At 67.7% G+C, this 56846-nt stretch carries 62 protein-coding genes and 2 pseudogenes (1 of these 64 running past the window's edge); 37 read left to right on the plus strand and 27 right to left on the minus strand.

The genetic code is table 11. The features are described from left to right. From DI276_RS17815 to DI276_RS50010, 4 genes are all read left to right on the plus strand, one after another. On the plus strand, positions 1 to 1021 hold a 1021-nt coding region (locus DI276_RS17815; protein ID WP_198680732.1), incomplete at its 5' end, for a WD40 repeat domain-containing protein. A 105-nt stretch (positions 1022 to 1126) separates the two neighbouring features. After that, on the plus strand, positions 1127 to 1492 hold the full coding sequence (locus DI276_RS17820; RefSeq protein ID WP_112264718.1) for a hypothetical protein: 366 nt from the start codon (positions 1127 to 1129) through the stop codon (positions 1490 to 1492). A 65-nt stretch (positions 1493 to 1557) separates the two neighbouring features. Further along, positions 1558 to 2322: a GntR family transcriptional regulator gene (locus tag DI276_RS17825; protein WP_112264720.1), complete on the plus strand. Its 765-nt coding sequence runs from the start codon at positions 1558 to 1560 to the stop codon at positions 2320 to 2322. A gap of 66 nt (positions 2323 to 2388) precedes the next feature. Continuing rightward, complete coding sequence (locus tag DI276_RS50010) at positions 2389 to 3174, plus strand: hypothetical protein (protein ID WP_157984777.1); 786 nt, start codon at positions 2389 to 2391, stop codon at positions 3172 to 3174. Here the strand turns inward: DI276_RS50010 and DI276_RS50015 are convergent. Then, positions 3108 to 3632, minus strand: coding sequence for a hypothetical protein (locus DI276_RS50015; protein ID WP_157984778.1), 525 nt, complete (start codon positions 3630 to 3632; stop codon positions 3108 to 3110). The genes DI276_RS50010 and DI276_RS50015 overlap by 67 nt on opposite strands. A 486-nt stretch (positions 3633 to 4118) precedes the next feature. Then, positions 4119 to 4283, minus strand: a complete 165-nt coding sequence (locus DI276_RS50020; RefSeq protein WP_157984779.1) for a hypothetical protein — start codon at positions 4281 to 4283, stop codon at positions 4119 to 4121. 180 nt (positions 4284 to 4463) lie between these two features. Here DI276_RS50020 and DI276_RS17845 point away from each other — a divergent pair, with 180 nt between their 5' ends. Continuing rightward, the gene (locus DI276_RS17845) at positions 4464 to 5432 is read left to right on the plus strand and encodes a hypothetical protein (protein WP_157984780.1); all 969 of its coding nucleotides are present in this window, start codon (positions 4464 to 4466) and stop codon (positions 5430 to 5432) included. Then, positions 5429 to 6508, plus strand: coding sequence for a hypothetical protein (locus DI276_RS17850; protein WP_112264729.1), 1080 nt, complete (start codon positions 5429 to 5431; stop codon positions 6506 to 6508). The genes DI276_RS17845 and DI276_RS17850 overlap by 4 nt, the downstream gene beginning before the upstream one ends. A 26-nt stretch (positions 6509 to 6534) precedes the next feature. On the opposite strand, the gene DI276_RS17855 is transcribed toward DI276_RS17850, so the two are convergent. Continuing rightward, complete coding sequence (locus DI276_RS17855) at positions 6535 to 6963, minus strand: NUDIX hydrolase (RefSeq protein WP_112264982.1); 429 nt, start codon at positions 6961 to 6963, stop codon at positions 6535 to 6537. A 72-nt stretch (positions 6964 to 7035) separates the two neighbouring features. On the opposite strand from DI276_RS17855, the gene DI276_RS17860 reads away from it, so the two are divergent. The 7 genes and pseudogenes from DI276_RS17860 (at position 7036) to DI276_RS17890 (ending at position 13558) form a co-directional block, all read left to right on the plus strand. Then, positions 7036 to 7815: a GntR family transcriptional regulator gene (locus DI276_RS17860; protein ID WP_112264984.1), complete on the plus strand. Its 780-nt coding sequence runs from the start codon at positions 7036 to 7038 to the stop codon at positions 7813 to 7815. A gap of 134 nt (positions 7816 to 7949) precedes the next feature. Further along, positions 7950 to 8366 carry a hypothetical protein gene (locus DI276_RS17865; protein WP_112264986.1) on the plus strand — a complete coding sequence of 139 codons (417 nt, stop codon included), beginning with the start codon at positions 7950 to 7952 and terminating at the stop codon, positions 8364 to 8366. 14 nt (positions 8367 to 8380) lie between these two features. Continuing rightward, complete coding sequence (locus DI276_RS17870) at positions 8381 to 8629, plus strand: AMED_5909 family protein (RefSeq protein WP_112264731.1); 249 nt, start codon at positions 8381 to 8383, stop codon at positions 8627 to 8629. 346 nt (positions 8630 to 8975) lie between these two features. Next, entirely contained in the window at positions 8976 to 10448 is a 1473-nt protein-coding gene (locus DI276_RS17875; protein WP_112264733.1) for an FtsK/SpoIIIE domain-containing protein, read from the plus strand. Next, a pseudogene (locus DI276_RS17880) lies at positions 10445 to 12095 on the plus strand (replication initiator). The gene DI276_RS17875 and the pseudogene DI276_RS17880 overlap by 4 nt, the downstream one beginning before the upstream one ends. A 14-nt stretch (positions 12096 to 12109) precedes the next feature. Further along, entirely contained in the window at positions 12110 to 12298 is a 189-nt protein-coding gene (locus tag DI276_RS17885) for a helix-turn-helix domain-containing protein (RefSeq protein ID WP_112264735.1), read from the plus strand. An 81-nt stretch (positions 12299 to 12379) separates the two neighbouring features. Next, a complete protein-coding gene (locus DI276_RS17890; RefSeq protein ID WP_232836732.1) occupies positions 12380 to 13558 on the plus strand; it encodes a tyrosine-type recombinase/integrase in 1179 nt (392 codons plus the stop codon). Positions 13559 to 13611: 53 nt separating this feature from the next. On the opposite strand, the gene DI276_RS17895 is transcribed toward DI276_RS17890, so the two are convergent. The 7 genes from DI276_RS17895 to DI276_RS17925 all read right to left on the minus strand — a co-directional run bounded on the left by DI276_RS17895 (position 13612) and on the right by DI276_RS17925 (position 19614). Then, a complete protein-coding gene (locus DI276_RS17895) occupies positions 13612 to 14775 on the minus strand; it encodes an acyl-CoA dehydrogenase (protein WP_112264739.1) in 1164 nt (387 codons plus the stop codon). Positions 14776 to 14853: 78 nt separating this feature from the next. Further along, a complete protein-coding gene (purE, locus tag DI276_RS17900) occupies positions 14854 to 15345 on the minus strand; it encodes a 5-(carboxyamino)imidazole ribonucleotide mutase (protein WP_198680733.1) in 492 nt (163 codons plus the stop codon). Then, positions 15342 to 16529 (minus strand): 5-(carboxyamino)imidazole ribonucleotide synthase, encoded by a 1188-nt coding sequence (locus DI276_RS17905; RefSeq protein WP_112264741.1) that lies wholly within the window; start codon positions 16527 to 16529, stop codon positions 15342 to 15344. The genes purE and DI276_RS17905 overlap by 4 nt, the downstream gene beginning before the upstream one ends. Positions 16530 to 16623: 94 nt before the next feature. Then, on the minus strand, positions 16624 to 17568 hold the full coding sequence (locus DI276_RS17910) for a hypothetical protein (protein WP_112264743.1): 945 nt from the start codon (positions 17566 to 17568) through the stop codon (positions 16624 to 16626). Next, on the minus strand, positions 17565 to 18359 hold the full coding sequence (locus DI276_RS17915) for an ATP-binding cassette domain-containing protein (RefSeq protein ID WP_112264745.1): 795 nt from the start codon (positions 18357 to 18359) through the stop codon (positions 17565 to 17567). The genes DI276_RS17910 and DI276_RS17915 overlap by 4 nt, the downstream gene beginning before the upstream one ends. Then, on the minus strand, positions 18356 to 18736 hold the full coding sequence (locus tag DI276_RS17920; RefSeq protein WP_112264747.1) for a GntR family transcriptional regulator: 381 nt from the start codon (positions 18734 to 18736) through the stop codon (positions 18356 to 18358). Before DI276_RS17920 ends, DI276_RS17915 begins: the two co-directional genes overlap by 4 nt. A gap of 110 nt (positions 18737 to 18846) precedes the next feature. After that, positions 18847 to 19614: a GGDEF domain-containing protein gene (locus DI276_RS17925; RefSeq protein ID WP_232836733.1), complete on the minus strand. Its 768-nt coding sequence runs from the start codon at positions 19612 to 19614 to the stop codon at positions 18847 to 18849. A 165-nt stretch (positions 19615 to 19779) separates the two neighbouring features. Here DI276_RS17925 and DI276_RS53005 point away from each other — a divergent pair. The 4 genes and pseudogenes from DI276_RS53005 to DI276_RS17945 all read left to right on the plus strand — a co-directional run. Continuing rightward, positions 19780 to 19887, plus strand: a pseudogene (locus DI276_RS53005) (helix-turn-helix domain-containing protein); the annotation flags it as partial. A gap of 119 nt (positions 19888 to 20006) precedes the next feature. After that, positions 20007 to 22226, plus strand: a complete 2220-nt coding sequence (locus DI276_RS17935; RefSeq protein WP_112264749.1) for a sigma-70 family RNA polymerase sigma factor — start codon at positions 20007 to 20009, stop codon at positions 22224 to 22226. Between the two features lie 123 nt (positions 22227 to 22349). Continuing rightward, positions 22350 to 22949 carry a GtrA family protein gene (locus DI276_RS17940; protein ID WP_408610560.1) on the plus strand — a complete coding sequence of 200 codons (600 nt, stop codon included), beginning with the start codon at positions 22350 to 22352 and terminating at the stop codon, positions 22947 to 22949. Then, positions 22879 to 23412, plus strand: coding sequence for a GtrA family protein (locus DI276_RS17945; protein WP_112264752.1), 534 nt, complete (start codon positions 22879 to 22881; stop codon positions 23410 to 23412). Before DI276_RS17940 ends, DI276_RS17945 begins: the two co-directional genes overlap by 71 nt. Positions 23413 to 23415: 3 nt before the next feature. Here the strand turns inward: DI276_RS17945 and DI276_RS17950 are convergent, their stop codons facing one another. Further along, entirely contained in the window at positions 23416 to 24690 is a 1275-nt protein-coding gene (locus tag DI276_RS17950) for an ATP-binding protein (RefSeq protein ID WP_112264753.1), read from the minus strand. Next, a complete protein-coding gene (locus DI276_RS17955) occupies positions 24690 to 25364 on the minus strand; it encodes a response regulator transcription factor (RefSeq protein ID WP_112264755.1) in 675 nt (224 codons plus the stop codon). The genes DI276_RS17950 and DI276_RS17955 overlap by 1 nt, the downstream gene beginning before the upstream one ends. 32 nt (positions 25365 to 25396) lie before the next feature. Here DI276_RS17955 and hisN point away from each other — a divergent pair, with 32 nt between their 5' ends. Continuing rightward, the gene (gene hisN / locus DI276_RS17960; RefSeq protein ID WP_112264757.1) at positions 25397 to 26176 is read left to right on the plus strand and encodes a histidinol-phosphatase; all 780 of its coding nucleotides are present in this window, start codon (positions 25397 to 25399) and stop codon (positions 26174 to 26176) included. Here hisN and DI276_RS17965 read toward each other — a convergent pair. Genes DI276_RS17965 through DI276_RS17990 form a run of 4 tightly spaced genes read right to left on the minus strand, consistent with a single transcriptional unit; the run spans position 26157 to position 29734 of the window. Then, the gene (locus DI276_RS17965) at positions 26157 to 26411 is read right to left on the minus strand and encodes a hypothetical protein (protein WP_112264759.1); all 255 of its coding nucleotides are present in this window, start codon (positions 26409 to 26411) and stop codon (positions 26157 to 26159) included. The two genes, hisN and DI276_RS17965, sit on opposite strands and share 20 nt — an antisense overlap. After that, positions 26408 to 28936, minus strand: coding sequence for a TNT domain-containing protein (locus DI276_RS17970; RefSeq protein ID WP_157984781.1), 2529 nt, complete (start codon positions 28934 to 28936; stop codon positions 26408 to 26410). The genes DI276_RS17965 and DI276_RS17970 overlap by 4 nt, the downstream gene beginning before the upstream one ends. A 1-nt stretch (position 28937) precedes the next feature. Further along, the gene (locus tag DI276_RS17985) at positions 28938 to 29252 is read right to left on the minus strand and encodes a WXG100 family type VII secretion target (protein WP_112264765.1); all 315 of its coding nucleotides are present in this window, start codon (positions 29250 to 29252) and stop codon (positions 28938 to 28940) included. Next, on the minus strand, positions 29249 to 29734 hold the full coding sequence (locus DI276_RS17990) for a YbaB/EbfC family nucleoid-associated protein (RefSeq protein ID WP_112264767.1): 486 nt from the start codon (positions 29732 to 29734) through the stop codon (positions 29249 to 29251). Before DI276_RS17990 ends, DI276_RS17985 begins: the two co-directional genes overlap by 4 nt. A 96-nt stretch (positions 29735 to 29830) precedes the next feature. Between DI276_RS17990 and DI276_RS17995 the strand changes: the two genes are divergently transcribed. Next, positions 29831 to 30268: a MaoC family dehydratase gene (locus DI276_RS17995; RefSeq protein WP_232836734.1), complete on the plus strand. Its 438-nt coding sequence runs from the start codon at positions 29831 to 29833 to the stop codon at positions 30266 to 30268. On the opposite strand, the gene DI276_RS18000 is transcribed toward DI276_RS17995, so the two are convergent. The 4 genes from DI276_RS18000 to DI276_RS18015 are packed head-to-tail and all read right to left on the minus strand — an operon-like array spanning position 30252 to position 33069. Continuing rightward, positions 30252 to 30800, minus strand: coding sequence for a GNAT family N-acetyltransferase (locus DI276_RS18000; protein WP_112264769.1), 549 nt, complete (start codon positions 30798 to 30800; stop codon positions 30252 to 30254). The two genes, DI276_RS17995 and DI276_RS18000, sit on opposite strands and share 17 nt — an antisense overlap. Beyond that, entirely contained in the window at positions 30797 to 31726 is a 930-nt protein-coding gene (locus DI276_RS18005; RefSeq protein ID WP_112264771.1) for a hydroxymethylglutaryl-CoA lyase, read from the minus strand. Before DI276_RS18005 ends, DI276_RS18000 begins: the two co-directional genes overlap by 4 nt. After that, positions 31713 to 32237, minus strand: a complete 525-nt coding sequence (locus DI276_RS18010) for a PH domain-containing protein (RefSeq protein ID WP_112264773.1) — start codon at positions 32235 to 32237, stop codon at positions 31713 to 31715. The genes DI276_RS18005 and DI276_RS18010 overlap by 14 nt, the downstream gene beginning before the upstream one ends. Positions 32238 to 32250: 13 nt before the next feature. Then, positions 32251 to 33069, minus strand: coding sequence for a biotin--[acetyl-CoA-carboxylase] ligase (locus DI276_RS18015; protein WP_112264775.1), 819 nt, complete (start codon positions 33067 to 33069; stop codon positions 32251 to 32253). A gap of 117 nt (positions 33070 to 33186) precedes the next feature. Between DI276_RS18015 and DI276_RS18020 the strand changes: the two genes are divergently transcribed. Both DI276_RS18020 and DI276_RS18025 read left to right on the plus strand, forming a co-directional pair. After that, entirely contained in the window at positions 33187 to 34833 is a 1647-nt protein-coding gene (locus DI276_RS18020; protein WP_112264777.1) for an acyl-CoA carboxylase subunit beta, read from the plus strand. Continuing rightward, positions 34830 to 35045: an acyl-CoA carboxylase subunit epsilon gene (locus DI276_RS18025; protein ID WP_112264779.1), complete on the plus strand. Its 216-nt coding sequence runs from the start codon at positions 34830 to 34832 to the stop codon at positions 35043 to 35045. The genes DI276_RS18020 and DI276_RS18025 overlap by 4 nt, the downstream gene beginning before the upstream one ends. A 61-nt stretch (positions 35046 to 35106) precedes the next feature. Here DI276_RS18025 and DI276_RS18030 read toward each other — a convergent pair whose 3' ends face one another. After that, positions 35107 to 36765 (minus strand): HNH endonuclease family protein, encoded by a 1659-nt coding sequence (locus DI276_RS18030; protein ID WP_112264995.1) that lies wholly within the window; start codon positions 36763 to 36765, stop codon positions 35107 to 35109. 217 nt (positions 36766 to 36982) lie between these two features. After that, positions 36983 to 37378, minus strand: a complete 396-nt coding sequence (locus DI276_RS18035; protein WP_112264781.1) for a hypothetical protein — start codon at positions 37376 to 37378, stop codon at positions 36983 to 36985. Between the two features lie 74 nt (positions 37379 to 37452). Here DI276_RS18035 and DI276_RS18040 point away from each other — a divergent pair, with 74 nt between their 5' ends. From DI276_RS18040 to DI276_RS18050, 3 genes are all read left to right on the plus strand, one after another. Next, a complete protein-coding gene (locus tag DI276_RS18040) occupies positions 37453 to 38844 on the plus strand; it encodes a DHA2 family efflux MFS transporter permease subunit (protein ID WP_269814273.1) in 1392 nt (463 codons plus the stop codon). Further along, entirely contained in the window at positions 38804 to 39403 is a 600-nt protein-coding gene (locus DI276_RS18045) for a Maf family protein (RefSeq protein ID WP_112264997.1), read from the plus strand. The genes DI276_RS18040 and DI276_RS18045 overlap by 41 nt, the downstream gene beginning before the upstream one ends. 212 nt (positions 39404 to 39615) lie before the next feature. Then, positions 39616 to 40899, plus strand: coding sequence for a dicarboxylate/amino acid:cation symporter (locus tag DI276_RS18050; protein WP_112264794.1), 1284 nt, complete (start codon positions 39616 to 39618; stop codon positions 40897 to 40899). On the opposite strand, the gene DI276_RS18055 is transcribed toward DI276_RS18050, so the two are convergent. Next, positions 40896 to 41549 carry a hypothetical protein gene (locus DI276_RS18055; protein WP_157984782.1) on the minus strand — a complete coding sequence of 218 codons (654 nt, stop codon included), beginning with the start codon at positions 41547 to 41549 and terminating at the stop codon, positions 40896 to 40898. The two genes, DI276_RS18050 and DI276_RS18055, sit on opposite strands and share 4 nt — an antisense overlap. Before the next feature lie 133 nt (positions 41550 to 41682). Between DI276_RS18055 and DI276_RS18060 the strand changes: the two genes are divergently transcribed. The 8 genes from DI276_RS18060 (at position 41683) to DI276_RS18095 (ending at position 48245) form a co-directional block, all read left to right on the plus strand. Continuing rightward, positions 41683 to 43449 (plus strand): acetyl/propionyl/methylcrotonyl-CoA carboxylase subunit alpha, encoded by a 1767-nt coding sequence (locus DI276_RS18060; RefSeq protein WP_112264798.1) that lies wholly within the window; start codon positions 41683 to 41685, stop codon positions 43447 to 43449. A 31-nt stretch (positions 43450 to 43480) separates the two neighbouring features. Next, a complete protein-coding gene (locus DI276_RS18065; RefSeq protein ID WP_112264800.1) occupies positions 43481 to 43867 on the plus strand; it encodes a DUF1707 SHOCT-like domain-containing protein in 387 nt (128 codons plus the stop codon). Beyond that, entirely contained in the window at positions 43846 to 44622 is a 777-nt protein-coding gene (locus DI276_RS52160) for an HAD-IA family hydrolase (protein WP_232836735.1), read from the plus strand. Before DI276_RS18065 ends, DI276_RS52160 begins: the two co-directional genes overlap by 22 nt. A gap of 10 nt (positions 44623 to 44632) precedes the next feature. After that, a complete protein-coding gene (locus DI276_RS18075; RefSeq protein ID WP_157984783.1) occupies positions 44633 to 45199 on the plus strand; it encodes a GNAT family N-acetyltransferase in 567 nt (188 codons plus the stop codon). Positions 45200 to 45205: 6 nt separating this feature from the next. Then, entirely contained in the window at positions 45206 to 45784 is a 579-nt protein-coding gene (locus DI276_RS18080; RefSeq protein ID WP_112264808.1) for a DUF3558 domain-containing protein, read from the plus strand. 97 nt (positions 45785 to 45881) lie between these two features. Further along, entirely contained in the window at positions 45882 to 46247 is a 366-nt protein-coding gene (locus tag DI276_RS18085) for a transcriptional regulator (protein WP_112264810.1), read from the plus strand. A gap of 1 nt (position 46248) precedes the next feature. Beyond that, positions 46249 to 47439: a PPE domain-containing protein gene (locus DI276_RS18090; protein WP_112264812.1), complete on the plus strand. Its 1191-nt coding sequence runs from the start codon at positions 46249 to 46251 to the stop codon at positions 47437 to 47439. Next, complete coding sequence (locus DI276_RS18095; RefSeq protein ID WP_112264814.1) at positions 47439 to 48245, plus strand: ESX secretion-associated protein EspG; 807 nt, start codon at positions 47439 to 47441, stop codon at positions 48243 to 48245. Before DI276_RS18090 ends, DI276_RS18095 begins: the two co-directional genes overlap by 1 nt. 121 nt (positions 48246 to 48366) lie before the next feature. Here the strand turns inward: DI276_RS18095 and DI276_RS18100 are convergent, their stop codons facing one another. Next, on the minus strand, positions 48367 to 48816 hold the full coding sequence (locus DI276_RS18100) for a gamma-glutamylcyclotransferase family protein (protein ID WP_045317832.1): 450 nt from the start codon (positions 48814 to 48816) through the stop codon (positions 48367 to 48369). Between the two features lie 110 nt (positions 48817 to 48926). Between DI276_RS18100 and DI276_RS18105 the strand changes: the two genes are divergently transcribed. From DI276_RS18105 to DI276_RS18120, 4 genes are all read left to right on the plus strand, one after another. Further along, positions 48927 to 50330: an NAD(P)H-quinone dehydrogenase gene (locus DI276_RS18105; protein ID WP_112264999.1), complete on the plus strand. Its 1404-nt coding sequence runs from the start codon at positions 48927 to 48929 to the stop codon at positions 50328 to 50330. A gap of 52 nt (positions 50331 to 50382) precedes the next feature. Next, the gene (locus DI276_RS18110; protein ID WP_112264816.1) at positions 50383 to 50973 is read left to right on the plus strand and encodes a class F sortase; all 591 of its coding nucleotides are present in this window, start codon (positions 50383 to 50385) and stop codon (positions 50971 to 50973) included. 11 nt (positions 50974 to 50984) lie between these two features. Continuing rightward, positions 50985 to 51665: a hypothetical protein gene (locus tag DI276_RS18115; RefSeq protein ID WP_112264818.1), complete on the plus strand. Its 681-nt coding sequence runs from the start codon at positions 50985 to 50987 to the stop codon at positions 51663 to 51665. 70 nt (positions 51666 to 51735) lie between these two features. Next, the gene (locus DI276_RS18120) at positions 51736 to 52275 is read left to right on the plus strand and encodes a sortase domain-containing protein (protein ID WP_157984784.1); all 540 of its coding nucleotides are present in this window, start codon (positions 51736 to 51738) and stop codon (positions 52273 to 52275) included. A 56-nt stretch (positions 52276 to 52331) separates the two neighbouring features. Here the strand turns inward: DI276_RS18120 and glpK are convergent, their stop codons facing one another. Then, complete coding sequence (glpK, locus tag DI276_RS18125) at positions 52332 to 53840, minus strand: glycerol kinase GlpK (RefSeq protein WP_112264823.1); 1509 nt, start codon at positions 53838 to 53840, stop codon at positions 52332 to 52334. A 14-nt stretch (positions 53841 to 53854) separates the two neighbouring features. After that, positions 53855 to 54598 carry an MIP/aquaporin family protein gene (locus tag DI276_RS18130; protein ID WP_112264826.1) on the minus strand — a complete coding sequence of 248 codons (744 nt, stop codon included), beginning with the start codon at positions 54596 to 54598 and terminating at the stop codon, positions 53855 to 53857. A gap of 284 nt (positions 54599 to 54882) precedes the next feature. Between DI276_RS18130 and DI276_RS18135 the strand changes: the two genes are divergently transcribed. After that, a complete protein-coding gene (locus tag DI276_RS18135; RefSeq protein ID WP_112265001.1) occupies positions 54883 to 56592 on the plus strand; it encodes a glycerol-3-phosphate dehydrogenase/oxidase in 1710 nt (569 codons plus the stop codon). Here DI276_RS18135 and DI276_RS18140 read toward each other — a convergent pair whose 3' ends face one another. Continuing rightward, on the minus strand, positions 56593 to 56846 hold the 3' portion of the coding sequence (locus DI276_RS18140; RefSeq protein WP_112264828.1) for a hypothetical protein. 229 nt of this gene lie beyond the right edge of the window; the window shows 254 of its 483 coding nt (coding positions 230-483); its start codon lies beyond the right edge, outside the window; the stop codon is at positions 56593 to 56595.

The following is a 56846-nucleotide window of genomic DNA, read 5'->3' on the forward strand; positions in this document are numbered from 1 at the left end:
ATGGTCACCCGACAACACCCGCATCCTCACCGGCAGCAACGACAACACCGCCCGCATCTGGGACGCCACCACCGGCCAACAACTCCACCAACTCACCGGACACGACAGCACCATCAACACAGTCACCTACTCACCCGACAACACCCGCATGCTGACCGCTGACGAAAACGGCACCGCCCGCGTCTGGGATGTCACCACTGGCCAACAACTCCACCAACTCACCGGACACAACAGAGCCATCAACGCAATCACCTACTCACCCGACAACACCCGCATGCTGACCGCTGACGAAAACGGCACCGCCCGCGTCTGGGATGTCACCACCGGCCAACAACTCCACCAACTCACCGGACACAACAGAGCCATCAACGCAATCACTTACTCACCCGACAACACCCGCATCGTCACCGGCAGCGACGACAACACCGCCCGCATCTGGGACGCCACCACCGGCCAACAACTCCACCAACTCACCGGACACAACAGAGCCATCAACGCAATCACTTACTCACCCGACAACACCCGCATCGTCACCGGCAGCGACGACAACACCGCCCGCATCTGGGACGCCACCACCGGCCAACAACTCCACCAACTCACCGGACACAAACGCGGGGTGAGATCCGTCGCATGGTCACCCGACGGCACCCGCGTTCTCACCGGCAGCAATGACGGCACCGCCCGCATCTGGGACGCCACCACCGGCCAACAACTCCACCAACTCACCGGACACAACGACTGGGTGAAGTCCGTCGCATGGTCACCCGACGGCACCCGCGTTCTCACCGGCAGCGACGACGGCACCGCCCGCACCTGGGACGCCACCACCGGCCAACCGTTGAGCCCCGTCGTCGTTCTGTTGCCTGACGGGAACTTCGCTGTATTCGATGGACAGAGGAGCAAGGTGATCGAGTGCAGCGAGGGCGCCTGGCGGTGGATCGGGTGGAACGTCGTCGGCGATCGAGGAGTGGATCGCCTGCCAGCCGAGGCTTTCGGCCCGCTTCCAGTTCGGCCTGATTAGGCCTGGCGGGGAAGATGGTCTACTAGGATCGTTCTCACTGAGTAATCACCTTTGGCGCCAGAGGTTCCCCCGGTCGTGGCTCCCGCGCGGGTTACGTTCGAACTCATGGGACGTCTTCTCGGTTTGCTCGCCGCTCTGGCGCTCGCCATGGGCTTCGCCGTGTTCTCGGCCCCGCTTGCCGGTGCGTCGGAGGGCACGCGCTGGCTCGTTGCGCCGTGCCCGTCCGGTTCGAAGGCGCTGTGGTTGCCGCGCGTCGACAAGTTCGGCACCGATTTGAGCTGCACAACAGAGGAAGCTCGGGGCAAGGCGGTCAAGGAGGCCGTGGACAGCGGTAGTCCGACGCGGATGATGAACGTCGCGATCGCGTTCGCCCAGCAGATCGCGGACAAGTCCTTGACGCCGGAGTCGCCGTGCATGCTGGGGGCCAAGGGGGCGATCGGCGACGCGATGGGCACCTGCGTAGCGGCTTAGCGTTCTCCCGCGGGGTAGCTTGGTTGCTGTACAGAACCGGCGGCCCCGCTGAGGAGAGATGGCTCATGGCCGACAACGCCCAACGAGGGCGCGTTGGCTATCGGGACATCGCGAACGACCTCCGGCAGCAGATCGACTCCGGCGAACTACCGCCTGGCAGCAAGGTTCCTGGCGAGAACGACCTCATGGGCCAGTACGGCGTGGAGCAGCCAACCGCGCGGCGCGCTCTGGACGTGCTGAAGAACGAGGGCTTGATCGTCGCCAAACGCGGCTCCGGAACGTTCGTCCGTGAGTTCAAGCCGATCAGGCGCGTGTCCCCAGACCGATTGCAGGCCAACACTTCGTGGGGAGCCGGCCGACCGATCTGGAACACCGACGTCGGCACGCGACCACGAACGGAGGGCGTGACGGTCGGCGTGGAACTTCCCCCGGCTGCGATCGCCGAGGTTCTCCAACTCACCGACGGCGCCCGCGTTTTGACGAGGCCGCGCAGGTATGTCGTCGACGACAAGCCCGTTCAACTCGCAACGTCGTACTACTCGGAGACACTCATCGCAGGCTCTGCGGTCACTGAGGTCGACACCGGCGAGGGCGACGCATACGCCCGGCTCAAGGAGCTGGGCTATGAGCCTGCGAGGTTCCGGGAAGAGCTTCGCGTCCGCATGCCGCGAGAGGACGAGCGGCAGGCTCTCGATCTCGCCCAAGGCACTCCGGTGATCCTGATCGTGCGGACGGCGTTCACCGCTGAAGACCAGCCGGTCGAGATCAACGAGATGGTCCTCGACTCGGCGGCGTACGTGCTCGAGTACAAGTTCACCTCCTTCGACTGACTTGCCTTTCTGTACAGAACTGTGCTCGCTAGCCGCGGCGAGTTCTGTACAGAACAGCTGGTTGCCATGCCGAGCGTGCTCATCGCGCCCTACATCACCGCGTGGAGTGCCGAGCAAGATCTGCCGTGTGTGCTGGTGGAGTGGCCTGACCGCGGCATCGGATACGCCAACGAACTGCTGAGCGACCGGGATCGGCACGGAGTGCTGTGGCAGCAAACCGCCCTACGTCATCGGGTCGGATGGCCTGAGTTCACTCGGGTTCGTCCGTTGCGACAGCGGCGCGCGATGGAACTGTTGCTGTGTCAAGTCTGCGGTGGGCCTGCCGATAGGAACGACGATGGTGTGCTTTGGCTGCAACGAGATCATCGTGACGACTGGCCACAGTGGCCTGAGGGCATGGCTTCAATGGAGCCGCCGGTGTGCTTGACATGTGTTCCGGTCGCGATGCAGATGTGTCCAGTGTTGCGGCGCGGAGCTGTCTTGGTTCACGTCAGGGAGTACCAGATCGCCGGTGTGCGAGGCGCGCTCTATCGGCGGAGTGTCCTGGCGCCATCGGCGATCGTCGCGGGGAACTTCACTTACGACGATCCGGCGGTGCGCCGGGTTCTTGCCTCGGCTTTGATCCGCGAACTGCGCGGCTGCACCACCGTTTCGTTCGAGGAACTTCATGCTGTCGGTAAGGAACGATTTTCCCCCGTTACGACGCGAGGGATGAGCAGGTCCGACTCGTCGAACTCAGGGGCGTCCGGGCGGTTGATCTCATGGATGATCCGGTACTCATGCACTCATCGCTCCAACCCGCGTTCGTCGCTGAACCGGATGACCAACGTGACGTCGTTCTTGTCGCCGTGACGCAACAAGTCCGGCACTTCGAGCGCCATCTGCAGTGACTGCTGGGGAACGCCTTCCGGGAGCCGTCCTGCGATCCGGTCGTGAGGTTCGGTCCACACCACGGGCCCACCGCCGCTATGGCGCACCTCGATCTTCACTTCGAGCGCCGCGAATGGCGTCGTATTAGCAAGTCGCAGCAGTTTGGAAAGTGGACCCATACGGTAATGGGAGTACGTCGCTTGAAACGACGGACGCCGTGCCATTGCGAGCGCGTGGTTGGCGGCTTCAGCTGCGGAACTGGTCTTGCTGGCCGAGCGGGAGGCGAAGAACGCGGAGAAAGCACCGGCGATCACCGACACCGACCCCGCAACCGCGGCAAGGGCGGAAGCGTTGTCCTTCAGAGCGGACCAGAACGACATGGCTGGGAGCGTGCCAGGCCCGATCCCCAGCCGCACCATCAACTGACGACCGATCGACACCCGCGACCAGCCCAAAACGACAAACGGCCTGGAGGCGGGTGCCTCCAGGCCGTTCGAATGTCGTGGAACTCAGCCGTTGAGCACGGCGCGCGACATCACGACGCGCTGGATCTGGTTCGTGCCCTCGTAGATCTGCGTGATCTCTCACCGGGATGTCAGCGAGCTGGCGCTTTGAGCTGGAATCTGACCTCTACCAGCGCGGATACGTCTCGACAGTTCTCGGTGGTTCTCGACGCTTTCTGACGTTCGACGGCCTGTGGACGGCCTGAGATCTGATCAACCTCACCTCGGGCATCATCCCGACACGAAGCCGATCTCGCGGTCAGTGGTGGCGGGTCAAGACACGCTTTCCCGTCTTGACGCGGTGCCGCTGGCCGTGACTGATCATGGCGTGTCGGGGTGGTGCCCTTCGCGCTGTCTTGGGGTCGTTGCTCGGTGGCAAGGCGGCGTAGCCGTCGCGGCAGTCGATCGCCGTGCCCGGCTCTGTCAGCTGGCTGTCTGCGCGATCGTCCCGGCTGGTATCTGCTGGTAGCTCGTGGTTGAGGTTCCGCCGTCGGCGGTGCGCTGCCGCGCCACCTCGTGGGCCGTGCCGCCGTGGCCGGCGGGCGGAGCGAAGCGGGAGCCCGACGTGCCCGGATGGATGCGGGCCACGCTGGTAGGCGACTGGCCCACTGCGCGCCGCCGACGGCGGCGCGCCTTGATCCCATAAAGCTGAGTTCAGCAGTTAACGCCATCGTGTACCGGCGCAACAGCATGGGTTTTGAGTCAGATCTGCAGGCTGCCCCACTGGTAATGTCTCGGCGATCCGCAGGGCTACGGGGAGGAGTTGCAGTGGAAGAGCGGCTTCTTCCTCTCAACGGCCTACTAGCACTCCTCACGCCTCACGACCACACTCCGCCGTTGCTTCACCGCGCTGGCTTCCGCCTGCAAGGACTTGAAGTTCCCCTTACAGGAGACCTAGGGAAGGTCGTTGTCGACGCGGTCTTGTTTCACCCAGACCACTCACTCATCGTGCTCTGTGAGTGCAAGTCGGGTGCCAACGTCGAGGCGCCCCAAGCACGGAAGTACGCAGTCATCGAACCAGCCACGGTCGTGAACACGGTGAGGATCACTCTTACTCAGCGCGTGGAACCAACTGTGGTCGTGTTGTACATCTGCCAGGGACAGCATCTCGCCCGGATCAAGCAGGGCCTCGACGCCGAGAAGCTGGAGTTCCCAGTTGTCGGGGTCTCTTCCACCGGCATGATCTTTGACTGTCCACAGTCGACGCCCAAAGTCCTACGCGAAGCACTACAACCCCCAACATTGGGACTGGCCAACGTCCTTCCTCGCCTGATTGAGTTTGATCAAGACTCTCCCACCGAGGCGTTCGAGTCTGCGGTGATGGCGCAGCTCGTCGCGGCTATGGCTCACAGGAAACAACATGTGGGTGTGAAACACATCGCAGAGCGGGCAGCGCCTCACCTAGCGCTGTACGGTCACGGTGCGCGCAACCAGCTGGTCAAGAAGGTTGGCGAGGCCGCACGGAAGATCGCGAACGCGGACAGCACTTCCTTCACGTTCCAATCGCCTATGGCTGGCGACCAAGATGGTGGCGTCGTCCACCTCTTGAAGAGCCCAGAAGAGAACGACCTGCGCGGCCGAACTCAGGGCTACCAAGCACTGATGCGCGGCAACCGAGCTAGGCGCAAGAAGGCCGCTCCGGCCGACCCTAACCAGCTCGACCTGTTGCAGGTGCTCGAGCAGGCGGATGATGACGGCGGGGATGACGTGGTTGACATCGGGGAGGACATGCCGTGATCACTCGCGCGGACATGAACGAGCAGCTGCACCTCGGCTCAAACACGCCCACCAAGACGTTCGTAGTCGAGGCGCACGCAGACGACCCCCGGCTCCTGCTTGAGGATGTGGTCGGCCGCTCCAACTTGGAGGCGACAGCCGATGCCTTCCTCTTCAAGGCGCACCTCGACAGCGGCGAACTCTGGATTGATCAGCTCGATAGGCGATTCTGGTCGATCCACACCGACATGGGAATGAAGGATGCGCACGACTTCCTACGAAAGGAAGTCGAAGGCCGGCGAGAGCTGGACTGGATTTGGCTCCCCTCTGACCACCTCCGCAATATTTGGCCAAACACTCAGCCACAAAGAGTGGTTACAACCTTTGATGGAAGCCGATTCAGCGAGGAGGACGCCCCGACAAAGGGACTTAAGGTTCAAATGTCGGGACACGGCGCAACCAAGCTTCTCGACTTCATTGCAGGAAACGACGATTTTCGGTACTCTGTATCTTTCCACAGCTCACAAACACCGTTGATCGACCCCGATCTTGGCTCGATTGTCGAAGGAGTCAACCGAAAGGGCCGGTTCGCCGTCTCTGGGGACTCTTTTGAATTTCACCTCCAGGTCGTCCACTCTGTCGTTAGACGATACAAGCGCCTGGTCGAACTCTGCGAGTCCAAGGCGATCAGCTACACCACGCATGACGAGATAGACGGAGGAGGAATGCTGGACGGCGGGTCAATCCTGATCAAATTCAGTCGCAAGATCACCGACATTCCAGCCTTCCTCGGGGAGCTCTTCTCCGCGCGAATCCCCTACCGCCTATGGGGAATGCCCCGCTTCCTTGACACTCACGCTGAAGTCGACGCCGTGGATCTCCATGTTGGCCAGGCCCTTCGCATGGACTTCGGCGAGGACTGGCTACGCGTGTACCTCAACAAAGGATCTTGCGGCAATACAGTCGCCCGACTGGTCTGCAATTTGCAGCACACGTTTGATGGCGCCCTCAGCTTCGCCGATCCAGAGCTTCAGCGAGCCCTCCGTGGGGAGGGCGCAAAATTGCCTGCTCCGCCGCTCCCTCGCTTTGCTCAATAGCACCTTTTACTCACCATCGAAATGCCCTAGCCGACTAGGTCTACTCCATCGTGCGCGCGAGTGATCACATGCGACGAGCTGAAAGCATCGGTGACACGTACGACATAAGCTGGGGCCATTACCTCGCGTACCTCATCGAGCGACATCCATCGCACCTCCGTGGCCTCCTCGGTCACACGGCTAGGTTCACCAAGAGGCGAGCATCGAAAGACAAGAGCGACAATCCCGCGCTTCATGTTCTTATAAACGCCGGTGAGCCGTTCGACGCGAACTGAAATTCCAGTCTCTTCCAAAACCTCCCGACGCGCACCTTCCTCGAAGGTCTCCGAAGTTTCAAGCACACCGCCTGGCGGTTCCCAGTGGCCGTTGTCCCGACGGCGAATGACAAGAACCTTGCCTTCGTCGTTGACGACGATTCCGGCGACGCTCACCGAATGGCGCGGGGTCTCAGTCATTGCCTGCACTTTCCCTCAGCAGACGAGTGTGAGAAACTGAACTCGTCTAGTCGTCTGTAGGAGTAGGTGACCATGCTCGATCTAGGAACTATAGACAGGTCCAACGATCGGCCGCCGTACCGCCAGATCGCGGACATCCTGCGCGCGCACATCGATCACGGACGCCTGGCTCCTGGCGAGCAACTGCCCTCCGAAGCCACGCTGATCGACCACTTCGGGGTAGCCCGGATGACGGTCCGCGAAGCCATCAAGGAGCTGAGAACCGAAGGCCTCGTCGTCGCCCAGCACGGCAAGGGCGTCTTCGTGCGCTCCGCTCCCCCGGTCCGCCGACTCGCCTCTGACCGGTTCGCACGTCGGCACCGGAAGGAAGGCAAGTCCGCGTTCATCGCTGAGGCCGAAGCATCCGGCCACGTGCCGAGCGTCGACCAGATCCGCGTGACGAACGAGGTCGCCTCGCCAGAGGTCGCCGAACGCCTCAACCTCAAGCCGCGGGAACGTGTCATCGTCCGGTCGCGGCGCTACCTCACTGACGGTCGACCCGTGGAGACGGCGACGTCGTACATCCCCGAGTCGATCGCCAAGGGGACGCCGATCGCAGAGGTGAACACGGGTCCCGGCGGCATCTATGGCCGGATTGAGGATGCGGGTCACGAGCTGGCGCGCTTCACCGAAGAGGTCTCGGCACGGATGCCAACGCCGGCCGAACGCAAGGCCTTGGAGATCGGCGCAGGTATCCCCGTGATGACCCTCGTGCGCACGGCGTACGACACGAACGGCGTCCCGGTGGAGGTGTGCGACACGGTCAAGATCGCGCACTCCTTCGTCCTGGAGTACGACGTCCCGGCGCAGTAGTCCGCGCTTGCAAAAGCGAACAATCGGGAGGACTGATTGAACTCCTCTAGACGACTAGCTAACCTGAACTCGTCTAGAGGACTAGGCAAGCTGATGGCCTGATAGTTCGGGCAACGACAGAAGAGGTGCACAACATGGCTATCCCCGCTGGTCACAGGTTTCCGATCACGTTCGACGAGCTGTTTCCGCAGGGCTTCTACGTCATCTCGGTAGAGCGGGCGAACGACTGGGCGGACGGCAAGACCAAGCCCGCCGTCTGCAAGCTGACGGGTCGTCCGGTGTGGACGGTGCAGGGCACGGACCCGTCCGCGAAGGGCAAGAACACAGGTCAGGTCGTGAAGATCGCGGCCGACTACCAGCCGGTTCCGCCGGAGACGTTGGCGGGCACGCCGTTCCGCCCGGCGATGTTCCACGGGCTCAAGGTCACGCCCTACGTGCGGGACGGCTGGGTCAGCTACACGGTGTGGGCCGACGAGATGGTGTCGCCCCAGGCTGCGGGCCGTCCCGGCAAGGCATCCCAGAAGCCAGACGCGTCGCCCGCTGCGGCGTGAGAGGGACGGCTGTGATGACTGTGGCTGAGCAGAAAGTGACGTGGGCGCAGATCGCGCAAATCCAGTCGTTGAGCGAGGCGCACGACTTGTTGCCTCGGATGATGCCGCGCAAGAACGACGATCCGGCGGCACTGCGGCGGTTCCACGAGAAGAGCGCGGCGGTCTACCAGCGCGTGGCCGAGATTGATCGAGGTCATCACCACGAGGCCCTGTACTGGGCTGAACGTGAGGCCCGACTGGCGCGGGAACTGGGCGAGAGCTGATCTCTCAACGCTGATCAACAACTGAAGAACCCGTGTTGGTGTGTCGCGCGGGAAACAGTCGAAAGTCTTGGCGGGCCTCGACTGCTTCCCGGCGATTCACACCGACTCGATCTGCCATGCATTCGTTGGGACACAAGGAGATTCGAGTCATGCAAAGGGTATCGCCACACACATGCGCCGCGTCAAGCGGGACCGATCGACAGTCCGAATGGAAGCTCCCGAACGGTCGGCGTTGCCAGGTGTGCCACCGGTTCGGGATCTACGCGCCCGGACAGATCAAGTGCTGTGCCTGCCTCGGCTGGTTGCCGCTCATCTTCGTCATCGTCGTGAACGGCGGTGGGGCGTGATGTCTGGGAACAGGTGGGTTGATCCGGCTCCGTTCGAGGGCGTCCGGCCGCGTCTGCCGTGGTGGTTCTTCTTGCCTCGGTGGGTCAAGGTCGTGTCGCTGCCGTTCGCCCTGGCGTTGTTGATCGTCTGGCTCGTAGTGCGTCTGGTTTCCCTTGCGGCGCACTACCCGGTAGCCGTCGTCATCGGCCTCACCCTCTACCTCGTGCGGGTCCACTGCGGACTGTGGGCTCTGGTGATCGTCGTGCTGACCGTCGTCGCTGGACTGGTGATCTGGGCGGGGCTTCACCGCCCATCGTTCGTACGGCACGCGTGGCTTCGTGTGCTGACCGAGTGGCGTCGGGCCACGGTCTACGTCCCGCAGTGGCGCACTGTCACACGGCTCGCCGAACTCGCGAAAGACAGTAGGGGCAAGGAGTACCGGCCGAAGCTGCGTCGCGTGCGCTCCGAGGGCTGGCGTGACCGGGTGCGGGTCAAGATGATCCCCGCGCAGTCTCCGGACCAGTGGGAGGCCAGGAGGGACAACCTGGCGCACTCCTTCAACGCCAAGGCATGCCGTGTCCGCGTGTTGAAGCCTCGGGTGCTCGAACTCGACTTCATCCACGCTGACCCGCTGGCTCGTGCGGTGCCGGTGCCTGCGCTGTCCGATGACCCGGGGACGGTGAACCTCAAGCGGGTCATGGTCGGCAAGACGGAGACCGGCCGACCGTGGTTGGTGCGACTGCTCGGCTCTCAGCTCCTCGTCGTCGGTGTGCCCGGTGCGGGCAAGGGCTCGGTGCTGTGGTCGATCGTCTGGCAGCTCGCCCCGGCTATCCGCGCGGGCCTCGTGCGCCTGGTTGGCATCGATCCCAAGGGCGGCATGGAACTCGGTCAGTGCCCGGATGCCTTCGCCAAAGTCGTCTACGACAACGGGCCAGACGCGGTGGAACTCCTCGAGGAGATCGCCGCAGAGGTCAAGGAACGGGCGTCGCGCTATCGAGGCATCCGGCGGCTATGGGCGCGCTCGACCGGTGAGCCGTTCACCGTACTGATCGTGGACGAACTCGCCGACGTCATCGCCTACCAGACGGACAAGAACCTGCGGGAGCGAGCAACGCGGGCCGTCCAGACGATCACCTCGCAGGGACGCGCTCCGGGCTTCGCGGTCGTCGCGCTCGTCCAGGACCCGCGCAAGGAGATCGTTGGATTCCGCCACCTGTTCACGACCCGCGTGGCTCTGCGTCTCGACGAGCCGGTGCAGGTGGACATGGTCCTGGGCGACGGCGTTCGCCAACGTGGCGCGGCTGCTCACGAGATCAGTGAGAACACGCCCGGCGTGGCCTGGGTCAAGCACGACGGCCGCAGGGAACCGGAACGAGCTCGCGCCTTTCACGTCACGGATGCGGACCTGGTCGAGCTCGCGCTGTTCCTCAGTGACGCAACGGTGCACGAGTTCACCGGACGCCCGGACGGGCCAGAAGGGATGGCAGCATGACCGACGTCGTTCCCGCTGTGCCCCTTGATGTTGCAGGCATGACGTCGGCGGAACGTGCACGACTGCCGCTCACGCTGGACGTGATCAAGGCGGCGGCTGAGCAGCACGGCGTGTGCACGCGGCCGGTCATGCGAGAGGTGGTCGACCTCGACACGGGGGAGGTGCGCATTGTCGCGGTGCGCTGCAACTCCACCCAGGCGAGCAAGTGCCCGGCGTGCGCGGACCGCAACCGCCGCTCTCGCATGGCCCAGTGCCGCGAGGGATGGCATCTCGACCAAGAGCCCGTCGCCGAGCGGGAGGCACCCACGGAGGACCAGGTCGCGCTGGTCACCTACCGGTCGGACCTGACGGCGGAGTACCGCAAGGCGGAGTCCGAGGGCGCGGTTGACCAGGTCGACGACCTCCGGGAAGCCATCCGCGAGGCAGACGCCGACCTGCGCGGGGAAGGAGTCCGCGGGAACTTCCCCGCCGTAGAACAGCCGGCCAGAACGGCACCGATCCGGTCGACTCGTCGACGGCAGGACGCGCCCAACCTGCCTCGGCGCAAGGTGGACAAGCGCACGGTAGGCAGAGAGTTCGCGGGCAAGTACCGGCCGTCGACGTTCATCACGCTCACCCTCGACACCTACGGCAAGGTGCGTGACGACGGCACGCCTGTCGACCCGAGTACGTACGACTACCGCCGTGCCGCTCGGGACGCGGTCCACTTCGCGTCGTTGGTCGACCGGTGGTGGCAGAACCTTCGTCGGGTCGTCGGGTTCGACGCGCAGTACTTCGGCACGGTCGAACCACAGAAGCGGATCACCCCGCACGCGCACTTCGCCGTTCGGGGCTCGATCCCACCAGGTCGTCCGTGACGTCACGGCGGCGACCTACCTCCAGGTGTGGTGGCCCAACCACGACGAGGTCAAGTACAGCGGGACGCGGATGCCTGTGTGGGACATGCGCACCAAGGGCTTTGTCGACCCGGACAGCAACCTCCCGCTGGACTCGTGGGCCGATGCGGTGGCACAGCTGGATGTCCCGGCGCACGTGGCTGAGTTCGGCCGTCAGGTGCACTCCAAAGGCATCCTGGGCGGCTCTGAGGAGGCCGGGCGGCACATCGGCTACCTGACCAAGTACCTCGTGAAGTCGATCGCCGAAGTGGTGGAGGTGGACGCCTCGGCTCGGGTCTCCGAGCATGCGGACCGCCTGGCCGCCGAGCTGGCCGTCACGCCCTGCTCGGACCGGTGCGCGGTCTGGCTGATCTACGGCGTGCAGCCCAAGGGCGTGCACTCGCGGATGACGCCTGGTCGCTGCCGCTCCAAGGCACACAGGCGGGAAACGCTCGGCTTGCCCGGTCGGCGGGTGCTCGTGTCACGGCGCTGGTCGGGGAAGACCCTCGCCGAACACAAGTCCGACCGTGCCGCCTTCGTGAAGGAAGCGTTGGCGGCGGCCGGCATCGCCAAAGAGGAGACCGACCGGACGCGGCTGATGTGGTCGCCGGTCCGCGCTGGTGATCCGCACGTCCCCGGCCGCGCAGAGCTGCTCATGCAGATGATCGCGCAACGCCTCAAGTGGCGAGCCGAGTACGAGCAAGCGCAAGCCGTGATCGCTGCACTGCCTCGGCCTGCGCCCGATGTTTCAGCAACTCCGCTAGCTGCCTGATCCGGGGGGATCACATGTCATCCGTCGAACCGCTGTGGGGTGTGGAAGAGGTCTCGCTCTTCCTCGGAGTTCCGGTGAAGACGCTCTACCAGTGGAAGTGGCAACGGGTCGGGCCTCCGGTTCGCAAGGTCGGCCGCCATCTCCGCTATGTGCCTTCGCTGGTGCGGGCCTGGGCTGAACAGCCCGACGACCAGGCCGCTTAGAAGTTTCAGCAATTCGAAGGACAGGAGGAGCCTGCCGTGGGTCACGTCCAAGATCGCTGGTGGAAGGAGGTCAAAGACCCCGTGACGGATGAGGTCACGAAGGTCAAGACCTCCTTGTACGGGCAAGGTTTGCGCTACAAGGTGCGCTACCTCGGCCCCAGCGGAGTCGAGAAGAGCAAGAGCTTCCCCGACAGGCAGAAGAAGCGCGCAGACGCCTTCCTGATCGAGGTGGAGTCGACCAAGTTGGAAGGCAAGTACGTCGATCCCAAGGCCGGTAAGCGGAAGTTCAAGACACAGGCCGAGAACTGGATCAAGGCGCAGTCACCCGACGCTGCTTCGCGAGAGATCATCAAGAGCAGGCTCAACAGCCGGATCTACCCGACCTTCGAGGACATGCCGGTCGGCAAGATCAAGCCTGCGACGATCCGCGATTGGCTCGGCGCGCTCGACGACGCACGGCTGAGCGAGAACTACAAGACGGTTCTCTTCACCATCATGTCGTCGGTCATGGATTCGGCGGTTGAAGACAAGCTGATCATCGAGAACCCGTGCAAGGCCAAGACGATCAAGCGGCCGATGTCGGTGAGCCCGGACATCGTCGTGTGGCCGGAAGAACGCGTGATGGACATCGAGGGTGCGATCGATCCACGGTTCGCGATCGCGTGCCCGCTCGGAGCAGGTGGCGGCCTACGTCAGGGCGAGATTCTGGGCTTCTCCCCCGACGACGTGGACGAGGAAGGGATGGTGCTCAGGGTTCAGCGACAGCTGCGCACCATTCGCGGCACGCTCGTGTTCTCGCCCCCCAAGGGCGGCAAGAAGCGCGTCGTTCCGCTCGCGTCCGGCGTGCTGACCGCGATCACGGAACACATCAAGCTGTTCCCGCCGGTCGAGGTGACGTTGCCGTGGAAGGACCCTGAGGGCGAGCCGGTCACGGTTCGGCTGCTTGCGACCGGTGAGAACGGGCGGCTCTACACGGGCGACCTGTTCCACAAGGTCGTGTGGATGGGCGCGTTCCGGGAGGCAGGGATCAAGTACCGGGGCCGTGCCGACGGGATGCACGCGCTGCGACACTTCTTCGCCTCGGTGCTCCTGGCGCAGGGTGTGTCCATTAAGGAGCTGGCGGAATACCTGGGCCACTCAGACCCCGGCTTCACGCTCCGGACGTACACGCACCTGGTGCCGTCCAGCTACGAGCGGGCGCGGCTCGCCATCAACGGCGTGTTCGGCGGTTCACAAGATCACGGCCTGGAGGCGGCCTGATCATGGAAATCAGGAGCCTCCAGGCCGTGACCCGAAGTGGTGATCTAGCTGTTTCAGCCGTTCAGGACGGCGCGCGACATCACGACGCGCTGGATCTGGTTCGTGCCCTCGTAGATCTGCGTGATCTTCGCGTCCCGCATCATCCGCTCCACCGGGAAGTCCCGCGTGTACCCGGCGCCACCGAACAGCTGCACCGCGTCCGTCGTGACCTCCATGGCCACGTCAGAGGCGAAGCACTTGGCGGCAGCGGTGATGAAGCCGATGTTCGGCTCGCCGCGTTCGGCCTTGGCCGCGGCCACGTACACCATGTGGCGGGCGGCCTCGATCTTCATGGCCATGTCGGCGAGCATGAACTGGACGCCCTGGAAGTCCGAAATGGACTTGCCGAACTGCTTGCGGTCCTTGACGTACGCCACCGCGGCATCAAGAGCGCCCTGCGCGATGCCGACGGCCTGCGCGCCGATGGTCGGACGCGTGTGGTCCAACGTCTTCAAAGCCGTCTTCAGGCCCGTGCCCGGCTCGCCGATGATCCGGTTGGCAGGGATCGTGCAGTTCTCGAAGTAGATCTCGCGAGTCGGCGAGCCCTTGATGCCGAGCTTGCGCTCCTTCGGGCCCACCGAGAAGCCCGGGTCGTCCTTGTGCACGACGAACGCCGAGATGCCGGCGGACTTCTTGGCGGCGTTCGGGTCGGTCACGGCCATGACCGTGTACCAGGTGGACTCTCCGGCGTTGGTGATCCAGCACTTGGTGCCGTTCAGCACCCACTCGTCACCGCTCAGCACAGCGCGGGTGCGCATGGACGCCGTGTCGGAGCCGGCCTCGCGCTCGGACAGCGCGTAGGACGCCATGGCCTCGCCTGAGGCGATGGACGGCATGACGAGTTGCTTCAGTTCCTCGGATGCCGACAGCAGGATCGGCATGGTGCCGAGCTTGTTCACCGCCGGGATCAGAGACGAGGACGCGCAGACGCGGGCGATCTCTTCGATGACGATGCAGGTGGCCACGGAGTCCGCGCCCTGGCCGTCGTACGACTCGGGGACGTGGACGGCCGCGAAGCCCGACTTGACCAGGGCGTTGTGGGCCTCCACCGGGAAGCGCTCGTTCTCGTCGACCTCGGCCGCGAACGGCTTGATCTCCTTCTCGGCGAGCGAGCGGACGGCCTCTCGCAGCGCCTCGTGCTCCTCGGCGAGCTGGTAGGTGCCGAAGCTCGGGTTCACCTTGTTACCTCCCGGTAGCGAGTACTCGGCACGATGTTAGCGCCCGTTCACTACGGACGCCGGTGTGCTGTTGAGCACTCAGAGGGACTTCTGCAGCGCCGCGTCCTTGTCTAGTACGAGCTGCTCGAGTTCCGCCTGGAAGCGGGCCATGCGCTCCTGCAACGCAGCATCCGAAGCAGCCAGCACGCGGACGGCCAGCAGACCGGCGTTGCGGGCGCCACCCACTGAGACCGTGGCCACCGGGACGCCTGCGGGCATCTGCACGATCGAGAGCAGGGAGTCCATGCCGTCGAGGTACTTCAGCGGCACCGGGACGCCGATGACCGGGAGCACGGTGGCGGAGGCGACCATGCCGGGCAGGTGGGCTGCACCGCCGGCACCCGCAATGATCACGCGCAGACCACGCGAGGCGGCCGAGTTCGCGTAGTCCAGCATCCGCTGCGGGGTGCGGTGCGCGGAGACGACGCTCACCTCGAACGAGACGTCGAACTCGGCGAGCGCCTCGGTGGCTGCCTTCATCACCGGCCAGTCCGAGTCGCTGCCCATGATCACGCCAACCTGCACAGTCACTCCGAGCTCCCGTGAATGTCGTATCCGTCTGACCAAACGCCGGCGGACAACCAGTCCGCGGCCAAGCGAGCGCGCTCACGCACCGACGCCATGTCGTCGCCGAGGAACGTCACGTGGCCGACCTTGCGGCCCGGCCGTTCCTCTTTGCCGTAGAGGTGCACGTGCGCGTCGGGGAAGCGCGCGAACAGGTGGTGCAGGCGCTCGTCGGGGCCCATCGCCGGTACCTCGGAGGCGCCCAACACGTTCGCCATCACCACGGCCGGCGCCATCAGGTCGGTGCGGCCCAGCGGGTAGTCCAGAACAGCCCTCAGATGCTGCTCGAACTGCGAGGTGCGCGCGCCCTCGATCGACCAGTGGCCGGAGTTGTGCGGGCGCATCGCGAGCTCGTTCACGACCACGCCGTCAGCGGTTTCGAACAGCTCCACGGCCAGCACGCCCACGACGCCCAGCGCCTCGGCGACCTTCAGGGCCAGCTCCTGGGCCGCGGCGCCGTCCAACGAAGGCGCCGGAGCGAGCACCTCGACGCAGATGCCGTCGGACTGCACGGTCTCGACGACCGGCCACGCCGCGCCCTGCCCGAACGGTGAGCGCGCGACCACGGCCGCCAGCTCGCGGCGCATCGGCACGCACTGCTCGACCATCAGCGGGGTGCCGGCCTCCAGCAGCTCGGGGACGACCAGCTCGGCGCTGTGCGGCTGGTTCAGCATCCACACGCCACGGCCGTCGTAGCCGCCGCGGACCGCCTTCAGCACGCACGGCCAGCCGTGCGCCGCACCAAAACGAAGAACGTCACGGACCTCGTGGACCTCGGCGAACGGCGGCACCGGCAGCCCCAGCTCGGCCAGCCGCACCCGCATCTTCAGCTTGTCCTGCGCGTACTGCAGCGCGTCCGGGCCGGGATGCACCTTCACGCCCTCGGCCACCAACGCGCGCAGGTGCTCGGAAGGCACGTGCTCGTGGTCGAACGTGACGACCTCGCAGCCCTTCGCGAACGCGCGCAACGCGTCCAGGTCGGTGTGCGTGCCGAGCACCACGTCCCTCGCGACCAGCGCGGCGGGGTCGTTCTCGGAGACGGCGAGCACGCGAAGCGACTGGCCGAGCGGGATCGCGGCCTGGTGCGTCATGCGGGCGAGCTGCCCGCCGCCGATCATGCCGACGACGGGGAGACGGGTACGGGAGTCCACGGTTCAGGCAGCCTACCTGCAACTTCAGCAGACCTCACACGCAGCCGACCCGCCGGAAAGCCCCACCCCCAGCAGGGCAGTCCGGCGGGCCGGGCTACCCCTGTGCGGCGGCAGGCTCGGACGTGGTCTCGGTCACCTCGACGGGCTCCGCCTCGGACGAGATGCGGCGGTGCCGGCGAGTCGGCTTCCACCCGCCGCCACGGCGCAGCAGCCGGAACGTCAGCGCGAACAGCACACCGGCGAGCAGCAGGTACACGCCGAACTCGATGTAGCGGAAGGCCGTCAGCCGCTCGATGGGCTGGTAGTCGACGTACGTGCCGACAGCGGTTCCCGAGGTGCGCATGCAGCTGTTCGGATTCGAGAACTTCGCGCACACCTCCGGCACGCCCACCGGATCCAGGTCGGCCGCGACGAAGCCGCCGTCGAGTTCGAGCGCACCCTGCGGGATCACCGGGGTGCTGTCCCAGCGGGCCACCGAGCGGCTCACCGGCAGATAGTGGTCGCGCAGCAGTGCGGACGTCATCACGCGGGACAGCGTGTAGAACACCAGCGTCGCGGCGATCGCGGTCACGACGTGCCTGCTGAGCAGGCCGATGAACACGCCGAGCGCCAGGCCGAAGACCGCGTAGCCCACCTGCACGGCCGGGTGCGCCTCGAAGGCCGACCACGCCGCCTGCGAGCCGACGTGGCCGTCGCCGAGGCCGACCACCAGGCCCAGCACGACGGCCAGCGTGCCGAGCACGATTGCCTTGCCGCGCAACCACTTCACGGGCGTGACGTCCTGGCCCCACGCCACGAAGTAGGTGCGTTCCTCCAGCTCGCGAGCGATCAGCGGGGCACCCCAGAACATGCCGACCACACCACCGAACACCAGCTGCACCATGAGGCCGTAGAAGCCGCTCATGGGCAAGGAGTCGAACGGCGAGTCGCGCGAGAACTCCGCCGAGGTGAGGCCGTACGCGGCCAGCAGGGCGACGACAGCGATGCCGAGGATGCTCCACCGGTGCTGACGCCAGGTCAGCCAGACGAGTGCGCTCATGCCGCACGCTCCAGGTGGGCCACGACCAGCTCCTCCAGCGTCACGTACCGGGCCTGCCACGGCTCGGCGATCTGCGTGCCGCCGGAGCGGACGAGGTACTGCGACTGCGACTTGCTGTGCTTCGCCAGCACGACGGGTCCTTCCACGGGTGACGTCGAGTCACGCGGACCCGTGTAGAGAACGTGCTCTTCGAGCAGCTCGTCGGTGTCGCCGTCCACCAGGAGGCGGCCGTCCGAGAGCAGCAGCAACCGGTCGGCCACGCCACCGATCTCCGCGACGACGTGCGTGGAGAAGATCAGCGTCATGCCGTTGTCGCTCACCTCGGTCAGCAGCTCCCGCATGACCTTGCGGCGCGCCAGGGGATCCAGTTCGGACAGCGGCTCGTCGAGCATCAACACGTCCGGGCGCGAACCCAGTGCCAGCGCGAGGGTCACGTGCGTGCGCTGGCCTCCGGAGAGGTCGCCGATCTGCAGCCGGCGCGGCACCTTGAACCTGGTGAGCCACTCGTCGGCGAGCTCGTTGTCCCAGACGTCGTTCATGCGGCGGCCGAACTGCAGGACGTCGGCCACCTTGAAGTTCTTGTACATCGGCTTGTGCTGCGGCACGTACGCCACGCGGCCCGCGATCGACGCGTGCCCCGTCTCCGGCGGCAGATGACCGGCCAGCACGTTCAGCAACGTCGACTTGCCGGAGCCGTTGGCTCCCACGAGTGCCGTGACGCTGCCCGGCGGCAGCTCGAAGGAGACGTTCCGCACCGCCCACTTCGACACTTCGGCCGCGACCACGCTCATTGCGCTCCCCCACTCAGCACCTCGCGCAGCAGCGCGTAGATGTCCTCGTCCTCCAACCCGGCGGAGCGTGCCTCCGTGACCCAGTCGGCGAGCGTGGCCCGCAGCGGGTCGAAGTCCTCGGGGGCCGCGGACCCCGGAGACGCCTTGACGAAGGTGCCGGAGCCCTGACGGGCTTCGACGAGGCCGGCGAGCTCCAGCTCGCGATAGGCCTTGAGCACGGTGTTCGCGTTCACGCCGCTGCTCGCGACGACGTCCCTGACCGTGGGCAGGCGATCACCCGGTTGCAACCAACCGAGCCTCAAGGCCTCCCTGACCTGCCGCCCCAGCTGCAGGTACGCGGGAAGACCGCTGCCACGGTCGACGTGGAACTCGACCACAAACGCTCCCCAGATTGTTCTACTAAACTAAGACAATAGAACACTTCTGCGGACGTTGGGAAGCACCCCGGTGGGGACGGGGAGGCACACGGGCGCGGGACAGGGGGAAGTCAGCGCCCGAGTGAAGTGAGCAGCGCGCACGCCTCGGCGTGCGTGTCCGGCAACCGCTCGGTCCACACCTTCGCGGGCCCGACCGGCCGCACGTTGGGGTCGTCCGCCAGCCGGTCAGCGGCCAGAACGCGCAGGTTGGAGACGCGGCGCGCCAGCAGTTCGTCACGGCGTACGAGGACCGCGGCCACGCACGGGCCGAGCGACGCCAGCGTCTCGCCGCCGTCGAACACCGTGCGTAGAGCGTCCGAGACGAGGGTCATCGCGACGACGCGAGACCAGCCCGTGGCGCGGTGCACGTCGAGGCGCAGCATCACCAGTGCGTAGTCGAGCGACGCCACCGGTGTCTCCCGGTAGATCTCGCCGAGCCGAGTCCGCAGGTACGCGGCTGTCGCCAGCCCGGTCAACGGGTCCTCGGCCGCGCACTCGCCGGCCTGCTTCGTCACCACGTCCGCCCATCCCAGCGCTGTCATGCGCAGCATCCGTGAAGGGAGCGCGTCGACGTTCGGCGACACGATGTGCGACGCGTCGGTCAGCACGGCGTGCAGCGCGGCCAGGTCGAGCAGCGTCTCGCTCAGGCCCGCTCCGGCCTCGGCCCGCGCCCGGCCCAGCCGGACCAGCGCGTCGCCGGGGTCGGCGTCCTCGAGCATCGCCGCGCACACCTCGTCGACCTCGGCGAGCGGCCAGTCTGCGGGGAACGCCCAGCCGGCGGCCATGGTGGCGGTCCGCCACCTGGACTTCAGCAGGCGTTCCGCTTGTGCGACACCCACCCGGTCTCCCTTCAGCTCTCCGATTCCAGGTGGGAGACGCGGTCGCCAACGATTCGTGACGCAACCCGCGTGGGGGATTGCAACTGCCCGGTGAAACGCGAGCAAACGTGGGTGTCTGTGTGGCAAGCCGGGGTTGTCGGTGTTGCTCGCTACCGTGGCGGCGAGATGGTTGTGGTGATCCAGGCGTACCGGTTTGCGCTCGATCCGACCGCGGGGCAGCAAGCGGACCTGCGGTCGCATTGTGGTGGGCAGCGGTACGCGTTCAACGCCGCCGCAAGGCGACGACTGTCTGAAGACCGTGAACCCACAAGCACTCACACTTCAGAACGGATTGAGATGACTCTGCAGGGCGTCGTGCGTCACACTGAGCGCCGCGAGGAGGGAAATGAATCTTGGCTGCCGTTCCTGCAGAGGTCCAGGGCCCGAGCGACGCGGAACTCATCGAGTCCGTGCGCGGAGGGACCATTGACGCCTACGGCCAGTTGTACGAACGGCACGTCTCTGCGGCCTACAACCTCGCCCGCCAGTTGGCCCGCTCGCAGGCCGAGGCCGACGACCTGGTGGCGGAGGCCTTCGCGAAGGTGCTCGACACGCTGCGGGCCGGCCGCGGTCCCGACTCCGCCTTCCGCGCCTACCTGCTGACGGCCCTGCGGCACACCGCGTACGACAAGACCCGGCGCGACAAGAAGGTCGACCTCACCGAGGACATGACCGACGTCGCACCGGCGGTCCAGTTCAGCGACACGGCGGTGGCCGGGCTGGAACGAAGCCTGGCCGCCCGCGCGTTCGCCGCGCTGCCGGAACGCTGGCAGATGGTGCTCTGGCACACCGAGATCGAGGGCCAGTCGCCTGCGGACGTCGCCCCGCTGCTCGGGCTGACGGCCAACGGCGTGTCCGCGCTCGCCTATCGCGCCCGTGAGGGCCTCAAGCAGCAGTACCTGCAGATGCACCTGGCCGAGACCGACGCGGAACGGTGCAAGGCGACCGTCGACCGGCTCGGTTCCTGGACTCGTGCCGGCCTGTCCAAGCGCGAGGCGACGCAGGTCGAGGCGCACCTCGACGAGTGCGGTCGGTGCCGGGCGCTGGCCGCCGAGCTCGCGGACGTCAACGGTGCGCTGCGGATCTTCGTCGCGCCGCTGGTGCTCGGCGTCGGCGCCACGACCTACCTGGTGGCCGCGGGTACGGCGACCACCGCCGTCGTCGGTGCCGGTGCGGCCGCCGGTGGTGCGGGCGCGGTCGGTGCCTCGATCCCCCGCCAGCTCGTCACCGTCGGTGGTTCCGCGGCCGCCGTGGCCGCCGCCGTCGTGATCGCGCTGACCGCGGGCGGCGGGGAACAGCAGACGCCGCAGGTGCAGGCCGCCGAACCGCCACCGCCGGCGATCACGCAGGTCCAGCCACCGCGGCCGGTCCCCCCGCCGGCGCCGGTGCAGCCGCCGCCCACGACGGAGCCGCCGCCACCGAGCCCGTCACCGTCCCCGACGCCGCCGCCCAGTCCGGCGCCGGCCCCTACGCCGACCCCGGAGCCGACGCCTCCGCCCGCGTCGCTCACGCCGACGACGCCGACCGGGTTCACGTTGACGCCCGGTGAGGAGCCCAAGGACTTCCCGATCACCGTCCGGAACACCGGCGGCACCGCGGCGCCGCCCGCGAGCATGGTGCTGAACCTGCCGCCCGGCGTGCTGTCGACCGGCGGGCCTGCCTCGTTCGCGGCGCGGTTGCTGCAGCCGGACGGGTCCGCCGAGCAGACGGTGAACTGCCCGGCCGGTGGCGGCACGATCACCTGCGAGACGCCCCAGGGCATCGCGCCCGGCGGGCAGGCGACGTTCCTGTTCCGGCTGCGTGCGACCGAGGAAGCGATGACCGGCACGATCACCGGCACGATTTCCGCGGGTACCGCGATCTCGGTCAACGTCAGCATCGCGGTCGACGTGCCGCCGATCAACGACGACATCGAGCTGACCGTGTCGACGTGGCACCAGGTCTACTGGGACCCGCGCGTCGACGTGAAGGTGCGCAACAAGGGTCCGCGGGCGGGCACGTTGAAGCTGGACGTGTCGTCGTCGGAGAACATCGTGGTGTTCACGCCGTGCCGTGAGTGCTCGCGGACGGACAAGAACTCGATCCACTGCGAAACGGACCTGGACAAGGGCGGGAAGTTCCGGATGTCCGTGTGGGCGTTCGGGCTGCCGCACCGGGGCGGGACGATCACCGTCACCGCGTCGCTGGGCAACGCGACCAAGACCGTGACCGTGCCGGTCAAACAGCGTCCTGGCCACTCGCCGGTCGCCGACAAACCACTGCCGCCGCCAGCGGAAACGCCTGATCCGACCACGGTGCCGCCCACGACGACCACGCCGCCGGCGAAGCCGACGCCGCCCGCCGAGCCCGCGAAGCCGGGTACCCCGACGTTGCCGCTGCCGTTGCCGACGCCGGACCTGCCGCCGGTGCCGCCGCCACCGTCTTCCGAGACGCCGACGCCGCCCGTGCCGCCGTCGACCTCGGTGCCGACCGCGCCGCCGAGGTCCGAGGAACCGTGCGAGCCGCAGCCAGGTCTGCTCCCGTGGCTGCTCCCCGACTTCCTGGGGCAGCCGTGCCAGCCGCCGCGAAGTTGATCAAACGTTGATCTTTCCCAAGATCGACACCGTCACTGAACGTGCAGGTCAGATACCTCTGGGTGGTTTCGGGCAACACCCGGAGGCAAGGACCGTTAGCTAGATCCGTAAGCTGGCGCGGTGCTGCCAGTCGTTCGCCGGGCCATGAGCCGGTTGCCAGAACCACTCCAGTTCCTGCTCCACAAGCACCGTGAGCTGATCCGCTTCGCGCTCGTCGGCGGCACGACGTTCCTCGTCGACAACGGTGTCTGGTACGCCCTCAAGCTCACCGTGCTGACCGACAAGGTCGTCACGGCGAAGGTCATCGGCGTGCTGGTGGCGATCATCGCCTCGTACGTGCTGTCCCGCGAATGGTCGTTCCACACTCGCGGCGGCCGCGAGCGCCACCACGAGGCAGCGCTGTTCTTCCTGGTCAGCGGCATGGGCGTGGCGATCAACATCATCCCGCTGTGGCTGTCGCGGCACCTCTTCGGCCTGCAGGCGCCGTTCGTCACGGTGCTGACCGAGGAGATCGCGGACTTCGTCTCCGGCTCGATCATCGGCATGCTGCTCGCCACGGGCTTCAAGTTCTGGGCGATGCGGCGCTGGGTGTTCCCGGACGCCGGCGCACGGCCTGACCGCCGCGTTCACCCGATCTCCGTAGACTCACCCCGTGTCCCTAGCCGAAACAGTGGTCTCGAGATTTCCGGAGCCAATCCGGTCGATCGCGCTGAAGCATCGTGAACTAGTCAAGTTCGCGCTGGTCGGCGGCACCTGCTTCGTGATCGACACGGTCCTGTTCTTCGGGATCAAGACGGTCATCCTGCCGAACAACCCGGTGACGGCGAAGATCATCGCGACTCTGGTCGCCACGATCGTGTCGTACATCCTCAACCGGGAGTGGTCGTTCCGCACCCGCGGGGGTCGCGAACGCCATCACGAGGCGGCACTGTTCTTCCTGGTCAACGGCATCGGCATCGTGCTGAACTCAGTGCCGCTGTACGTCGCGCGGTACCTGTTCCACCTGCAGGAGCCGAACGTGTCGCGACTCGCCGAGGAGATCTCGGACTTCCTGAGCGCGCAGATCGTCGGCACCCTCATCGCGATGGCTTTCCGCTGGTACGGCTACAAGAAGTGGGTCTTCCCCGAGCAGAACGCGCGGGGCCCGCGGCCGCTGAACGAGGAAGAGGCCCTCGGCCACTCCTGATCCTCATCTGGGCGTGCTCGGCGCCTTCCACGGTATGCCGACGACGTCCTGCGCCTTGGGCACCGGCAGGAACACCGCGAACGTCGCCGGGCGGGCCGTCGACAGCTCCAGCCGGCCACCGTCCGCGTCGACCAGCGCCCTGGCCAGCGCCAGTCCCACGCCGGTCGACCCACCGCCGGACACACCGCGTTCGAAGATGTGCGCCGCGAGCTCGTCGGGCACACCCGCGCCGCCGTCGCTGACCTCGACCACGACCGTGCCCTCTTCGCTGCGCGCGGCCACGACGACGGAGCCCTCGCCGTGGCGCAGGGCGTTGTCGAGGAGCACCCCGATGGCTTCGCGGAGGCGGGCCGGGGTGGCGCGGGCGAGCAGGCCGTCCGGGACGCGCACGCGCAACGTCCGGCCGTGGCTCTTGACCTGTTCGCGCCACTCCTCGGCGATGGCGTTCAGGGCCGGCCTGAGCTCCAGCGGCTCGGCGCCGACGGCTCTGGCTGCACGAGCGGCGGCGAGCAGCTCGTCCAGCACGGCGGCGAGGCGTTCGGCCTGTTCGAGTGCCGCGCGGGCTTCCTGAGCCGTGTCGGGTTCGGGGTGTTCGGCGAGAGCTTCCAGGCGCAGCTGCAGGGCCGTGAGGCGGCTGCGGAGCTGGTGGGAGACGTCGCCGACCAGCTCGCGTTCGCGTTGGACCAGGCGGGCCAGTGCGGTCGCCGAGGTGTCGAGGGCCTCGGAGACCGCGTCGAGCTCCGGGATGTCGTAGCGCTTGTCGTCGGCCCGGAAGTCGCCTGCACCCAGGCGGGACGCGCGGGCGGCGACGTGGCCGAGCGGGCGGGCAAGCGTTTGCGCTGTGACGAGAGCGACGACGGTCCCGGTGCCGACGGACAGCGCGAGCAGCAGCAGGACCAGGCCGGCCACCTGGGCCTGGGTGGTGTGCATCGGGGCGGAGGGGATCTCCAGCCGGACGGTGCCCTGCTGCGCGATCGGCAGCTCGACGGCCAGCGGGTCGTCGCCAGGTGAGGGACCGGTCACCGTGGTGGCGCCACCGGAGATCACGGTGAGGCGGCCGTCCGCCGGGATGACGAACTGGACGGCCTCTATGTTGATGCCCTCCCGGTTGGCGAGCTGGTCGTCCAGTTCGGTCGCGATGCTCTGGGTGATCTTGGTGAGTTCGCCGCGCGCGTTGTCCTCGACGAGCGTCAACGCCGAGTAGCCCAGCGGCAGCCCGAGGACGATCCCCGTGACGGCGACGGCGAGCAGAATCGCCCGCAGGATCCGGCGGCGCATCAGTCGGCGTTGAAGCGGAAACCGCGGCCGCGGACGGTCGCGATGCGTTTCTCGGCGGAGTTCGGGGTGCCGTCGCCGAGCTTCCGGCGCAGCCACGACATGTGCATGTCGAGCGTCTTGCTGCCCTTGAGGTCCGGGTCGTTCCAGACCTCGGAGAGGATCTCGTCGCGGCTCACGACCTGGCCCGCGCGCTGGATCAGCACCTTGAGGAGCTCGAACTCCTTGTTCGCGAGCTGGATCTCGCCGCCGTCGACCGTGACGCGGCGGGCGGCGAGGTCGACGCGCACGCCGTTGACCTCGAGCGTGCCGGGTGCGCGGCGGCGGAGCAGGGCCCGGATGCGGGCCATCAGCTCGGCCAGCCGGAACGGCTTCGCCACGTAGTCGTCCGCGCCCGCGTCCAGCCCGACCACGAAGTCGACCTCGTCGGCGCGGGCGGTGAGCATCAACACCGGGATGCCTCTGCCGTTCTGCCGGAGTCTGCGGCAGACCTCCAACCCGTCCATGCCGGGCAGGCCGAGATCGAGGACCAGGAGATCGATGCCCCCGACCATCGCGGCTTCGAAGGCACGCGGCCCGTCCGCGACGACCTGCACTGAGTAGCCCTCCCGCGTCAACGCGCGGGAGAGCGGTTCCGCGATGGCCGGGTCGTCCTCGGCCAGCAACACCACGCTCACGGCGCCCAGCGTATTCGTGGAACGATCGCCGCGTGTCACGCCACGATGCTGATCTCGAACTAGCCCTCCGCCTCGCCGACGCCGCCGACGCGATCACCTCCGCCCGATTCCGCGCTCACGACCTCACGGTGGAGCGCAAGCCGGACCGCACGCCCGTGACCGACGCCGATGTCGCCGTCGAGGACGCGATCCGCGCGGTGCTGTCCGCCGAACGCCCGTCCGACGTCGTGATGGGCGAGGAACGGGGCGGCACGCTGGACGCTTCGCGCGTCTGGGTGCTCGACCCGATCGACGGCACCAAGAACTTCCTGCGCGGCGTCCCGATCTGGGCGTCGCTGATCGCCCTGGTCGTCGACGGCACGCCGGTCGTGGGTGTCGTGTCCGCGCCCGCGCTGGGTCGCCGTTGGTGGGCCGCTGCCGGTGGTGGCGCGTTCGCGTCGGATTCCTTCGGCGAGCGCGCGATCTCCGTGTCCGGGGTGCGCTCTCTTGAGGACGCGTACGTGTCGACGACCGACGTGAAGTCGTGGGTGGAGTACCACTCGCGCGAGGCGTATCTGCGTTTGGTGGACGCCACCTGGGAGAGCCGCGCGTTCGGTGACTTCTACCAGCACTGCCTGGTCGCCGAGGGCGCCATCGACCTCGCTCCCGAGTGCGTGGCGAACCCGTGGGACATCGCCCCGTTCCAGGTGCTGGTGACCGAGGCGGGTGGCCGTTTCACCTCACTGTCCGGTGAGGAGCGTTACGACGGCGGCGACGTGCTGACGTCGAACGGCCACCTGCACGAGGCAGCTCTCAAGCTGTTGGCACGGTAAGACTTCCGCGCGCGACCTGCGCCCACGCCAGCCGGCCGAAGAGGTAGTGGCACGCCACGCTCTCGTCGTCGAACCGGGCCCAGTCGTAGCGGTTGCCCTGCTCCTGCCAGAACACCTCGTGGCCGTTGTCGTCGGTGAGGAGGCACCAGCGCTGGTCCGCCTCCTCACCGATGCTGACGACGTCGTCCGGCACGCCGATCTTCGTCAGCCACTCCGGCAGCGTCTCGACGTTCATGCGGTGATCTCCGTGAGGTAGCCGAGCGCGACGAGGTCAGCGACCGGATAGGTGGTGCGGTAACGACTTCCGCCGCCGGGCTGGCCGAACCACGGCGCGCTGATGGTGCGGTGGACAGGCAGGTCTTTGTCGACGCGGTACCTGCGATAGCCCTCGTCCGCGGCCTGCGGGGGCAGCGAGCGGTGGCTGAACGGGGTGCCCGCCGTGGCGAGGACGCGGCCTTCCGGCGTGCCGAACCGGTCGAGCTCGGCGCCTGCCTCGAGGACCTCCGGCTGGCTGTCCTCGTAGCCGCCCTCACGTTCGACCGGCCAGCGCGGGGTGCCGTCCTCGTGCTGGAAGAGGCTCTCCCAATCGCGTTCGTGCATGCCGGCCAGCGGGTCGTAGCCCTCCAGCAGCTGCTGCACTGTGCTGTGGTCTTTGCCGAGGCCCTCGGAGTGGGCGGTCGGTTGGGCGGCGGACACGTCGACCAGGTCGGCCTGCGGGTGGTCGTGCGGGGCGAACCTCGGGGTGACCTGCTGGTCTTCTTGTGCTGGTGGTGCTGGCAGCTGCCTGGCGGGCTTCGGGGCCAGGCGCGGGGCCCGGCCTGCCGACAGGAAGATGGCCATGAACCAGCTGCCGGCCGCGGCTGCGGTGTAGGTGTGGCGGGCGATGTCGTAAGCGGATGCGGGGAGACCGGACAGGGCCTGGTTGTGCTCGCGGTTGTCGAGGCGATCCAGGCGGTCGGTGAGGGCGCCGCCCTGGTGGCCGCCGCTCAGGTCCACACCGGCCAGCGGGGCCGAGGTGACGGTCTGGCCGGTCGACCGGGCGCCGAGGTCCACACCGGACCCTGGTGCGACCGGGGCGGCGATGGTCTCGCCGACCTTCTGCGTGCCGGGGCCTGAGGCGTCGTTGCCGACGTCGCCGAACGCGGGATCCTTGAGCAGCGCGTCCTTCAGGGCGTCCTTGGCCGGGTCCTTGGCAAGCGCGTCCTTGCCACCTGCCTGGGTCTGCTGTGCCTGGCCGGGAGCCTGGTTGCCGCTCTGGCCGGCATGGCCTGAACCTTGCTGGCCGCTGACCGCGCTCTGCACGCCCGCCGCCTGCCCGGCCACTGCCTGGCCGACCGCACCCACCGCGCCCGGCACGCCCGTCTTGGCCGCCGCTGCGGCTTGCTGGGCCGCCTGCGGTCCTGCCTTCCCGTCCGCGGCCTTGGCACCCTGCTGAGCGGCCTGGCCTTGCTGAGCCTGACCCTGCTGCGCCGCACCCTGCTGGCCGGCGACCGCGCCCACCTGGGCACTTGCCGCCGGAGCCGCCGACTGCACACCACCGACAGCGCCACCCACGGCACCACCGACAGGGCCGCCCACGGGTCCACCCGCAGGTGCGCCACCGAGCGTCGGTCCGGCGGGAGCAGCCGGGGCGGCAGGACCCGCGGCCTGCGGTGCGGCCGGTTGGCCGGGCACCTCACCGCCGCGGATCAGTGGCTGGTCGAGCACTGCGGCCGAGGCCTGGGTCGTGCCTTCGGCGATCGGGCCCAGGCTGCCCTGAACGCTCGGGATCACGTCCGCCACCGGCGCGACGACCGCCGGGACGGCCTGGGCCACCTCGGGAACCAGGCCCGGCAGGACCTGAGGCCCGCGGCCCTCGCCATGTCCTTCGCCGCGGCCGGGACCTTCGTCGTGGCCCTTGCCGGGGCCGTCGAACACCTGACCAGCGGTATCACGGCCGCCGGGTACCGCCTCGACCGCCGGCTGCAGCACGGCGGCGGCGGGGGCGGTCACGGGAGCAGCTGCGTTGAGAACTGGTGCGGCGGCGTCGGTCACGGCGCCCACGACCGGTGCGACCGGACCGGTGACAGCGCCGACCACCGGGGCGACCGGGCCGGTGACACCGCCGACCACGGGGGCGACCGCGTTGGTGACCGGTGCAACCGCCTGGGCAACGGGTTCGACCACGCCGCCGACGATGTTCGTGACCGGGGAAAGCAACCCGCCGGGGCCGTGCGCGCCCGGTGACGTGTTCACGGGCGGCGAGGCGTGGCTCATGTCCACCCCGCTGTCGAGGCGGATGGCGGCAGACAGCGTGTTCTGGAGGTTCGCGACGTTGGCCGCGGTGCCTCGGGTCAGCGTGTCGAGGCCGACCAGAGCGTTGGGGTTGCCGGTGGAAGCCGAAGCCTTGGCCGCGTCGTTGTTCTTGGCCAGCGTCACGAGCTCGCGGACGATCTCGACCTTCGCGGCACCGACCTGCTGGGCGGCGTGGTCGAGGCGGTCGGCGGCGGCGTGACAACCGCGAGCTGCGCGCTGGAGATCGCCGTCCGGCGCCACGACCTTGGCCCAACGCCCACGCGCGGCGTCACCGGTCGCGCCCGTGACACCTTCCAACGCGCGCGTCGCAGCACCGTCGGACGAGGTGCCCAGGCCCTTGATCTTGTCGCCAGCCTCGCGCCACGCGCTGGCGCTGGAGCGCATGGCGTCCTCGTCGGCCTTGGGCCACGTGACGCCTGCCTTGGCCGCGACCTCGGTGAGTTCGACGGGTAGCTCGATGCCCATGTCAGCCCTCCAGCCTTCTCATCGCCGACGCGTTGCTCTGCTCGACGTGCCGGTACGTCTCGGCCGTCGCGGCGAGCTTCTCGCCCACGTCCCCCAACGTCGTCGCGAGTCCCGACAACGCCCCGGCCGCATCCCCGGAAGGCTTCTCGTGCGAGGCGGCGAAACTCCGCCCCACCGCGTCGTCACCCCAGCAGGAACCGAACGCGGCCAGCGCCTTGTCGAGCGTCGAAGCGATCTCGGTCGCCTGACCGGCGAACCCCTTCAACTCCCGCGCCCCGGCGTCCAGCCGATCGAGGTCGGCCTCGTACCCGGTCATCGGACCCTCCTGTTGATGAGCTCGGAGTCGAGCCAGCTCTCCCGTTGCTCGTTGTCCTCGTCGTCATCCATCCGACGCCGAACAGGCTGCCGTCCCAAATCCACCGTCTCGGTCTCGTCCACCGCGTACTCGGCAGGCCGCAGGTCAGCCGTGCCGGCGACGAGCGCAGCGGGATCCGTCGAGGCAGGCAACACCGCACTCAACGCCTGATAGGTGCCCTCAGCAGCGGAAGCAGCGGCCGCGCCCACAGTCCGCACGATCAGCTCGGCCAACTGCTCCGGCCGATGCCGTCGATACGCCAGCTCGGACAGCTCCAGCCCCACGAGCTTGCCGCCGGTGCCGACGGTCGCGGTGACCGTCCCATCCGGACTGGACGCCTGCCCGGACACGGCCGCGAGCTCACGCTGGACCGACGCCAGCTGCTCACGGCTGCGCCGGTAGTCGGCGAGCAGTTCCTCGACCTGCGCACGGTGGTCGGCCACCGAGTCCCCCTCACACGCATAGCCCTGGGCTCGGGCTCTTGGACGCCGTCGCCCTTAGATCGGTTCCCAGCGGATTCAGTTACGTACGATCAACGCGTGATCGCGTTCGAGGATCTGCCCGCAGGCAAAATCATCCCGCTCGGCGAGGTAATCGTCGACCGGGACGACATGGTGGACTTCGCGCAGAAGTTCGACCCGCAACCCTTCCACCTGGACGAGGAAGCGGGCCGAAACTCGATTTTCGGCGGTTTGTCCGCCTCTGGCTGGTACACGGCGTCGCTGTGGATGCGCCGCTGGGTCGACGTGGTGCTGTCCGACTCCACCTCCCAGGGCTCGCCGGGCGGCCGCGAACTGTCCTGGCTGGCACCGGTCTACCCGGGCGACAAGCTGACGTTCGCCGCCGAGGTGCTGACCGCCCGACTGTCGAAGAAGCGCCCGAACCTGGGCCTGGTGGAGTTCGCGGGCACGGCTCACCGGGACGACGAGCTGGTCTACAGGTTCATCGCCACGGGGATGTTCACAGCGCGCGGCTGACCAGTGCTCGCCGCGTCCCCCGGCGTTCGACCAGCTCGAAACCTGCGTCCAGGAACGTCGCCAGGCGGCCGTGGTACAGCTCGCCCGCCTGCAACTTCCGGCCATCGGTGTCGATCGGATACCCCTCGATCGACTCGGCACCTGCCTTGGCCGCGTGCGACACGGCCGCGTCCAGCAGCAACGACGTCACCCCCTGCCGCCGCGCTGACCGGTGCACGTAGAAGCACGTCACCGACCACACACCGGAGATGTCGTCGGAAACAGGAGCGGTGATCTTCGACCGGCCCAGCCTCGAGTACGAGGCCCGAGGCGCGACGGCCACCCACCCGACCGCCTCACCGGAGTCGGAGACCGCGAGCAACCCGATCGGCGAACCCAGCCGCTCACGCAGCACAGCCCGGTTGTCGTTCACTTTCAGCTCGGCGTTGGTCTGCATGAACCAGGTGCAGAAACACCACTCGACCGTCTTGCTGGTGCTGAACAACGCCTCGGCCAACGGCCAGGTCTCAGCAGTCAGCTCGACGACCTTCACTTGGCCAGCGCCCGCACAACCCGAGAAGGACTCGGCCGCCCGAGCTGACCAGCCATCCACACCGACGTCTCGACGAGCTTGTCCAGGTCGACACCGGTCTCGATGCCGAGCCCGTCGAGCATCCACACCAGATCCTCGGTGGCGAGGTTCCCGGTAGCCGACTCCGCGTACGGACACCCACCAAGACCACCGGCAGACGAGTCCACAGTCGTGACGCCACAACGCAAAGCGGCCAACGTGTTGGACAGCGCCTGCCCATAGGTGTCGTGGAAGTGGACAGCCAGCCGAGTCACGTCCCGGAAGCCCTCCAGCAGCGACTCGACCTGTCCCGGCGTCGCCACGCCGATCGTGTCGCCCAGCGACAGCTGCGAACACCCCATCTCCAGCAGACGCTCACCAACGGCCACGACCTGGGCGCGCGGAACGGCACCCTCCCACGGGTCGCCGAAACACATCGACACGTACCCGCGCACATCCATGCCGGCCGCCAAAGCCCGCTTCACCGTCGGCTCGAACATCTCGAACTGCGAGTCCAGCGTGCGGTTGAGGTTCTTCGACGCGAAGGTCTCGGTGGCCGAAGCGAAGATCGCGATGTGCGACACCCCGGCCTCCAGCGCGCGGTCGAGGCCGCGCTCGTTCGGCACCAGCACCGGGTAGATCACGCCGGGCCGTCGGTCCAAACCGGACAGCAGTTCGGCAGCATCGGCCAGTTGCGGCACCCACTTGGGGTGCACGAACGACGTGGCCTCCAAAACGGACAGTCCGACCGAAGCAAGCCGCGACAGGAACTCCAGCTTCACCGACACCGGCACGACCGTCGACTCGTTCTGCAGCCCGTCCCGCGCGCCGACCTCCCAGATCGTCACCCGCGAGGGGAGCGTTCCGGAGGGCACCACGTCGGGCAGGCCGGCCTCACGCGCGCCCATCGAGCGTCCTCGGGTGGAAGTCGTCGTCGGGGTTGTCGTTGACCTCGCGGTACAGCAAGGAGTGCACCCTCTCCACGGACGGGATGTCGTCGAACTCGAGCGGCTCGTCCGACGCCGACTCGATGATCAGCGTGCCGCAGCCCAGCACCCGGTCGATCAGGCTGTGCTCGAACCGGACGCTGTTGATGCGGGACAGCGGGATGTCCAGGCCGGTGCGCTTGAACACGCCCTCGCGCGCCATGACCCGGTCCGACGTGACGATGAAGTGCGTGGTCCGCCAGCGCATCAGCGGCGCGAGCGTCAGCCAGGTGATCAGCACGAGGCCGATCACGGCCAACGCGATCCACGCGATGGTGGCCCACGGCTGGTCCACGACGAGTCCTGCCAGGTAGGTGCCGAGCGCGACGACCACCAGCAGCCAGAACACCGGGAAGATCAGCATCTTCCAGTGGGGATGCCGGTGGATCACGACGTGCTCGCCGGAGCTCAGCAGGTCGTCGGGGTAGGCCATGGGCCAACCCTAATCACGCCGGGCGCAAATGCACCACGTCACCAGCGGACACGCCGTGATCCACACCATCGGTGCCGCGCACGACCAACGTGCCGTCGGCCTCGATGCGCTGGGCCACCCCGAGCAGCTGAACCCCACCGGAAAGTTCGACGCGCACGCGCTCGCCGACGGTGGCGCAGTGCTCCTGGTACTCCTCCAGCACCCCGGACTCGGCCGCGTCACCTCCGTTCTTGCGCCACACGCCTTCCAGCTGGGCCAGTTCGACCAGCAACCGGAACGCCAGCTCGCCGCGGTCGAGCTCGGCGGCGCCCACGTCCTCCAGCGACGTCGGCGCGAGACCGCCCGGCGCCGGCTGGACGTCGGCGGGCAGCTTCGCCACGTTCAGGCCGATGCCCACGACGACGGCCTGCGCGACGCCGGCGGTGATCTCGGACAGGATCCCGGCGCCCTTCTCCGCCTTGGGGCCGAGCAACAGGTCGTTCGGCCACTTCAGCGTCGCGTCGACACCAACCGATTGGGCGACGCGCACCAACGCCAGACCGGCGATGAGGTTCAGCCACGGCAGCCGTTGGGCAGGCACCTCAGAAGGTCGGAACAGCACGCTCACGTAGAGCCCGCCGGGCGGCGACGACCAGGTGCGGCCACGACGGCCCTGGCCCGCGGTCTGCTCCAACGCGATCAGCACGGTGCGGTCTTTGGCGCCTGCCGCAGCAGCTGCAGCCAGGTCCGTGTTGGTGGACGCAGTGGAGTCCACGACGTCGAGAGCGGCGTACGGACCGTTGGGTGCGACCAGCCGTGCGCGCAGCGCCTCGGCGTCGAGTGCGGTGTCCATCGCGCCAGGCTATTGGAACGAGAGAGAGTACGTGCGACAAGAGATTGCCAACAGGTTGCCGTGACCTGGACAACTGCACGGGGCAGTTCAGCAATGCTCTCGTTAGGCTGCGAGCCCATGAGCAGTGCGACCGAGCCGATCGGGCACGTCCCCACCGACGCATCAGGCGTCCCGGACGTCCACACCACCGCGGGCAAGCTCGTTGACCTCTACCGGCGCAACGACGAGGCGGTTCACGCCGGCTCGGCACGCGCGGTCGAAAAGCAGCACGCGAAGGGCAAGAAGACCGCCCGCGAACGCATCGACCTCCTGCTCGACCCCGGTTCGTTCGTCGAGCTGGACGAGTTGGCGCGGCACCGGTCCACCAACTTCGGCCAGGAGAAGAACCGCCCGTACGGCGACGGCGTGGTGACGGGCTACGGCACCGTCGACGGCCGCCCGGTGTGCGTGTTCTCCCAGGACGTCACGGTCTTCGGCGGCTCGCTCGGCGAGGTCTACGGCGAGAAGATCGTCAAGATCATGGACCTGGCGATCAAGACCGGCCGCCCGATCATCGGCATCAACGAGGGCGGCGGCGCGCGCATCCAGGAGGGCGTCGTCTCGCTCGGCCTCTACGGCGAGATCTTCACCCGCAACGTCCGCGCGTCCGGCGTGATCCCGCAGATCTCGCTGATCATGGGCTCCAACGCGGGTGGCCACGTCTACTCCCCCGCGCTGACCGACTTCGTGGTGATGGTCGACCAGACCTCGCACATGTTCATCACCGGCCCGGACGTCATCAAGACCGTCACCGGCGAGGACGTGACGTTCGAGGAGCTCGGTGGCGGTCGCACGCACAACACCAAGTCCGGCAACGCGCACTACCTCGGCACCGACGAGGAAGACGCGATCGGGTACGTCAAGGAACTGCTGTCGTACCTGCCGTCGAACAACCTGAGCGACGCGCCCGCGTTCGAGGGCACCCTGACCGAGGGCTCGGTCAGCGACTCGATCACGGACACCGACCGCGAGCTCGACACGCTCATCCCGGACTCGGCGAACCAGCCGTACGACATGCACGAGGTCATCAGTCGAGTTCTGGACGACGGCGACTTCCTCGAGGTCCAGCCGCTGTTCGCGCCGAACATCCTGGTCGGCTTCGGCCGGGTGGACGGGCACTCCGTCGGTGTCGTCGCGAACCAGCCCACCCAGTTCGCGGGCTGCCTCGACATCGACGCCTCCGAGAAGGCCGCGCGGTTCGTGCGCACCTGCGACGCGTTCAACATCCCGGTGCTGACGTTCGTCGACGTGCCCGGCTTCCTGCCCGGCACCGACCAGGAGTGGAACGGCATCATCCGGCGCGGCGCCAAGCTGATCTACGCGTACGCCGAGGCCACCGTCCCGCTGGTCACCGTCATCACGCGCAAGGCGTACGGCGGCGCGTACGACGTCATGGGCTCCAAGCACCTCGGCGCCGACATCAACCTGGCGTGGCCGACCGCGCAGATCGCCGTCATGGGTGCTTCCGGTGCGGCGAACATCGTGCACCGCAAGACTCTGGCGGCTGCTGCCCAGAACGGCGAGGACGTCGACGCGCTGCGTGCCCAGTTGCAGCAGGAGTACGAGGACACGCTGTGCAACCCGTACCAGGCCGCTGAGCGCGGGTACGTCGACTCGGTGATCCCGCCGTCGTACACCCGCAGCTACGTGGCGCGGGCGCTGTCGATGCTGCGGGACAAGCGGGAGACGCTGCCGCCCAAGAAGCACGGGAACATCCCGCTGTGACCGCCGACCAGCCACTGCTCCGGGTCGTCAAAGGCACCCCGGACGACCACGAACTGGCGGCACTGACCGCTGTCGTCGCCGGGCTGGCCGCGGCCGTGCCCGTCGAGGACAAGCCTGCGCGGCGTTCGGAGTGGGCCAACCCGGCTCGCCGGGTGCGCAGGCCGTTGCAGCACGGGCCGGGTGCCTGGAAGGCGTCCGGCTTCCCCGGCTAGGAGCCTGTGGTGGTTCCGGCGTTGCGGAATCGGAACCACCACAGGCGATACTTAGTGCGACTTAGCTCGCGCTGAACAACAGCGCTTGCCCTGACTCTTTAAAGCCCGAGTTGCAGTATGGATGAGAGAGTTGTCCGTTGCTTGGCGTACCGAGCCCGCCGTCCTGCTTGCGCACTATATGGTCAACCGTCGCAGAATTGGCGGAGAGCCGAGCACCACAGATACCACAACGCTCCGCTCGCTCCAGCGCCGACTTCAGGTAGATCGCCGTTTTCGTCTTGCCGGAGAAAGTCGGACCAAACTTGCGATCCTCCTCCGTCAGCACTTCGATCGTCTTCTCGAGCGCGGGCAACTTCTTCAAGTCTTGCACAATGTCGTTCCCGGACCGACCCGCGTGCACGGAGTTCAAGATCGCTTGGTACATGGCAAGCATAGGGGCGACCGATTTCTGCAAACTCCCGTAGCGTCGGACGAGCTGATTCAGGAAGTACTTGTACTCGACTAGGAATTCCTCGAACCGCGCCCGCATGGAAGTAAATTCCCTCAGCTTGCCACGTTTTTCGAGGTCCTGAATGAGCTCAACTGTCGCAAGAAACGCCGCAGGCTGGAAACGTCCGGTCGCACTGTAGAAGTACACCGCCGGATGCAACCCAAGCGAAGATGGCAAGTTACCCGATACGCGAGTAGCCACCTTCCTAACGGCACGCATGCACTTCAGCGTCGCATCTCCCTCAACATCATCAGCCAAAGGCTCGCGCGATGGATCGACCGTCTTTCTGCTACGCCTCTTCTTTCCTTCGTCCTCACGATCTTCGCGCCATGTCTCCGGATGAATGTCGTTAACGAAGTTGACCAGCTCGAAAACCATTCGGACGCTGTCCGCGGAGTACCCGCGCCCGGCAACGGGTAGATCGCCGGTCTTTATCGGAGAGTCCAGCGAAGGCTTGAACAAGAGGTCATAAACCTCCTTTGCAATCCTCTCGATTTCCTCTTTTTTCTCACCGCTAAAGCCCGACCAGTACTTGTGCCCCGTGCCGGCCCGAATGAAGGCCCTGGCTGCCAGCGCGTTCGGCTTACGCCGAGCCCTAATCATGTCTAACTCGGTCTGGTCGATCGGAGTCGCCTTCTGGTTGATACGAAAGAACGAGCTTTCTGCCTTCTCTGCCTCACCCTGCACCCACTGCAAGTGAATCGCGAACGCATGCATGTTTCGCGCAAGCCTGAGCTGCTCCTTCGGCACGGTGTCAGAATTACGCAGGGCAGCACTGAGCTTCTTGTACGACCCGACCGTCGCGTCGATCAACTTCCGCGTGGCATCGGCCGCTTTCTTTTGCTCATCCGGAATGACGCTGTCGAAGAACCTCAGCGATGCATGACTGTCACCATAGTCGTCCTGCACCCACGCAATCAGGGCACTCAGCCGGTGTGCTCCATCGATCACGAAGATGCTTCCGCTGGACGGCGAGCGCCAGAGAATCACCGACGGAATCAGGTCACCCTCCAGAAAGCTGTTGACCAGCTCAGCAACCTTCTCCGGAGTCCAGTTGGCGGTTTCACGCTGAAAGTCCGGCTTACGGAGCACGGTGTAGGCAATGTTCTCAGCACCCAAATCCGAGATCTTCATCGTCGTGGTCAACGACGCGGGAGCGACCATCTCGTCAGCAGCCGCCTCGAAGTCTTCCCGAGGGATCAGCGCATCTAGATTCACATGGGTAGCCATGACATCCTGTTTCACTTCAGCGCGGCAGGCAGGTCAACCTCAGCACGCGCGGCGGTTGCCGTACGAGGATGACTTCGCTATGCCGGAGACCAGCGTTACTCGTATCGGCGGCGCTCAGCAGAACAGGTGAAATTGCTGGCCACAACGTCAGCCAGCAGGTAGCCAATTCGCCATATTCCCGCTCACTAGGAAACCTAGGAGCACAGTCACCTAGAGGTCAGCCACTGCCGCACGAGACGCGGCGGCTGCTGACGTTCAGGCCGACGGCGACCTCGCGACAGCGGGTCTCGCCGTCGACCTCGAGCTTCAACGTCCAGAACTCGCTGCCGTACACGTCGGTCCTGCGCAACACCTGGACGTTCGCGAGGTTGAGCGGCAGGTTGCCGCGCACCGCCGGGACGACCTGGCTGAACAGCGCGTTCTCGGCACGGTCGATCCGGTCGGCGAACGGCCAGATCGGCACGCCGTAGCCGATGGGATCGCTCGCGAGCACGCTGCCGACGGCCCACGACCCGACGAGGGCGCACAGGCCGATGAGCAGTGCCGCGATCCGTCTGCGCTTGCCTTCGCGATCGGAACCGCGTTCGGTGAGGACAAGCACCCAGCGCTTCACTCTGTCGAGGGTGCCGACGGACGGGGTGATCGCGCATCAGTAGCACTACTCAAAGCTGGCGGGCCATCTCGGCGCTGTGCGTCGGGTTCTTCATGATCCTGCTGGACACGACCATCGTGAACGTCGCGATGCCCGCGATGATCGACGGTCTGCGCGCGTCGCTGAACGACATCATCTGGGTCAACAGCGCCTACCTGCTCACGTTCGCCGTGCCGTTGCTGCTGACCGGCAGGCTGGGCGACCGGTTCGGGCCGAAGCGCGTCTACCTCACCGGCCTCACGATCTTCGTCCTTGCCTCGCTGACCTGCGGGCTGGCCACGAGCGCCGAACTGCTCATCGCCGCCCGCGCCGTGCAGGGACTCGGCGCCGCGGCCATGACACCGCAGACGATGGCGTTCATCACGCACCTGTTCCCGCCGCACAAACGCGGTGCCGCGCTCGGCGTGTGGGGGTCGGTTGCCGGGTTCGCGACGGTGTCGGGGCCGCTGCTCGGGGGACTGCTCGTCACCACGCTCGGCTGGGAGTGGATCTTCTTCGTCAACCTCCCGCTCGGCGTGGTCGCGCTGGTGCTGGTGCTGCGCTGGGTGCCGGACTGGCAGCCGGGCCGGTCGCACCGGTTCGACGTGCTCGGCATCGTGCTCTGCTGCCTCGGGCTCGGGCTGGTGGTCTTCGGCGTGCAGAACGGCGAGCACTACGGCTGGGGCAGGGTCGCCGGTCCGATCAACATCACCGAGATCATCGTCACCGGCGCGGTGCTGCTGGTCGTGTTCGTGCTCTGGCAGGCGGCGGGCCGCAACACCGAGCCGCTGCTGCCGCTGCGGATCTTCGGCAACCGGAACTTCTCGCTCGGCAACGTGGCCAACGTGATCATCGGCTTCTCCGTCACCGGGTTGTTCGTGCCGCTCGTGCTGTTCGTGCAGACGGTGCCGAAGCTGTCGGCGTTCGAGGCCGGCCTGCTCACCGCACCGACCTCGCTGACGTCCGGCGTCGTCGCGTTCTTCGCGGGACGGCTGTCGAACGGGCCCGGCGCGAAGTACCTGCCGATCACCGGCTTCGTGCTGCTCGGGGGCGGCATCGCGGTGCTGACGCTGCAGCTGGGCGGGTCTCCGTGGTTGCTGCTGCCCGCACTCGTCGTGGTCGGCGCCGGGATGGGGATGGTCTACGCGCCGCTCACCAACATCGCGACGAAGACGCTCGACCCGGTGCTGATGGGCGCGGGCTCCGGCATCTACAACACCTCGCGGCAGTTCGGCGGCGTGCTCGGCAGCGCGGGTACCGGTGCCGTGCTGCAGGTCGTGCTGGCCGCGACGGGCGACTTCACCACGGCCACGCGCGGCGCGTTGCTGATGCTGGTCGCGTCCACCGTCGTCGGGGTGACCGCGGCGGTGCTGATGAGGCGCGAAACGGGCGTGCAAGACTCCGCTGGTGCGTCTGATCCTGGCCTCCCAGTCACCCGCCCGTCTTAGCGTCCTGCGCGCCGCGGGCATCGAGCCCGTCGTCCGCGTGTCCGGCGTCGACGAGGACGCGCTGGTCGCGTCGCTCGCCAACCCCACGCCAGAGGAGACCGTCGTCGCGCTGTCCGCGGCGAAGGCGGAGGCGATCGAGCACGACTCCGAGTGCGTCGTCGTGGGCTGCGACTCGATGCTGCTGTTCGAGGGCGAACTCGTGGGCAAGCCCGGTACGGCCGAGGTCGCGCGGGAACGGTGGCGGCGGGTCGCCGGCAAGAGCGGCTCGCTGATCACCGGGCACACCGTGTTGCGGGTCTCCGGCGGCGCGGTGATCGGCAAGGCTTCTGCCGCCGAGGCGACGATCGTGCGGTTCGGCACGCCGTCGGACGACGAGCTGGAGGCGTACATCGCGACGGGTGAGCCACTTCACGTCGCGGGCGGGTTCACGATCGACGGGCGCGGTGGCTGGTTCATCGACGGGATCGACGGCGACCACTCGTCCGTCATCGGGATCAGCCTGCCGCTGACCCGCAGGCTGCTCGGCGAAGTGGGCGTGCCGGTCTCGTCGCTCTGGTAGCCGCAGCCGTCCGGGTGTCCACACTCTGGTAGTGCTGGTCACACTTCCCCTGATCAGGGAAGACTGCCCTCAACGCCGGCGTTGGGGGCTAGCGGTGAACGAGTACTTGACGCGTCGCAGGCACATCGACCTGGCACGCAGGACGAGCACGGGCTGTCGGAGCTGACGCTCCCGGCCCCTTTTCGCTCATCCCTGCAAACGGAGATGTTCCAGTGTCGTTCGTCCAGACGTACCGCAAACCCAAGGTCTTCGGCCTGACCGTGCTCGGCGCCCTCGTGCTCGGCGCGCTCGCCGGCTGGCTCGGCAAGGGCACGTGGCTCGCACCCGTGCTCGCCAAGATCGGTTCCACCTTCACGGCGCTGTTGCAGCTGACCGTGATTCCGTTGGTGTTCACCGCGATCGTCGTCGGCATCGCGTCGTTGCGGAACCTCGGTGGCGGCCGCACCGCCGCCCGCCTCGGCGGCAAAACGTTCCTGTGGTTCGCCATCACGTCGTTCATCGCCGTGCTGATCGGCCTCGCCGTCGCCGCGATCATCAAGCCCGGCCAGGGCGTGCAGATCGAGCCCGCCGCCGGTGCGGTCGACAAGCTCGCCAAGCGCGCGTCCGGTTCGTGGAACGCGTTGCTCGACAATTTGGTGCCCACCAACATCTTCAGCGCCTTCACCGAAGGCGAGGTGCTGCAGGTCGTGTTCATCGCGGTGCTGGTCGGGTTCGCCGCCTACGCGCTCGGTGAGAAGGCCGCGCCGTTCACGAACCTGGTCCGCTCGTTCTTCGACATCGTGCAGAAGGTCGTCGGCTGGATCATCCTGCTGGCGCCGATCGGCATCTTCGGTCTCATCGGCAACGCCGTCGCGTCGTACGGCAACTCGTTCGTGAAGCCGCTGTTCTCGTTGATCCTCGCGGTGTACGTCGGTACCGGGATCATCCTGTTCGTCGTCTACCCGGTCCTGCTGAAGTTCGTCGGCAAGACCTCGCCGATCGAGTTCTTCCGCAAGGCGGGCACGGCGATCCAGTTCGCCTTCGTCTCGCGCTCGTCGGGTGCCACGCTTCCGTTGTCCCGCAAGGCCGCCACGGATCTCGGCGTCTCGCAGGAGTACGCGAACTTCGCCGTGCCGCTGGGCACGACGACCAAGATGGACGGTTGCGCCGCGGTCTACCCCGCTGTCGCGACGATCTTCATCGCGAACCTGTTCGGCATCCAGCTCTCGGTGTGGCAGTACGTCGGCATCGTGCTCGTCGCTGTGTTCGGCGCGCTGGCCACCGCCGGAACCACCGGCTGGTACACGATGCTGACGCTGACGCTGAGCGTCGTGGGCCTGCCGCCGCAGGTGATCGCGACCGGGGTGGCCGTGGTCTACGCGATCGACCCGATCCTCGACATGATCCGCACCGCGACCAACGTGGCCGGCCAGATCACCGTGCCGGTGCTGGTGGCGCGCACCGAAGGTCTGATCGAGGAGCCTTCCTCGACCGAGAAGGAACTCGTGACCGCCTAAGCGGCACAGGGCCGGATCTGCGACATCTTCGGCGCCGGTGCGGGCCAGCCAGCGAGCTGCTCCCGCGCCGGCGCCGGACTCGTGCAGCCGATGATCGGCCCGACCGCGGAGAACACCTGCACGAACGCGTTGTTGCACTGGCCGCCACAGCCGAGCTGGGCCGTGACGATGTCCGCGGTGCCGTCCTCGTTGACGTCGTGCAGCCCGATGTACCCGGCAGTCGCCTGGTAGGCGGTCTGCGCGCGCGACCACGTGCCGTCCTTGCGGATCAGCACCTCGCCGAGCCACTTGCCGTTGGCCGGCCCGCGCACCAGGCAGACGCTGACCGCCGCCTCCGCGCACTGCAACGACTTGTCGTTCACCGTCGCGCCGGACTCGGCGATGGTCATCTCGAAGATGAACGGGCCGGACTCGCCGGTCACCCTGATCCGCCCGCCGCCGGTGCCGGCGAGCAGCTCGACCAGGTCCTTGCCGACCGATTTGCCGATGACGACCTGGCAGACGGTGGTACCGCAGCGCATTCCGCTGTCGGTGCCGGATTGACCTGAATCGGTGTTGTTCGGCCGCTGGAAATAGGCGAACACCAGCCCTGCGACGACGACCACGGCAGCGGCGACGGCAGTCACCTGCACGGACCTGGATCCACCCACGTCGCAGATTGTGGCGGATGGGCTCAGGATGGATGTGAAGTGAGCCGTCTCTCCCTCTCGGAGTTCACCGATTTCCGTAGACTGCGGCACCAGCCAGAGCCGTAATTACCGGTCCAGCAGGAGGTACGACGCCGTGTCGCTGCGCAAGGTCCTCATCGCCAACCGCGGTGAGATCGCCGTCCGGGTCATCCGCGCCTGCCGTGACGCCGGCCTGGCCAGTGTCGCGATCTACGCCGACCCCGACCGCGACGCGCCGTTCGTCCGGCTCGCCGACGAGGCGTTCGCGCTCGGCGGCAACACGCCGGGCGAGAGCTACCTGTCGTTCGAGAAGGTGCTGGCCGCCGCGGCGCAGTCCGGTGCCGACTCGGTGCACCCCGGCTACGGCTTCCTGTCCGAGAACGCCGACTTCGCGCAGGCGGTGATCGACGCGGGCCTGATCTGGATCGGCCCGACCCCGCAGGCGATCCGCGACCTCGGTGACAAGGTGACCGCGCGGCACATCGCGATGCGCGCGGGGGCGCCTTTGGTGCCCGGCACCAAGGACCCGGTCTCCGGTCCGGACGAGATCATCGCCTTCGCGTCCGAGCACGGGCTGCCGGTCGCGATCAAGGCCGCGTTCGGTGGTGGCGGTCGTGGCCTGAAGGTCGCGCGCACGATGGAGGAGATCCCGGAGCTCTTCGACTCCGCGGTGCGCGAGGCAGTCACGGCGTTCGGCCGCGGCGAGTGCTTCGTCGAGCGCTACCTGGACAAGCCGCGGCACGTCGAGGCGCAGGTCCTCGCCGACCAGCACGGCAACGTGATCGTCGTCGGCACGCGCGACTGCTCGCTGCAGCGCCGGCACCAGAAGCTCGTCGAGGAGGCGCCCGCGCCGTTCCTGACCGACGAGCAGCGCGCCACGATCCACAGCTCCGCCAAGGCGATCTGCAAGGAGGCCGGCTACCACGGTGCCGGCACGGTCGAGTACCTCGTCGGCCTGGACGGGTCGATCTCGTTCCTCGAGGTCAACACGCGCCTGCAGGTCGAACACCCGGTGTCGGAGGAGACGACCGGCATCGACCTGGTGCGCGAGCAGTTCCGCATCGCCGCGGGCGAGAAGCTCAAGCACACCGAAGACCCGACGCCGCGCGCACACTCGATCGAGTTCCGGATCAACGGTGAGGACGCCGGTCGCGGCTTCCTCCCGGCGCCGGGCACGGTGACGTCGTTCGTCGCGCCGTCCGGTCCGGGTGTCCGCGTCGACGCCGGTGTCGAGACCGGCTCGGTGATCGGCGGGCAGTTCGACTCGTTGCTGGCCAAGCTGATCGTCACCGGCGAGAACCGCGAAGAGGCGCTGGCTCGGGCGCGGCGGGCGTTGGACGAGATGGTCGTCGACGGCATGGCGACCGTGCTGCCGTTCCACCGCACGATCGTGCGCGACGCGGCGTTCACCGCCGAGAAGCCCGAGGGCTTCACCGTGCACACGCGGTGGATCGAGACCGAGTTCGACAACCAGATCGCGCCGTTCGCAGGTGCTGCGGAGGCTTCTGACGAGGAAACCCCGCGGCAGACCGTCGTCGTCGAGGTCGGTGGCCGTCGCCTCGAGGTGTCGCTGCCGGGTGACCTCGCCGTCGGTGCCGCTCGCCCGGCCGCTGCGGCGAAGAAGCCCAAGTCGAAGCGCGCGGGTGGCAGTTCCGCGGCGGTGTCGGGTGACGCGGTGGCCGCGCCGATGCAGGGCACGATCGTGAAGGTGGCCGTCGAGGACGGGCAGACCGTCGAGGCCGGCGACCTGATCGTGGTGCTCGAGGCGATGAAGATGGAGAACCCGGTGACCGCGCACAAGGCGGGCACGGTGACGGGTCTCGCGGCCGCGCCTGGCGACCCGATCACCCAGGGCACTGTGATCTGCGAGCTGAAGGACTGACCGGTCGGGTCGCTCACCTACGATTGGTGGTGTGAGCGACCCGTCCAGGGACATCCGCATCGGCGACACCGAACGCCAGCAGGCGTTGCAGGTGCTCGGCGAGCACATGAGCGCGGGCCGCATCGACATCGAGGAGTACGGCGAGCGGTCCGCGAAGATCACCACCGCGAAGACCCGCGGTGAGCTGATGTCGTTGTTCTACGACCTGCCGGACCCGCGTCCCCAGTTCGTCACGCCGATGGCGATGTTCCCCGAGCCGTCCAGGGCGCCGGCCCGCCGGTGGGAGGGCGCGGTCGTGCCCGTGGTCGGGGTCGCCGTGGTGATCCTGTTCTTCGCGGTGCTGAGGAACCCGCTGATCTTCCTGCTCATCCCCGCCGTGGCGATCCTGTGGGGCCAGTGGAACGGACGCCGGCGCTGAAACCCTTGTTGTTGCTCGATCTCGACGGCGTGCTGCGCAGGTTCCCTCCCCTGCCCGCGGAAATCGCCGAGGTCGCGTTCGAACCGTCGTTGCTGCAGCGTGCCGTCACCGGTGAGATCACCGATGAACAGTGGCGGCAGGAGGTCGGGCAGGGCTGGGCCGCGGCGCCAGGTGAAGTGATCACCGAGGCGCTGGCGCTGGTGCGGGCCGCGCGGAAGCAGTGCTTTGTGGCGTTGCTGTCCAACGCGACCACGCGGCTGGAGGCGGACCTGGCCGAGCTCGAGCTGGACGTGGAGTTCGACGCGGTCTTCAACTCGGCCCGGCTCGGCGTCGCGAAGCCGGATCCCGCGATCTTCCGGCGGGTGCTGGCCGAACTCGGCCACGAGACCGCGGTGTTCTGCGACGACTCGGCCGAGAACGCGCAGGCAGCCTGCGCCGCCGGACTGGACGGCGTGCACGTGCCGGACACGGCGGCGTTGCGGACGGCGCTGGCGGTGCGCGGGCTGATCCCGCCGACGGTGCTGCTGATCCTCTCCGACCGCGACGAGGCCGAGGAACTGGCGGCGGAACTCCTCGAAGAGGGCTGGGGGCCGTGCGTCGTGCACCGCGACATGCTGGCGGGCGAGGACGACGCCGAGGACGTGGACTGGGTGATCGAGCTCACCACGGCACCGGACGGCACGCCCGCGTCCGCGCACCGGGCCGAGCTCGACGATCTGGCGGACCGGCACGACGGGTTCACCGCAGGCGATTAGCCTCTGGGCCGTGGAGCCAGTCGAGATCAACGCAGGCGAGTACTACCTGCGCGCCTTCCGCAACGACGACCGCGTCAACGACGTGCCGGCGCTCGTCGAGATCTACGCGGACCCGGAGACCAAGCGGTACATGAACCGCCTGTCCATCGACGACGCCTCGACCGCTGAGCTGTTCATCATGCTGATGACCAACGGTTGGGCGAAGGACTACCGCTGGTCGTGGGCGGTGTGCGAGGCCGTCACCGCGGACCTGGTCGCCGGGATCGTGCTCCACAACATCGACCTCAAGTTCGGGTTCGCCGAGGTGACCTGCTGGACCCACCCGGCGCACCGCGGCAAGGGCGTGCTGCCGACGGCGCTCAACGCCGTGCTGGGCTGGGCGTTCGGCGCGATGGACCTGCACCGGATCATCTACAAGCACTCGGTGTTCAACACGGCGTCGCAGCGCGTGGCGGAGAAGTGCGGGTTCACCCTGGAGGGTCGACTTCGCGACGAGACGATCATCGATGACCAGCGCGTCGACGAGCTGCTGTGGTCACGGCTGGCGACGGACCCGCACCCCGAACAGCTACGGTGACCGGCCATGCGGATCACGGCGCTCCTCATCGTCGCGGTGGCGCTGGCCGGGTGCACGGCTGAACCTGCCACCAGTGCACTGGACAGCCCGCCACCGCCACCACCCACGTCTTCGTCCGCGCCCATCGACTTCCCGCAGCGGCCACGGGCCGTCCCGCTGGACAACGTCGACCCGTGCGCGGTGCTGACCAAGGAGCAGCGCATGGCGTTGAGTCTCGACAACCCGCCCAGCGCGTACGTCGAGACGAGCTTCGGCGGTGCCAAGGCGTGCACGATCCGCAGCACGACCAGCGGCAACGTGGCAAGGCTCGCGCTCGTGCTGGCGTCCGGTGCCGACGTGTGGCTCTCCGACAACGCCCAGGTGGAGTACACGGTGGGCGCGATCGAGGGGTTTGCGGCGATTACTGTCCGCACACCCGACCTCGACGACGTCTGCAACGTGGAGATCGACGTGGCGGACGGCCAGTTCCTCGACGTCATGTTCCGCGACGGCGGGAATTCCACTGCGCCACAACAAGATCATCTTTGTCTGGGCGCGCAGCGGGTGGCGGAGGCGGCGATGGCCAGTTTGCTCCAGAAGCGCTGACCCACACGGGCGGATGTCACTGATCGCACTCCCCAGCGTTACCTTCGGTGGTTAGAGTGGCCAAGCGCTTGTACGCACAACCGCCGGAGGTCGCACCATGCCCCCAGGGGGACGCAGCGGGGCCGACGCCTCGCCACCCGTCAGCCACCAGCTGAACGTGGAGCCAGGGGCGATCCCGGCGTTGCGCAACACCTTCTCCGCCGCGCTGACCAAGCTCGACAAGCAGATCGAGATGGCGATCACCGAGTTCCGGGTGCGGCCGTGGGCGGGCGACCCGGTCAGCCAGGAGGCCGCGGAGAGGTTCAACGACCGGTCGATCTCCGACGGCGACTCGGCGCTGCAGGCGTTGCTGAACTACCAGAAGCAGCTCAAGACGGCGATGGACAACCTGAACCAGATCGAGCGCCAGTACCAGGTGGTCGAGGGCGACAACACCGGCATGATGAACAAGAGCGGGTGCTGACATGGCCGAACACCGCTGGCAGGGCTACAGCCACAAGGAACTGTACGAGCGCATCCACGCCGGTCCCGGCCCGTCGGCGTCGTTCGCGTCGATGCAGCGCTGGCAGGGCGTGTCGGCCGCGTTGACCGAGATCAACGACGACCTGCACAACGGCATCACGCTGTCCGGCGCGAGGTGGCAGGGCAAGGCCTCCGAGATGGCGCAGGCCGGCCTGAACCCGATCGCCGCCTGGGCGGACAGCGCCCGCACCGGCGCGGACGTCATGCGCTACTCGGCAGAGCTGCAGGCGGGTCACATCTCGAAGGCCCGCGCGGACATGCCGCCCCCGGTCAAGGTGACCGCGGAACAGCCGGGCGCCCTGGTCACCGGCCTCACCCACCTCTTCGGCGGCCAGACCGACCACGAGAAGCAGGAGGCCGCCCAGGACGCGGCCGAGCGCCGTGCCCGTGAGGTCATGAGCACCTACGCGTCGTCCACGACGGCGAACACCTCGACGCTCGGCCAGTTCAGCCAGCCGCCGCAGCTGCAGATCAGCGGCACCGGCGTGGTGCACGGCGGCGGCACCCAGATCGGCACGGCCGGAACCCTGTTCGTCGGCCCGCAGGGCGCCACTGGCGGCGTCACGCGCGGCCGCACCGGTTCTGGCTCGCGCGTCACCGGTGCTCCTCCGCCGCCCCGTGGTGGCACGCCCGCGCCAGGTTCCTCGACCCGCACCTCGGGCACGGCGACGCCGGTCGGATCCGCTTCGAAAGGCTCGACGACCTCGGTGTCGTCGACGGGCACGTCCGGTCCCGGCAGCACGGGCCTCGCGGGTGCCGGCGTGCCGGGCCAGCGTTCCGGCAAGTCCACGTCCGGTGAGCCCAAGCAGATGGAAGAGGGCGCGACCGCCGCGTCGTCGGCCGCCATCGGCCCGATGCCGGGTCACGGCGGTGCGGCCGGCGTGGCTTCGGCTTCCGGCTCGGCCATGGGTGCGCTGGGCACGGTCGGTGCTTCGTCCGGCAACGACCGGGTCCACCAGCGCGCCGTGCCGATGCCGCAGTCGTTCGACCCCTTCGGCGGCATGGGCCCGCGCAAGGGTGAGGACGAGGAGGACCTGGAGCACAAGACCGCCGACTACCTGCGTGAACGCGACGACATCTACGGCGTCGGCAGCTACTCGCTGCCGGTGATCGGGGAGAGCACGACCGACTGATGACTGTGCTGGGCTTGGACATGGGGACGAGCGACACGCGCGACCCGGTGATCATCTCCACGCTGGAGTTCGACGTGCTCTGGGAGCACCTCGGCCTGGAGACGATGCCTCTGGTGCTGAAGGTGCCGTCACCGGGCAAGACCCGCGAGGAACGCAGGGAGATCGAGGACCAGGTCTGGCGCCAGCTCGGTGCCCGCGGCCTGGGCGGCCCGCGTTCGCTCGACCCGACCCTCGAAGACCTGCTGCACGTGCTGAACCGCCCGCAGCAGGAGATCGACGCCCGCATGTGGCTGGCCGAGCGCAGCGTCCGCCTGCTGGCCGCCGGCAAGGGCCAGGCAGGCGTGCTGGCCGTGCTGGACGGTGGTCAGCTCGTGCTGCGCCCAGCCGAGGCCGGTGGACTGCCGCGCGAGGCCCTCACCGCCCTCCCCACCGCCCCGGCCGGCGAGGGTCACTCGATCACCCTGCCGTCGGCCGACCTGGACGCAGCGGCCGCCTCAGCCTCGTCACCGGAAGAACTGGTGGCCAAGTTGCGCGGCAGCCTGCGCGGCGACGACGCCCAGACGCTGGCCGAGATGGTCCGCGACGCCACGAACCGCGGCCAGTTCGGCGCGGCGGCGCGCGACAAGTGGGGCAAGCGGGTGCGGCCGGACCGGGTCGTCGCCTTCTACGACACGCCGTCCGGGCGGTATCTGCAGATGCGCCGGGCGACCGAGGGCCAGCCGCCCTGGTCGACCATCACGCCGGTCGACTACCGCCGCATGCACCACCACCTGGTGGAGCTGCTGGCGGAGGCCACGGGTTCCTAGCGCGGCCCATCCACCTGTTCAGACCGCACGCGGGAAGCTTTCGTACGCTCTGAGCGCACGAAAGGCCCCCGCGTGCGGGAGATCAGCGTGCCGGGTGGACGAGGCTTCTGCCCTGCGCGATCTAGGGGCCGATGCCCTGGCAAGGCCTGGTGCGCAGGTCGTTCACGTAGTCGTCGGGCGCCCCGGCGGCCTCGGCGGCGTCCGCCACCACGCCGATGTACCGGGCGGACGGCAGCCCGCCCTCGTAGGCGTCCAGCACGTAGAGCCAGGCCACCACGGACCCCTCGAGTGTCTGCACCCGCAGCCGGATCTTCTTGTAGAGACCGAGCGCGCCCTCCCACCGGTCGAGGCGCGACTCGTCGCGGGGCGAGACGTCGTAGAGGACGCAGAACGTCTGCTGGTCAGGCTCCTCGACGATGGTCGCGAGAGCGCCTTCCCAGCCGAGGTCCTCGCCACCGAACGTCAGACGCCAACCGACGAGCCAGCCGGTCCCCGCGAGCGGGGAGTACGGGGCTCGCTCCATCATCTGGTTCGGATCCATGTTCGACCCGTACGCGGCATAGAGCGGCACGTCCGACAGCGTAGCGACCCAACGATCAGCTTTCGGTACTGACGACACGGGCGATTCGGCCAACGCGTACGGTTGTGCCCGGCCAGCAAGCGCGCAGAAGGGGAATGATCGTGACCCGCATCGTCATCATGGGCGGCGGACCCGCAGGTTACGAAGCAGCCCTGGTCGCGGCGCAGCACGGCGCCGACGTGACCGTGGTGGAGAACGACGGGGCCGGTGGTGCGTGCGTCCTGTACGACTGCGTGCCCTCGAAGACGTTCATCGCTTCCGCGGGCGCTCGCAGTGCCTTCCGCAACGCCGGTGAGCTGGGCATTCAGACCAACAACGAGCACGCGGCGGTCGACCTGCCGGTGGTCCACGGACGGGTGAAGGGCCTCGCGCTCGCGCAGTCCGCGGACGTCCGGGCCCGGCTGCAGCGCGAGGGCGTGCGGCTGATCAACGGGCGCGCGAAGTTCGTCGACGACACGCGCGGGCTCGCCCAGCACCAGGTCGTCGCCATCAGCTCGGACGGCAAGGAAGAAGTTCTCAACGCCGATGTGGTGCTCATCGCAACGGGCGCCACGCCGCGGGTGCTCGAGGGCGCCGAGCCGGACGGCAAGCGGGTCCTCACCTGGCGGCAGATCTACGACCTGCCCGAACTGCCGGAGCACCTCGCCGTGATCGGCTCCGGTGTGACCGGTGTCGAGTTCGCCTCCGCCTACACCGAGATGGGCGTGAAGGTGACGATGGTCTCCAGCCGGGACCGGGTGCTCCCCCACGAGGACGCCGACGCGGCCGCGGTGCTCGAGGACGTGTTCGCCGAGCGCGGCACGGCCGTCGTCAAGCACGCCCGCGCGGACCGGGTCGAGAACACCGGCGACGGTGTCCTGATCCACCTGGAAGACGGTCGCACGATCGAGGCGTCGCACGCCCTGATGACCGTCGGTTCCGTGCCGAACACCACCGACATCGGCCTGGACAAGATCGGCATCGAGCTCGGCCGCGGCGGCTACATCCCGGTCGACCGGGTCAGCCGCACCAACGTCAGCGGCGTCTACGCGGCCGGCGACTGCACCGGTGTGCTGCTGCTCGCGTCCGTGGCCGCCATGCAGGGCCGCATCGCGATGTGGCACGCGCTGGGCGAGGGCGTCAGCCCGATCAAGCTCAAGACGGTCGCCGCGAACGTCTTCACCAACCCGGAGATCGCGAGCGTCGGCATCAGCCAGCAGGCGATCGACTCGGGTGAGGTGCCCGCGCGCACGATCATGCTGCCGCTGGCCACGAACCCGCGGGCCAAGATGGAGGGCCTGCGCCGGGGCTTCGTGAAGCTGTTCTGCCGCCCGGCGACCGGTGTCGTCATCGGCGGTGTGGTGGTCGCGCCGAACGCGAGCGAGCTGATCCTGCCGATCGCGCTGGCCGTGCAGAACCAGCTGACCGTCGAGCACCTCGCGACGACGTTCTCGGTGTACCCGTCGCTGTCGGGCTCGATCACCGAGTCCGGCCGGCAGCTCATGCGGCACGACGACCTCGACTAGGTAAAAGCGGTACGCAAGGCAACCATGCCCCGGACACGAGCGTGTTCGGGGCATGCGTTCGTTCTGGGGGATGTTCGTCGCACTGGCGCTGCTGACCGGCTGTGCCTCACCTCCTGACGCCACGCTCCCCACCCAGCAGCCGCAGAGCACCACCGTCCCGACCACCACACCGGTTGACGCGGACAGGGGCCTGCCGCCGTCGGAACCGACCGAGGTGCGCATCCCGAAGATCGGCGCGAAGTCCTCGCTCGTCCCGCTCGGGCTGAACCCGGACGAGACGGTCGAGGTGCCGCCGGTCGAGCAGCCGATGCAGGCCGGTTGGTACAAGCACGCCCGCACCCCTGGCGAGTCGGGTCCCGCCGTCCTGCTCGGCCACGTCGACGGCAACAAGCAGCCGGGAATCTTCTTCCGGCTCAAGGAGCTCGGTGCGGGCGACGAGGTCGAGGTGTCCAGGAAGGACGGCGCCACGGCCAGGTTCCGGGTGCGCAGGACCGAGCAGATCGCCAAGAACAGCTTCCCCACCGAGGCCGTCTACGGCGACACGACCGAACCCGAGCTGCGGCTGATCACCTGCGGGGGCAGCTACGACCAGGCGGCCCGCGGCTACCGGGACAACATCATCGTCTACGCGACGCTGATCTGAGGGAGGAAAACATGAGGGGGATCAAGAGATCGGCAGCCCTGCTCCTGGCATTCGGCACGGCGTTCGCGCTCACGCCGATGGCAGGCGCGCAGGAGCCCGTCAAGCCGGTGTTCAGTCTCCTCTGGGATTCACACCCCGGCGCCGCCTTCGCCGTCTCGATCAAGGCAGACACCTGTCCGGGCGGTCCCGTGTCGCTGACTTCGCCCGGCTTCGCGTCGTTCAACCTCGGCTCGCTGAGTGGCCAGGTCGTCACCACACCCGGCACGTACACCGCGACGCTGAAGTGCAAGGACACCACCGAGGTCGGCACCACGGACTTCACCATCGTGCCGCCGCGCAGCGACTCGTTCCTCGACAAGGCCGTGTACGCGCCGGGCGAGACGATCAGGATCAGCCTGAAAGACGGCTACAAGTGCTGGGTTCCGGCAACCTCGGAGGGGTTCACCGCCCCGGCCAACCTCACCCAGGTGCACGGCGACGGCGACCGGGTGGTCGGCGAGACCACGGCCATCACCACCCCCGGCACCTACACGGCCACCATCCCCTGCCTCAAGGGCGGCCCGGTGGTCAACCAGTTCACGATCAAGGCATCCGCGACGCCACCGCCGCCGGGAACCCCGGCGCCCAAGCCGAAGCCGCCGATCGTCAAGCCGAAGGGCGCTCCGCAGACCGGCGGCGGCGGCACGGCGTGACCATGATCACGGTTCGGCCCCGTTTTGGTTGGACGAGCAACTAACCCACCGCATGTGCGTCAATTAGCTCGTGGGGACTCGTGTCTTGATCGCGGTGCTGAGCGTGGCGCTGGCCACCGCCTGCTCGCAGGGGCCGGCACCGAAGCCGACGGCGGCGACGAGCGACAGCGCGCCGCCGCCGGTGGTCTCGCCGCTCGGCAAGTCCGATCCGATGGAGCTCCGCATCGAGCGGATCGGCGTGCGATCGTCGCTGGTCCAGCTCGGCCTGGACCCGCAGGGCGTGGTCGAGATGCCGCCCGCCAGCGAGGGCATGCAGGCCGGTTGGCGCCAAACGCATCCACAGCAGTGGATCGTCGTCGGGCGGATCGAGAGCAACAAGGCCAGAGGCGTCTTCTACCGGCTGAACGACCTGTCGCAGGGCGACGTCATCGAAGTGTCCAAAAAGGACGGATCAGTCGCCCGCTTCACGGTGAGCCGCTCAGAGCGGATCATCCGCGACGACTTCTTCGCCGAGGCCGTTGCCAGGGACGCGGACGAGCAGGGGCTGCGGCTGATCACGTGCGGCACCCGCGACAACGTGATCGTGCACGCAACTCCCGCCCCGGCCTAGGTCGATGAAGGGCTCCTTCCTCCACCTCACGTGGATGAAGGAGCCCTTCATCCATCTCAGTCCTGGACCCAGTCGAAGGTCTTCGTGACGGCCTTCTTCCAGTTCGCGTACTCGGACGTGCGGCGGGCGTCGTCCATCTGCGGCTCCCACCTCTTGTCCTGCGCCCAGTTCTCGCGGATGTCGTCCTCGGTCTTCCAGAACCCGACCGCGAGACCGGCCGCGTAGGCAGCGCCCAGTGCGGTCGTCTCGGCCACGACCGGCCGGATCACCGGCACGCCGAGGATGTCCGCCTGGAACTGCATGAGCAGCTCGTTCACGACCATGCCGCCGTCGACCTTCAACGCCGTCAGGTCGACGCCGGAGTCGGCGTTCATCGCGTCGAGCACCTCGCGCGTCTGGAACGCGGTCGCCTCCAGCACGGCCCGCGCGAGGTGGCCCTTGTTGACGAACCGGGTGAGGCCGACGATCGCGCCACGGGCGTCGGAACGCCAGTACGGCGCGAAAAGTCCGGAGAACGCGGGCACGAAGTACGCTCCACCGTTGTCCTCGACCGACCGCGCGTGCTCCTCGATCTCCGCGGCCGACGAGATCATGCCGAGGTTGTCGCGCAGCCACTGCACCAGCGAGCCGGTGACCGCGATCGAGCCCTCCAGGGCGTAGATCGCAGGCGCTTCACCGATCTTGTAGCAGACGGTGGTGAGCAACCCGTTCTCGCTCATCACCTTCTCGGTGCCGGTGTTGAGCAGCATGAAGTTGCCGGTGCCGTAGGTGTTCTTGGCTTCGCCGGGCGCCAGGCAGGCCTGGCCGAACGTCGCCGCCTGCTGGTCGCCGAGGATGCCCGCGATCGGCACGCCGGCCAGCGCACCGCGTTCGCGGACCTGGCCGTAGACCTCGGACGACGACCGGATCTCCGGCAGCATCGACATCGGGATGCCCATGTCGTCGGCGATCGACGAGTCCCACTGCAACGTGTCGAGGTTCATCAGCATGGTGCGCGAGGCGTTCGTCGGGTCGGTGACGTGCACGCCGCCGTCGGTGCCGCCCGTCATGTTCCACAGCACCCACGTGTCCATGTTGCCGAACAGCAGGTCGCCGGCTTCTGCACGCTCTCGGGCACCGGAAACGTTGTCCAGGATCCAGCGGACCTTGGGACCGGAGAAGTAGGTCGCCAGCGGCAGGCCGACCTTGGCGCGGTACCGCTCCTGCCCGCCGCCGAGCGCGCCCAGCTCCTGGACGATCTTGTCGGTCCTGGTGTCCTGCCACACGATGGCGTTGTAGACGGGTTCGCCGGTGTTCTTGTCCCACACCACGGCGGTCTCGCGCTGGTTGGTGATGCCGACGGCGGCGATGTCCGAAGTGGTCAGGTCGGCCTTGGCGAGCGCACCGGCGGCGACCTGGCGGGTGTTCTGCCAGATCTCCATCGGGTCGTGCTCCACCCAGCCCGCCTTCGGGAAGATCTGCTCGTGCTCCTTCTGGTCGACCGACACCACCCGACCCGAGTGGTCGAAGATCATGCAACGCGTCGACGTGGTGCCCTGGTCGATCGCGGCCACGTACTGGGTCATTGCGGGAAGTCCTTTCAGACCGGGAGAACCAGGTAGAGCAACGCGGCGAGCGCGCCACCCACGAGCGGGCCGACGACGGGGACCCACGAGTAGCCCCAGTTGGCGTTGCCCTTGTTGCGAATCGGCATGAGGAACGCGTAGGCGATGCGCGGACCGAGGTCACGCGCCGGGTTGATGGCGTAACCGGTCGGGCCACCGAGTGACGTACCGATCACCAGCACGACGAACGCGACACCCGCATAGCCGAGCGCCGAGTTGCCGAACTGCGGAACGCCGTCGGTCGCCACCTTCGCCCCCGGCGACAACAGGATCCACGCCACCAGGACGAACGTGCCGATTATCTCGGAAACCAGGTTCCACGGCGCGTTGGGCACGGTCGGCCCGGTGGAGAAGATCCCCAGGGTGTTCTGCGGTTCGTCGTGCGTGTCGAACTGCAGCTTGTACGTGGCCCAGCAGAGCATCGCGCCGATGATCGCGCCGACCATCTGCCCGAGGACGTAGACCGGAACGTCGCCCCACGGCGTCTTGTCCGCGATGGCGAGACCGAGGGTCACCGCCGGGTTCAGGTGCGCTCCGCTGGGGTTGGCAATGCTCGCGCCGGTGAAGACCGCGAAGGCCCAGCCGACGTTGACGAACAGGAACCCGGTGCTGTTGCCGAGCGTGTTCTTGAGCACCTGGTTCGCGACGACACCGGTGCCCAGGAGGATGAGGACCGCGGTCCCCAGCAACTCCCAAACGAAGATCGAGCCTGCACTCATCGTCGACCCCCACTCGTTTGCGGCAAGGAGGGCGCGCAAACCAAGAGGTCAGGCCGCGCCGCCCGCCCACAACGTGCTCGGACGCTATTACCGTGCTGATCAGTTGTCCACGCCAAGTACTTGTGCCGGGGCCATTTTTAGGCCATGCGGTTGCGGGCTGCGCGCCCATGGGCGAAGGGGCGTTGCTGCAGGTAACGTGATCTGCGAGTCGTCACAGGGAGGCGTCCGTCGTGGCAACGCGCAAGAACGCAACTGCAGCACCGCAAACCCATGCCGAACCTCCGATCACCGGCAGGCTCGGGCCTGCCGAACGCGAGGACGCTTGGCAGCGGCTGGGTACCGAGACGTTCGACGTCGTCGTGATCGGCGGTGGTGTGGTCGGTGTCGGCGCGGCACTCGACGCGGCGACGAGAGGCCTGCGCGTGGCGCTCGTCGAAGCCCGTGACCTGGCGTCGGGCACGTCGAGCCGGTCCTCCAAGCTCTTCCACGGCGGCCTGCGGTACCTGGAGCAGCTCGAGTTCGGTCTGGTGCGCGAAGCGCTGCGCGAGCGCGAGCTGATGCTCAACCGCATCGCGCCCCACCTGGTGAAGCCGGTGAGCTTCCTGTACCCGCTGTCGAACCGGGTCTGGGAACGCCCGTACACCGCAGCAGGTCTGTTCCTCTACGACACGATGGGCGGCGCCCGGTCCGTGCCGGGGCAGAAACACCTCACCCGAGCAGGTGCGCTCCGACTCGTTCCCGCGTTGAAGCGCGACGCGTTGATCGGCGGCATCCGCTACTACGACGCCCAAGCCGACGACGCGCGGCACACGATGATGGTGGGCCGCACCGCCGCGCACTACGGCGCCGTCGTGCGCACGTCCACGCAGGTGGTCGGCTTCCTGCGCGAGGCGGACCGGGTGTCCGGCGTGCGCGTGCGGGACGTCGAGGACGGTCGCGAGGTCGAAGTGCGGGCGCACGCGGTGATCAACGCGACCGGTGTGTGGACCGACGAGCTGCAGCGGCTTTCCGGGTCGCGCGGCCGGTTCCGGGTGCGGGCGTCGAAGGGCGTGCACATCGTCGTGCCGCGGGACCGGATCGTGGCCGAGGCCGGGATGATCCTGCGCACCGAGAAGTCCGTGCTGTTCGTGATCCCGTGGCGCAACCACTGGATCGTCGGCACCACCGACACCGACTGGAACCTCGACCTCGCGCACCCGGCGGCGACCAAGCACGACATCGACTACATCCTCGAACACGTCAACTCCGTGCTCGCGACTCCGTTGACGCAGGACGACATCGAGGGCGTCTACGCGGGTCTGCGTCCCTTGCTGGCAGGCGAATCCGATTCGACGTCAAAGCTTTCCCGCGAACACGCGGTGGCTCGCGTCGCGCCAGGACTCGTCGCGATCGCCGGCGGCAAGTACACGACGTACCGGGTGATGGGCGCGGACGCCGTCGACGCTGCGCACGTCGACCTGCCCGGCCGGATCCAGCCGTCGATCACGGACAAGGTGCCGCTGGTCGGCGCCGACGGCTACCACGCGCTGGTCAACCAGGCCGACCAGCTGGCGGCCAAGCACGGGCTGCACCCGTACCGCGTCCGGCACCTGCTGGACCGCTACGGCTCGCTGGTGCACGAGGTGCTCTCGCTGGCCGCGGACAACCCCGAGCTGCTGAAGCCGATTCCGGCGTCACCGGACTACCTGCAGGTCGAGGCCGTCTACGCGGCGTCGCACGAGGGCGCGATGCACCTCGAGGACGTGCTGACCCGGCGCACCCGCATCTCCATCGAGTACGCGCACCGCGGCGTCGAGTCGTCGGAGGCGGTGGCGCGGCTGATCGCGCCGGTGCTCGGGTGGGACGAGGACGCGATCAAGCGCGAGGTCGAGGTCTACAACGCGCGCGTCGAGGCCGAGCGCGACTCCCAGACCCAGCCGGACGACCAGGCGGCGGACGCGGTTCGTGCAGCGGCACCGGAAGCGCGGCCGCAGTTGGAAGAGCCGGTGAGCTGATCAACTCTCCCCCGGCTCCTCGAACACGACCACGTGGTCGTGTTCGAGGTAGGGCCTGAAGAACCGCCACTCCTCGTGGCGCACCGAACCTGTCCTCAGCGCCTCGATGCGGAGGCCGTCCGAGAACGAAATGGTCAGGTCGCCCCACGCGGTGACCTGGGTCGACGTCACGACAACAGGTTTGTCGGCCAGGTACGCGGTCAGCCGGGCGGCGCGGGCGTCGAACCTGTTGACGCCCTGCACGTCGCTGTAAA

Source organism: Lentzea terrae, assembly GCF_003265345.1.
GTDB lineage: Bacteria > Actinomycetota > Actinomycetes > Mycobacteriales > Pseudonocardiaceae > Lentzea > Lentzea terrae.

Bases quoted from the DNA above. Each gene is read 5' to 3' on its own strand.
- DI276_RS17820 (WP_112264718.1), top strand. From the start codon at position 1,127: ATGGGACGTCTTCTCGGTTTGCTCGCCGCTCTGGCGCTCGCCATGGGC.
- DI276_RS17825 (WP_112264720.1), top strand. From the start codon at position 1,558: ATGGCCGACAACGCCCAACGAGGGCGCGTTGGCTATCGGGACATCGCG.
- DI276_RS50010 (WP_157984777.1), top strand. From the start codon at position 2,389: ATGCCGAGCGTGCTCATCGCGCCCTACATCACCGCGTGGAGTGCCGAG.
- DI276_RS17855 (WP_112264982.1), bottom strand. From the start codon at position 6,963: ATGACTGAGACCCCGCGCCATTCGGTGAGCGTCGCCGGAATCGTCGTC.
- DI276_RS17860 (WP_112264984.1), top strand. From the start codon at position 7,036: ATGCTCGATCTAGGAACTATAGACAGGTCCAACGATCGGCCGCCGTAC.
- DI276_RS17865 (WP_112264986.1), top strand. From the start codon at position 7,950: ATGGCTATCCCCGCTGGTCACAGGTTTCCGATCACGTTCGACGAGCTG.
- DI276_RS17870 (WP_112264731.1), top strand. From the start codon at position 8,381: ATGACTGTGGCTGAGCAGAAAGTGACGTGGGCGCAGATCGCGCAAATC.
- DI276_RS17875 (WP_112264733.1), top strand. From the start codon at position 8,976: ATGTCTGGGAACAGGTGGGTTGATCCGGCTCCGTTCGAGGGCGTCCGG.
- DI276_RS17885 (WP_112264735.1), top strand. From the start codon at position 12,110: ATGTCATCCGTCGAACCGCTGTGGGGTGTGGAAGAGGTCTCGCTCTTC.
- DI276_RS17910 (WP_112264743.1), bottom strand. From the start codon at position 17,568: ATGAGCGCACTCGTCTGGCTGACCTGGCGTCAGCACCGGTGGAGCATC.
- DI276_RS17915 (WP_112264745.1), bottom strand. From the start codon at position 18,359: ATGAGCGTGGTCGCGGCCGAAGTGTCGAAGTGGGCGGTGCGGAACGTC.
- DI276_RS17950 (WP_112264753.1), bottom strand. From the start codon at position 24,690: ATGCGCCGCCGGATCCTGCGGGCGATTCTGCTCGCCGTCGCCGTCACG.
- DI276_RS17965 (WP_112264759.1), bottom strand. From the start codon at position 26,411: ATGAACGTCGAGACGCTGCCGGAGTGGCTGACGAAGATCGGCGTGCCG.
- DI276_RS17970 (WP_157984781.1), bottom strand. From the start codon at position 28,936: ATGGGCATCGAGCTACCCGTCGAACTCACCGAGGTCGCGGCCAAGGCA.
- DI276_RS17985 (WP_112264765.1), bottom strand. From the start codon at position 29,252: ATGACCGGGTACGAGGCCGACCTCGATCGGCTGGACGCCGGGGCGCGG.
- DI276_RS18005 (WP_112264771.1), bottom strand. From the start codon at position 31,726: ATGGGCGCGCGTGAGGCCGGCCTGCCCGACGTGGTGCCCTCCGGAACG.
- DI276_RS18010 (WP_112264773.1), bottom strand. From the start codon at position 32,237: ATGGCCTACCCCGACGACCTGCTGAGCTCCGGCGAGCACGTCGTGATC.
- DI276_RS18015 (WP_112264775.1), bottom strand. From the start codon at position 33,069: ATGGACACCGCACTCGACGCCGAGGCGCTGCGCGCACGGCTGGTCGCA.
- DI276_RS18020 (WP_112264777.1), top strand. From the start codon at position 33,187: ATGAGCAGTGCGACCGAGCCGATCGGGCACGTCCCCACCGACGCATCA.
- DI276_RS18030 (WP_112264995.1), bottom strand. From the start codon at position 36,765: ATGGCTACCCATGTGAATCTAGATGCGCTGATCCCTCGGGAAGACTTC.
- DI276_RS18080 (WP_112264808.1), top strand. From the start codon at position 45,206: ATGCGGATCACGGCGCTCCTCATCGTCGCGGTGGCGCTGGCCGGGTGC.
- DI276_RS18085 (WP_112264810.1), top strand. From the start codon at position 45,882: ATGCCCCCAGGGGGACGCAGCGGGGCCGACGCCTCGCCACCCGTCAGC.
- DI276_RS18090 (WP_112264812.1), top strand. From the start codon at position 46,249: ATGGCCGAACACCGCTGGCAGGGCTACAGCCACAAGGAACTGTACGAG.
- DI276_RS18095 (WP_112264814.1), top strand. From the start codon at position 47,439: ATGACTGTGCTGGGCTTGGACATGGGGACGAGCGACACGCGCGACCCG.
- DI276_RS18110 (WP_112264816.1), top strand. From the start codon at position 50,383: ATGCGTTCGTTCTGGGGGATGTTCGTCGCACTGGCGCTGCTGACCGGC.
- DI276_RS18115 (WP_112264818.1), top strand. From the start codon at position 50,985: ATGAGGGGGATCAAGAGATCGGCAGCCCTGCTCCTGGCATTCGGCACG.
- glpK (WP_112264823.1), bottom strand. From the start codon at position 53,840: ATGACCCAGTACGTGGCCGCGATCGACCAGGGCACCACGTCGACGCGT.
- DI276_RS18130 (WP_112264826.1), bottom strand. From the start codon at position 54,598: ATGAGTGCAGGCTCGATCTTCGTTTGGGAGTTGCTGGGGACCGCGGTC.